The organism is Sporosarcina sp. CAU 1771, assembly GCF_054482775.1.
The window spans coordinates 1-57,671 of the sequence record NZ_JBTLRN010000013.1; the positions used below are offsets into that span (position 1 = coordinate 1).

The 57,671-nt window shown below is 37.7% G+C and carries 52 protein-coding genes and 2 riboswitches; of the genes, 24 read left to right on the forward strand and 28 right to left on the reverse strand.

Translation table 11 applies throughout. From position 1 onward, the window contains the following. The first annotated feature begins 446 nt into the window (after positions 1 to 446). Positions 447 to 1,439 carry an NADPH:quinone oxidoreductase family protein gene (locus tag ACXYMX_RS10120; protein ID WP_459044114.1) on the forward strand — a complete coding sequence of 331 codons (993 nt, stop codon included), beginning with the start codon at positions 447 to 449 and terminating at the stop codon, positions 1,437 to 1,439. A gap of 66 nt (positions 1,440 to 1,505) precedes the next feature. Next, complete coding sequence (locus tag ACXYMX_RS10125; protein ID WP_459044115.1) at positions 1,506 to 2,657, forward strand: acyl-CoA dehydrogenase family protein; 1,152 nt, start codon at positions 1,506 to 1,508, stop codon at positions 2,655 to 2,657. A gap of 656 nt (positions 2,658 to 3,313) precedes the next feature. Here ACXYMX_RS10125 and ACXYMX_RS10130 read toward each other — a convergent pair. The 5 genes from ACXYMX_RS10130 to ACXYMX_RS10150 are packed head-to-tail and all read right to left on the reverse strand — an operon-like array spanning position 3,314 to position 6,931. Next, the gene (locus tag ACXYMX_RS10130) at positions 3,314 to 4,114 is read right to left on the reverse strand and encodes a TatD family hydrolase (protein ID WP_459044116.1); all 801 of its coding nucleotides are present in this window, start codon (positions 4,112 to 4,114) and stop codon (positions 3,314 to 3,316) included. Next, the gene (locus ACXYMX_RS10135; RefSeq protein ID WP_459044117.1) at positions 4,098 to 4,829 is read right to left on the reverse strand and encodes an ABC transporter ATP-binding protein; all 732 of its coding nucleotides are present in this window, start codon (positions 4,827 to 4,829) and stop codon (positions 4,098 to 4,100) included. Before ACXYMX_RS10135 ends, ACXYMX_RS10130 begins: the two co-directional genes overlap by 17 nt. After that, positions 4,822 to 5,595: an ABC transporter permease gene (locus ACXYMX_RS10140; protein WP_459044118.1), complete on the reverse strand. Its 774-nt coding sequence runs from the start codon at positions 5,593 to 5,595 to the stop codon at positions 4,822 to 4,824. The genes ACXYMX_RS10135 and ACXYMX_RS10140 overlap by 8 nt, the downstream gene beginning before the upstream one ends. Further along, complete coding sequence (locus ACXYMX_RS10145) at positions 5,592 to 5,879, reverse strand: thiamine-binding protein (protein ID WP_459044119.1); 288 nt, start codon at positions 5,877 to 5,879, stop codon at positions 5,592 to 5,594. The genes ACXYMX_RS10140 and ACXYMX_RS10145 overlap by 4 nt, the downstream gene beginning before the upstream one ends. Positions 5,880 to 5,914: 35 nt before the next feature. Next, positions 5,915 to 6,931, reverse strand: coding sequence for an ABC transporter substrate-binding protein (locus ACXYMX_RS10150; protein ID WP_459044120.1), 1,017 nt, complete (start codon positions 6,929 to 6,931; stop codon positions 5,915 to 5,917). Between the two features lie 152 nt (positions 6,932 to 7,083). Beyond that, positions 7,084 to 7,193, reverse strand: a riboswitch (TPP riboswitch). 242 nt (positions 7,194 to 7,435) lie between these two features. Between ACXYMX_RS10150 and ACXYMX_RS10155 the strand changes: the two genes are divergently transcribed. The 3 genes from ACXYMX_RS10155 to ACXYMX_RS10165 all read left to right on the forward strand — a co-directional run bounded on the left by ACXYMX_RS10155 (position 7,436) and on the right by ACXYMX_RS10165 (position 10,463). Beyond that, the gene (locus ACXYMX_RS10155) at positions 7,436 to 7,990 is read left to right on the forward strand and encodes a TetR/AcrR family transcriptional regulator (protein WP_459044178.1); all 555 of its coding nucleotides are present in this window, start codon (positions 7,436 to 7,438) and stop codon (positions 7,988 to 7,990) included. 101 nt (positions 7,991 to 8,091) lie between these two features. Then, positions 8,092 to 9,438: an MATE family efflux transporter gene (locus ACXYMX_RS10160; protein ID WP_459044121.1), complete on the forward strand. Its 1,347-nt coding sequence runs from the start codon at positions 8,092 to 8,094 to the stop codon at positions 9,436 to 9,438. Positions 9,439 to 9,482: 44 nt separating this feature from the next. Then, a complete protein-coding gene (locus tag ACXYMX_RS10165) occupies positions 9,483 to 10,463 on the forward strand; it encodes a 2-hydroxyacid dehydrogenase (RefSeq protein WP_459044122.1) in 981 nt (326 codons plus the stop codon). 168 nt (positions 10,464 to 10,631) lie between these two features. Here ACXYMX_RS10165 and ACXYMX_RS10170 read toward each other — a convergent pair whose 3' ends face one another. The 5 genes from ACXYMX_RS10170 to ACXYMX_RS10190 form a co-directional block, all read right to left on the reverse strand. Further along, entirely contained in the window at positions 10,632 to 11,387 is a 756-nt protein-coding gene (locus ACXYMX_RS10170; protein ID WP_459044123.1) for an amino acid ABC transporter ATP-binding protein, read from the reverse strand. Between the two features lie 21 nt (positions 11,388 to 11,408). Continuing rightward, entirely contained in the window at positions 11,409 to 12,122 is a 714-nt protein-coding gene (locus tag ACXYMX_RS10175) for an amino acid ABC transporter permease (protein WP_459044124.1), read from the reverse strand. A gap of 12 nt (positions 12,123 to 12,134) precedes the next feature. Continuing rightward, entirely contained in the window at positions 12,135 to 12,842 is a 708-nt protein-coding gene (locus ACXYMX_RS10180) for an amino acid ABC transporter permease (protein ID WP_459044125.1), read from the reverse strand. Between the two features lie 159 nt (positions 12,843 to 13,001). Continuing rightward, on the reverse strand, positions 13,002 to 13,865 hold the full coding sequence (locus ACXYMX_RS10185; RefSeq protein WP_459044126.1) for a transporter substrate-binding domain-containing protein: 864 nt from the start codon (positions 13,863 to 13,865) through the stop codon (positions 13,002 to 13,004). A 118-nt stretch (positions 13,866 to 13,983) separates the two neighbouring features. Next, complete coding sequence (locus tag ACXYMX_RS10190; protein WP_459044127.1) at positions 13,984 to 15,132, reverse strand: acyl-CoA dehydrogenase family protein; 1,149 nt, start codon at positions 15,130 to 15,132, stop codon at positions 13,984 to 13,986. A 339-nt stretch (positions 15,133 to 15,471) separates the two neighbouring features. Here ACXYMX_RS10190 and ACXYMX_RS10195 point away from each other — a divergent pair, with 339 nt between their 5' ends. The 4 genes from ACXYMX_RS10195 to ACXYMX_RS10210 all read left to right on the forward strand — a co-directional run bounded on the left by ACXYMX_RS10195 (position 15,472) and on the right by ACXYMX_RS10210 (position 21,711). Further along, positions 15,472 to 17,367 carry a PrkA family serine protein kinase gene (locus ACXYMX_RS10195; protein WP_459044128.1) on the forward strand — a complete coding sequence of 632 codons (1,896 nt, stop codon included), beginning with the start codon at positions 15,472 to 15,474 and terminating at the stop codon, positions 17,365 to 17,367. A 77-nt stretch (positions 17,368 to 17,444) separates the two neighbouring features. After that, positions 17,445 to 18,605, forward strand: a complete 1,161-nt coding sequence (gene yhbH / locus ACXYMX_RS10200; protein WP_459044129.1) for a sporulation protein YhbH — start codon at positions 17,445 to 17,447, stop codon at positions 18,603 to 18,605. Continuing rightward, positions 18,602 to 19,999, forward strand: a complete 1,398-nt coding sequence (locus ACXYMX_RS10205; protein WP_459044130.1) for a SpoVR family protein — start codon at positions 18,602 to 18,604, stop codon at positions 19,997 to 19,999. Before yhbH ends, ACXYMX_RS10205 begins: the two co-directional genes overlap by 4 nt. A 230-nt stretch (positions 20,000 to 20,229) precedes the next feature. Further along, positions 20,230 to 21,711, forward strand: coding sequence for an aldehyde dehydrogenase family protein (locus ACXYMX_RS10210; protein ID WP_459044131.1), 1,482 nt, complete (start codon positions 20,230 to 20,232; stop codon positions 21,709 to 21,711). A 54-nt stretch (positions 21,712 to 21,765) separates the two neighbouring features. Here ACXYMX_RS10210 and ACXYMX_RS10215 read toward each other — a convergent pair whose 3' ends face one another. The 4 genes from ACXYMX_RS10215 to ACXYMX_RS10230 all read right to left on the reverse strand — a co-directional run bounded on the left by ACXYMX_RS10215 (position 21,766) and on the right by ACXYMX_RS10230 (position 30,965). Continuing rightward, positions 21,766 to 22,407, reverse strand: a complete 642-nt coding sequence (locus tag ACXYMX_RS10215) for a response regulator (protein WP_459044132.1) — start codon at positions 22,405 to 22,407, stop codon at positions 21,766 to 21,768. Next, positions 22,407 to 24,125, reverse strand: a complete 1,719-nt coding sequence (locus ACXYMX_RS10220) for a sensor histidine kinase (RefSeq protein ID WP_459044133.1) — start codon at positions 24,123 to 24,125, stop codon at positions 22,407 to 22,409. Before ACXYMX_RS10220 ends, ACXYMX_RS10215 begins: the two co-directional genes overlap by 1 nt. 61 nt (positions 24,126 to 24,186) lie before the next feature. Beyond that, a riboswitch (cyclic di-GMP riboswitch) is annotated at positions 24,187 to 24,270 on the reverse strand. Positions 24,271 to 24,506: 236 nt separating this feature from the next. Further along, positions 24,507 to 25,133 carry a class D sortase gene (locus ACXYMX_RS10225; protein ID WP_459044134.1) on the reverse strand — a complete coding sequence of 209 codons (627 nt, stop codon included), beginning with the start codon at positions 25,131 to 25,133 and terminating at the stop codon, positions 24,507 to 24,509. Between the two features lie 93 nt (positions 25,134 to 25,226). Continuing rightward, complete coding sequence (locus tag ACXYMX_RS10230; protein WP_459044135.1) at positions 25,227 to 30,965, reverse strand: collagen binding domain-containing protein; 5,739 nt, start codon at positions 30,963 to 30,965, stop codon at positions 25,227 to 25,229. Positions 30,966 to 31,315: 350 nt separating this feature from the next. Between ACXYMX_RS10230 and ACXYMX_RS10235 the strand changes: the two genes are divergently transcribed. Next, the gene (locus ACXYMX_RS10235; protein ID WP_459044136.1) at positions 31,316 to 32,440 is read left to right on the forward strand and encodes a response regulator; all 1,125 of its coding nucleotides are present in this window, start codon (positions 31,316 to 31,318) and stop codon (positions 32,438 to 32,440) included. Between the two features lie 44 nt (positions 32,441 to 32,484). On the opposite strand, the gene ACXYMX_RS10240 is transcribed toward ACXYMX_RS10235, so the two are convergent. Then, on the reverse strand, positions 32,485 to 35,553 hold the full coding sequence (locus ACXYMX_RS10240; protein WP_459044137.1) for a hybrid sensor histidine kinase/response regulator: 3,069 nt from the start codon (positions 35,551 to 35,553) through the stop codon (positions 32,485 to 32,487). A 234-nt stretch (positions 35,554 to 35,787) separates the two neighbouring features. Between ACXYMX_RS10240 and ACXYMX_RS10245 the strand changes: the two genes are divergently transcribed. After that, positions 35,788 to 36,639, forward strand: coding sequence for a glycerophosphodiester phosphodiesterase (locus tag ACXYMX_RS10245; protein ID WP_459044138.1), 852 nt, complete (start codon positions 35,788 to 35,790; stop codon positions 36,637 to 36,639). Between the two features lie 36 nt (positions 36,640 to 36,675). On the opposite strand, the gene ACXYMX_RS10250 is transcribed toward ACXYMX_RS10245, so the two are convergent. Both ACXYMX_RS10250 and ACXYMX_RS10255 read right to left on the reverse strand, forming a co-directional pair. Further along, complete coding sequence (locus ACXYMX_RS10250) at positions 36,676 to 36,846, reverse strand: hypothetical protein (protein WP_459044139.1); 171 nt, start codon at positions 36,844 to 36,846, stop codon at positions 36,676 to 36,678. A gap of 597 nt (positions 36,847 to 37,443) precedes the next feature. Next, a complete protein-coding gene (locus tag ACXYMX_RS10255; RefSeq protein WP_459044140.1) occupies positions 37,444 to 38,490 on the reverse strand; it encodes an SDR family oxidoreductase in 1,047 nt (348 codons plus the stop codon). A 193-nt stretch (positions 38,491 to 38,683) separates the two neighbouring features. On the opposite strand from ACXYMX_RS10255, the gene ACXYMX_RS10260 reads away from it, so the two are divergent. The 3 genes from ACXYMX_RS10260 to ACXYMX_RS10270 all read left to right on the forward strand — a co-directional run bounded on the left by ACXYMX_RS10260 (position 38,684) and on the right by ACXYMX_RS10270 (position 41,860). Further along, the gene (locus tag ACXYMX_RS10260; protein WP_459044141.1) at positions 38,684 to 39,910 is read left to right on the forward strand and encodes a carboxylate--amine ligase; all 1,227 of its coding nucleotides are present in this window, start codon (positions 38,684 to 38,686) and stop codon (positions 39,908 to 39,910) included. A 3-nt stretch (positions 39,911 to 39,913) separates the two neighbouring features. Then, positions 39,914 to 40,609 (forward strand): cysteate racemase, encoded by a 696-nt coding sequence (gene cuyB, locus ACXYMX_RS10265; RefSeq protein WP_459044142.1) that lies wholly within the window; start codon positions 39,914 to 39,916, stop codon positions 40,607 to 40,609. Positions 40,610 to 40,711: 102 nt separating this feature from the next. Beyond that, positions 40,712 to 41,860 carry a DEAD/DEAH box helicase gene (locus ACXYMX_RS10270; RefSeq protein ID WP_459044143.1) on the forward strand — a complete coding sequence of 383 codons (1,149 nt, stop codon included), beginning with the start codon at positions 40,712 to 40,714 and terminating at the stop codon, positions 41,858 to 41,860. Between the two features lie 130 nt (positions 41,861 to 41,990). Here ACXYMX_RS10270 and map read toward each other — a convergent pair whose 3' ends face one another. The 3 genes from map to ACXYMX_RS10285 all read right to left on the reverse strand — a co-directional run bounded on the left by map (position 41,991) and on the right by ACXYMX_RS10285 (position 44,011). Beyond that, positions 41,991 to 42,737, reverse strand: coding sequence for a type I methionyl aminopeptidase (gene map / locus ACXYMX_RS10275; RefSeq protein ID WP_459044144.1), 747 nt, complete (start codon positions 42,735 to 42,737; stop codon positions 41,991 to 41,993). Between the two features lie 105 nt (positions 42,738 to 42,842). Continuing rightward, complete coding sequence (locus tag ACXYMX_RS10280) at positions 42,843 to 43,184, reverse strand: hypothetical protein (protein ID WP_459044145.1); 342 nt, start codon at positions 43,182 to 43,184, stop codon at positions 42,843 to 42,845. Between the two features lie 101 nt (positions 43,185 to 43,285). Next, complete coding sequence (locus ACXYMX_RS10285) at positions 43,286 to 44,011, reverse strand: tryptophan-rich sensory protein (RefSeq protein ID WP_459044146.1); 726 nt, start codon at positions 44,009 to 44,011, stop codon at positions 43,286 to 43,288. Between the two features lie 176 nt (positions 44,012 to 44,187). Between ACXYMX_RS10285 and ACXYMX_RS10290 the strand changes: the two genes are divergently transcribed. Then, complete coding sequence (locus ACXYMX_RS10290) at positions 44,188 to 44,733, forward strand: GNAT family N-acetyltransferase (RefSeq protein ID WP_459044147.1); 546 nt, start codon at positions 44,188 to 44,190, stop codon at positions 44,731 to 44,733. Positions 44,734 to 44,846: 113 nt separating this feature from the next. Here ACXYMX_RS10290 and ACXYMX_RS10295 read toward each other — a convergent pair whose 3' ends face one another. The 3 genes from ACXYMX_RS10295 to ACXYMX_RS10305 all read right to left on the reverse strand — a co-directional run bounded on the left by ACXYMX_RS10295 (position 44,847) and on the right by ACXYMX_RS10305 (position 46,963). After that, the gene (locus tag ACXYMX_RS10295) at positions 44,847 to 45,410 is read right to left on the reverse strand and encodes a beta-class carbonic anhydrase (protein ID WP_459044148.1); all 564 of its coding nucleotides are present in this window, start codon (positions 45,408 to 45,410) and stop codon (positions 44,847 to 44,849) included. Between the two features lie 73 nt (positions 45,411 to 45,483). Continuing rightward, complete coding sequence (locus ACXYMX_RS10300) at positions 45,484 to 45,624, reverse strand: hypothetical protein (protein ID WP_459044149.1); 141 nt, start codon at positions 45,622 to 45,624, stop codon at positions 45,484 to 45,486. A gap of 106 nt (positions 45,625 to 45,730) precedes the next feature. Then, complete coding sequence (locus ACXYMX_RS10305; RefSeq protein ID WP_459044150.1) at positions 45,731 to 46,963, reverse strand: aminopeptidase; 1,233 nt, start codon at positions 46,961 to 46,963, stop codon at positions 45,731 to 45,733. A 186-nt stretch (positions 46,964 to 47,149) separates the two neighbouring features. Here ACXYMX_RS10305 and motA point away from each other — a divergent pair, with 186 nt between their 5' ends. Continuing rightward, positions 47,150 to 47,965 (forward strand): flagellar motor stator protein MotA, encoded by an 816-nt coding sequence (motA, locus tag ACXYMX_RS10310; protein WP_459044151.1) that lies wholly within the window; start codon positions 47,150 to 47,152, stop codon positions 47,963 to 47,965. Further along, positions 47,949 to 48,701, forward strand: coding sequence for a flagellar motor protein MotB (gene motB, locus ACXYMX_RS10315; protein WP_459044152.1), 753 nt, complete (start codon positions 47,949 to 47,951; stop codon positions 48,699 to 48,701). Before motA ends, motB begins: the two co-directional genes overlap by 17 nt. A gap of 63 nt (positions 48,702 to 48,764) precedes the next feature. On the opposite strand, the gene ACXYMX_RS10320 is transcribed toward motB, so the two are convergent. Next, positions 48,765 to 48,986: a DUF1128 domain-containing protein gene (locus ACXYMX_RS10320; RefSeq protein WP_459044153.1), complete on the reverse strand. Its 222-nt coding sequence runs from the start codon at positions 48,984 to 48,986 to the stop codon at positions 48,765 to 48,767. A gap of 269 nt (positions 48,987 to 49,255) precedes the next feature. Here ACXYMX_RS10320 and ACXYMX_RS10325 point away from each other — a divergent pair, with 269 nt between their 5' ends. After that, a complete protein-coding gene (locus tag ACXYMX_RS10325) occupies positions 49,256 to 49,609 on the forward strand; it encodes a YtxH domain-containing protein (RefSeq protein WP_459044154.1) in 354 nt (117 codons plus the stop codon). A gap of 34 nt (positions 49,610 to 49,643) precedes the next feature. Beyond that, the gene (locus tag ACXYMX_RS10330; protein WP_459044155.1) at positions 49,644 to 50,633 is read left to right on the forward strand and encodes a YihY/virulence factor BrkB family protein; all 990 of its coding nucleotides are present in this window, start codon (positions 49,644 to 49,646) and stop codon (positions 50,631 to 50,633) included. A 278-nt stretch (positions 50,634 to 50,911) separates the two neighbouring features. On the opposite strand, the gene ACXYMX_RS10335 is transcribed toward ACXYMX_RS10330, so the two are convergent. From ACXYMX_RS10335 to ACXYMX_RS10345, 3 genes are all read right to left on the reverse strand, one after another. Next, on the reverse strand, positions 50,912 to 51,295 hold the full coding sequence (locus ACXYMX_RS10335; protein ID WP_459044156.1) for an OsmC family protein: 384 nt from the start codon (positions 51,293 to 51,295) through the stop codon (positions 50,912 to 50,914). A gap of 126 nt (positions 51,296 to 51,421) precedes the next feature. Then, positions 51,422 to 52,225 carry a polysaccharide deacetylase family protein gene (locus ACXYMX_RS10340; RefSeq protein ID WP_459044157.1) on the reverse strand — a complete coding sequence of 268 codons (804 nt, stop codon included), beginning with the start codon at positions 52,223 to 52,225 and terminating at the stop codon, positions 51,422 to 51,424. Between the two features lie 48 nt (positions 52,226 to 52,273). After that, a complete protein-coding gene (locus ACXYMX_RS10345) occupies positions 52,274 to 53,185 on the reverse strand; it encodes a TIGR01777 family oxidoreductase (RefSeq protein ID WP_459044158.1) in 912 nt (303 codons plus the stop codon). A gap of 84 nt (positions 53,186 to 53,269) precedes the next feature. On the opposite strand from ACXYMX_RS10345, the gene recX reads away from it, so the two are divergent. Both recX and ACXYMX_RS10355 read left to right on the forward strand, forming a co-directional pair. After that, a complete protein-coding gene (gene recX, locus ACXYMX_RS10350) occupies positions 53,270 to 54,082 on the forward strand; it encodes a recombination regulator RecX (RefSeq protein ID WP_459044159.1) in 813 nt (270 codons plus the stop codon). After that, positions 54,072 to 54,404 carry a YfhH family protein gene (locus ACXYMX_RS10355; protein WP_459044160.1) on the forward strand — a complete coding sequence of 111 codons (333 nt, stop codon included), beginning with the start codon at positions 54,072 to 54,074 and terminating at the stop codon, positions 54,402 to 54,404. The genes recX and ACXYMX_RS10355 overlap by 11 nt, the downstream gene beginning before the upstream one ends. Before the next feature lie 41 nt (positions 54,405 to 54,445). On the opposite strand, the gene ACXYMX_RS10360 is transcribed toward ACXYMX_RS10355, so the two are convergent. After that, positions 54,446 to 55,429, reverse strand: coding sequence for a metal-dependent hydrolase (locus ACXYMX_RS10360; protein WP_459044161.1), 984 nt, complete (start codon positions 55,427 to 55,429; stop codon positions 54,446 to 54,448). A gap of 106 nt (positions 55,430 to 55,535) precedes the next feature. Between ACXYMX_RS10360 and mutY the strand changes: the two genes are divergently transcribed. The 3 genes from mutY (at position 55,536) to ACXYMX_RS10375 (ending at position 57,635) form a co-directional block, all read left to right on the forward strand. Next, a complete protein-coding gene (gene mutY, locus ACXYMX_RS10365; protein WP_459044162.1) occupies positions 55,536 to 56,597 on the forward strand; it encodes an A/G-specific adenine glycosylase in 1,062 nt (353 codons plus the stop codon). Then, positions 56,584 to 57,330 carry an enoyl-[acyl-carrier-protein] reductase FabL gene (gene fabL, locus ACXYMX_RS10370; protein ID WP_459044163.1) on the forward strand — a complete coding sequence of 249 codons (747 nt, stop codon included), beginning with the start codon at positions 56,584 to 56,586 and terminating at the stop codon, positions 57,328 to 57,330. The genes mutY and fabL overlap by 14 nt, the downstream gene beginning before the upstream one ends. A 62-nt stretch (positions 57,331 to 57,392) precedes the next feature. Beyond that, the gene (locus ACXYMX_RS10375; RefSeq protein ID WP_459044164.1) at positions 57,393 to 57,635 is read left to right on the forward strand and encodes a gamma-type small acid-soluble spore protein; all 243 of its coding nucleotides are present in this window, start codon (positions 57,393 to 57,395) and stop codon (positions 57,633 to 57,635) included. Positions 57,636 to 57,671: the final 36 nt, after the last annotated feature.

Sequence of the window (57,671 nt, forward strand, 5' to 3'; positions counted from 1 at the left end):
TCTCATTTTGTTTAAAATTCATAAGTGAGTCCTCCTGGTATCTAAATTAGGGGTCATTTCTTCGTCGAGAAACTGACACCCCGCATCATACCAAGAGGGCTTTTTTTGTTCAAGCCCCTAAAAAACTTCTAACAGGAATGCTCCTATAATAGATTTTATCTGAAGGGAAGGGTAGTGTTTAAATTAGTAACTAGGCTCTTGCAAGGTTCCGGTTAGTATAAAAGGTACGACCTAGCCAAAACACCTTATGCAAGATATAAATTCTATTTTTTATTTATAGCTCTACTATAACAGAGATTATAATGACCAGTCAAAATTATGTTGACTGGATAGAATCTTTGTATTAACATAAGTGTAAGAATATTCAGAAGTTACAGTATAAGAAATAAAGTCTTTGGTTCAATGCCGATTTTCGGCTCTGAATACTAAATAGAATGAGGTGTAAAATGAATACTTTTCAATCCTTAGTTATTGATAAAAAAGAAGATGTTTTTTCTATTGATATTAAACAGTTATTATTAGAAGATTTGCCTGCAGGTGATGTGTTAATCAATGTAAAATATTCGAGTGTAAATTATAAAGACGGATTAGCTTCTATTCCGGATGGAAAAATTGTTCAATCATATCCTTTCGTTCCCGGTATAGATTTGGCGGGTGTAGTGGTTGCCTCGAAGGATGAGAAATTCCGCGAGGGAGACCAGGTTATTGTTACGAGTTATGAACTAGGTGTATCTCATTTCGGAGGATATAGTGAATATGCAAGAGTTCCTTCCGAATGGGTTATACCATTGCCAGAGGGCTTAAGTTTGAAAGAATCAATGGTGTTCGGAACGGCAGGTTTTACTGCAGCCTTATCCGTCCAATGTCTGGAAGAACAAGGTGTAAAACCGGGAAGTCTTCCCGTTCTTGTTACAGGAGCAACAGGCGGTGTAGGAAGTATGGCTGTTGCCATGTTAGCAAAACAAGGATTTCATGTGGTGGCAAGCACAGGAAAAACATCAGAACATGAATATTTAAGGAAGCTTGGTGCCAAAGAAATTATTGCGCGCGAGGAAGTATCCCCGGAAAAGATTCGCCCTCTTGGAAAACAACGTTGGTCAGGGGTGATTGACCCAGTGGGGGGAGATACTTTATCCTATGCTCTGAGTACCACAGCATATGGTGGGGCTGTAGCAGTTAGTGGAATGACTGCTGGAACCACTGTTAATACGACCGTGCTGCCATTTATTCTTCGGGGCGTAAAACTTATCGGAATCGACTCAGTTTATTGTCCGATGGAAACACGACAGAAAATATGGGAACGTCTGGCAAGTGATTTAAAACCGGAGAGTTTGCTAGATTATCTATCTAGTGAAGTTACTCTTGAACAATTACCAACTAAATTACAAGAAATCCTTCAAGCAAAAGTTCGAGGCAGGACCATTGTGAAGATTTCCTAATAAGGATATCTCTTTTAAACAGTCACATAGCTTCTAAAAAATAGTAATATAGGAGATGATAGTTCAATGATTACTCTTTCATCAGACCAAATTGCAATTCGCTCTAAAGCCTATGATTTCGCAAGGGAAGCTTTACTTCCAAATGAAGAAAAATGGGAAGCTAATGGCACCTTTCCTTATGATGCATTCCAGCAAACAGCTCGTGCTGGCTATACTGGTCTTCTAAACTCAAAAGAATTAGGTGGACAAGGTTACAGTTTTCTCGAAACAGCACTTATCTATGAATCTTTAGCTCGAGGATCTTTTGGTTTTACATTTGCATTGGGTGTTCATAATGTCGTAGGGTTTGGACTATCTCAATCAAATACAGAGAACGAGGAAATGAAAAGGAAAATTACAGAGATTTCTTCAGGGAAAAAAATTGCAGCGATTGCATTAACAGAGCCTGGAGCTGGTTCTGATCCTTCCTCGATAGAATCGAATGCTTATCTACATAATGACGGGTATGTAATTAACGGTACAAAGAACTGGGTGACGAACGGAAAAGAAGCGGATTATTTTGCAGTAGTTGTTAAAGATAAAGATGATCCTACAAAAACGCTTATGTTACTCGTTGATAAAACAGATGCAGGCTTAGAAATATTAGATTCTCCGAAAAAGTTTGGAGCAAACTTTATCTCTACTCCAGCTATTAAATTTAATGATTGCTTTATTCCAAAAGACAGACTTATATCAGAAACAGGATTAAGTAGTGCACTACAAACAATTGATGTTGCTCGCCTTTATATTGCTGCTCATTCAATTGGTCTCACTCAACAAACAATAGAAAGTGCCATTCAATATTTAGGTGGTCGTATTCAATTCGGTCGACCAATTATTAAAAACCAAGGCATCCAGTGGATATTAGCAGACCTTCTCACTGAACTTGAAGCTGCCCGCTGGCTAACTTATCATGCAGCCAGTCTTATCGATCAAGGAAAAATATCATCTTATAAAATAGCAATGGCAAAACTAAAAGCAGCAGACTTGGCGATGAAAGCAACAGTAGAATGTTCTCAGTTATTTGGTGCTAATGGTTTGCTTCAATCCTACCCAATGGAACGATATATGAAGTATGCCAAGATTAGCCAGATTGTAGATGGTACGTCTGAAATCCAGAAATTAATTATTGGAAGAAAAATAGAAAAAGAAGCTTTGAAAAGTCAGCCAATACTATAAAAAAGTTTACATTTAAAGTTAAAAGGTGGTCGGGAAACAAAAAGAGGTTCACACCTTTGAAAGACTAGCTTATTACGAGTTAGCCAAATAGGTAGAAACCTTGCGAACGATTACACTAATAATTCACCGGAATGAATCAGTTTCATATCCTTTTGTCCATACGGCTTAAAGGTTTCAAGACATGAAAAAGGAGAACCTCCCTCAACTTGTCAAAATGAATGAGTGACTAAAATAACTCCTTGACAAGAAGGAAGCCACTGAAAAACTTACACATTTAATTTGTAAGTGTATTTTAAATCAAAAGTGCTAATTCGTTCGATTTTGAACGAATTAGCACTTTTTCCTCACTGTATTGAAATGCTTCTGGATCTTAGCGTTCCGTTGATCGGAGCGGGAGGCCACTGAAAAACTGATTTTTATTGACTATTCTAGTTGATTTTCGTTCCGAGCGGCGACTCCAGCGGAAACAACACGATCTGAAAGCCCCACAGGAGCACGCTTTTCGCGACGAGGAGATTGAAGACGTGTCCGCTCGGAACAGAAATCAACGGCGCTACAGAAAGTCAGACTTTTTCATTGGCCTTCAAGAAGGAGGACTCCCTTTATTCATTATTGTTTGGTGACAGTCACTTATTCAAACTGTCACTGCAAGGTTTTTAATCTAAATAAAATCTCTTAGTATTTTCAAAAATACACACATATACATCACGAAGATCCATCTTTTTAATAGCCGCAATCATCGCAATGGAGCGGTGAATCATTTTTGGATGTGTCATTTCACCTTCAAATGGACCGGAGAAGGGCCAGGGACCGTCTGTTTCAACCATTAATCGATTTATAGGGTAGGACTCAATCAGATGCTGAATTTCGGGTTCATATATGCAGTCCGGCGTGACTGATACATAATAGTCATTGCGAATCATTCGACCAAAAGTCGATGGAAAACCTTTAAACCAATGAAAATGGGCTTTATCGACAGAATGTTTTTCGAGCAAATCACATACAATGTCAGCGTCTTCATACACGGCATGTAGATTGATAGGCTTGTCCCAGTTTTTCGCACGATGGATGAAGGCTTCGAGCATTTCATAATATGGTTCAAGTGGTAGCCTCGGTTCTTCTTGTCTCAAGTAATAGGGAAGCCCGACTTCACCGATTGCGACCATCTGATTTTTATTTAATTCCATAAAAGAAAATAACTTTTCGAGTTCAACATCGGAAGGCGGCGCCTGTTCAGGATGATAGCCAAAAGCGGTACGGATACCTGCATGGGTTTCGGCAAGCTGCAAATTGTCAGTGCATGATAGGTAATCCTTCGACACGGTAATCACGCCATGTAATTCAGATGAAGGACGTTCCAAGTAATCAATGATTGTTTGCTGTTTAGACTTCTTATATTGATCCAGATGAATGTGCGCATCAATAATTGGCCTAGCAAAATCAACTTCGTAGTTCATAATGAATTTCCCTTTTCAATTTCATAAATTGTTCGCTTAGTAACATATCCTCATTTCGGGGTCTTGGAAACGGAACTGTTATTTCTTTTTTTATAAACGCAGGCTTACTGGATAAAATCAAAATGCGATCCGATAAATAAAGCGCCTCATCAATATTATGTGTGATAAACAATACGGATTTCCGATAATCCTCCCATATGGAAAGCAGCCATTCTTGCATTTCAAAACGGGTAAATTCGTCGAGTGCAGAAAAGGGTTCGTCCAAGCAAATGATGGATTGCGGGCTTAGTAAACTTCGAATAAAAGCTACACGCTGCTTCATTCCGCCAGATAATTGGTGTGGATAGGCACTTTCATAGCCACTTAAACCTGCTTTTTCAATTAGTTCTATAGCTTGCTCTGTATCTTTTTCTGCCACGATTTCAGAGCTTAATAAAACGTTTTCTAAAATGGTACGCCAAGGAAACAAGGATGGATTTTGAGGCATATAGCTTATATGTCCTCTAGAATTATTAACTTTATGCCCATCCAGCATGATAGCTCCATCGTCAGGAGGATAGAGACCACCAATGAGTTGGAATAATGTACTCTTACCACTTCCGGAAGGACCAACGATGGATACAAATTCCCCTTCATCTACATGAAATGAAACATTGTTCAGGACATGGTTTGTCTCATAGGATTTTGAAATGTTTTGTAAAGCTAATTTACCCATTCGATGGGCCACCTCCTTGTCGTTGCCACTTAAACATTCTTCTTTCAACGAGTGCAATCAGAGCGAAAAAAGTTAAACTTAATAGCATGATTAACGCAATAGCAACAAATACTCGGTCTGTTTTAAAGGAAGAAGAGGCCATCGTCATATACACGCCGATTCCTTTACTTGCTCCTAGCCACTCGGAAATAACGGCCCCCATAACACTGTATGTACCTGCAATTTTTAAACCTGAAAAAATGGATGGAAGTGCATATGGCCATTCTAACTTCCAAAAAATCTGTCGATTGGATGCGCCTGCCATTTTCATATAATGCAACAAGTCTCGGTCTGTTTGGCGTAAGCCGTCCAAGGTCGCAATCGTAATTGGAAAGAAACAAACTAAAACAATGATGATGATTTTAGGCAACACCCCGAATCCGAACCAAATAACTAGTAAAGGTGCTAATACAATCGTAGGGATATTTTGGGATAAAATGAGTAAAGGATAGAAAGCTTCCTGTAAACTAGGTATTCGGAATAAAAGGATAGCCACTGCAAGTCCAACAGAACTTCCAATTGCATATCCTGTCAGCGTAAGTTTGACAGTGGATCCTATATGTCCTGCGTACAGTTCCCATCCTTGAATGGCTTCATTCCATACTTGGGTAGGAACAGGCAACAGCCATGCTGGGATTGCGAAAGAACGACCGACAATTTCCCAAAGAGTGAGTAAAAGGATGAGGACCGCTAAGGGTCGCCATCCTTTTTTCAGCACATTTATCAACGGTATTTCTCCGTTAATTTATTCATTGATGCACCCTCAGTGTATAAGATTTTAACTTGTGAAATAATACTTAAGGAACCGAGTTCGATCATCTTCTCATTCATCTTTTGGACAATTTCAAGTAGCTGAGGTAAATTACCCTCCATCGTTGTTTCTAGTGGAGATACTTGAAAAGGAATGCCCGCCTCTTCAATTACTGCGATAGCCGCGTCTACATAGGGAATTACATTTTCCCCATTAGGTGTTTTCGGTATGATTTGAATACTAACCAATGCGTTTGTCATTGTACTTCCTCCTGGTTTTTAATTCCTGAAATTGCTTACTCCGGTAAAAACTCATTCGTAAATGCCTCATTCGCTTTAAATTCAATATCGAGTAAATCGTTCTCTGTCATCCACTCAGCGTAGCCTTCCCAAATCGACAGTTTTTGTTCGCCCCAACGTGGAGCATCGTCCTTGTACTTTGGAGAAATCCACTTTTGACTTGCTTTTACAAGTTCTTCATCAAGATCAGGGACTGCAGCTATGAGTATTTCTGCTGCTTCTTCTGGATTATCTATTGCGAATTCATATCCTTTTGCAATAGCTTTTACAAAAGCCTTTACTGTTTCGGGATTTTCGGCAATCATTTTTTCATTTGTCGTCAGAACAGGGGTGTAGAAATTGAGTTTTTCTGAGTACTCGTTTAAATATTGCATATTCATATCGATCCCTCGAAGTTCTGCTTCAATACCTGTCCAAGCATAGTAAATCCATGCAAAATCAATATCTCGCTCGACTGCTGTAAAGAAGTCAGAGTTACCTATATTAATAAATTCGACGTTTGATGCATCTGCACCTTCTGCTTCCATCAAAGTAGAGATAATTGCTTGTTCTAAGGGTGCTCCCCAACCACCGTATGATTTACCTTCATAATCTTTAGGTGATTCTATATTTTCGCTTGTAAGTGATGCAAATCCAGATGTGTTATGTTGGAGAATTGCAGCTATTGAAACGATAGGTATTTCTTGTACACGTGCTTCTGTAATCGCTTCTTGGGCTCCAACTCCAAACTGAGCTTGACCGGCAGCAACGAGTGGATCGGCACCCGCTTCTCCAGGCAATAAAATTTCTACATCTAGGCCTTCATCTTCAAAAAAACCTTTTTCTTGTGCTACATAAATGCCCGTATGATTTGTATTGGGTGTCCAATCAAGGACAAATTGTATTTTCTGTAGTTCTTCACCATTTTCCTTTTCCTTGCTCGTGTTTCCGCCACATGCAGTCAATAAAAGTAACAGACTGAGTAAGGCAACTAACCAAACTTTTTTCAATCTTGCTCCTCCTTCAACTTTCATAGCAATTACAAGTGAACGATTTACTGAAATCCAATTGCACTTTGGCGCAATTGTGTTCGGAGTCTTTGTCTTTGTTTAATAGAATACTAAGTCTACAAAAGAAAGACAAAAAAATGCGTACTCCGGACAACCGAAGAACGCATAACCATAGACTAGCTAATGAGTATGTTCCCTCCGCTGGCTTTAACCAGATCAGGTTCAAAGGGTCTATACTTTGCAAAGTATATCTCAACCAGTAAAACTGGTACCCCCACATAAATGTAACGCATGAAGTTTTAATTATTGTACAACTTCTACTTTGCCATACTTATTCAAATGAATCAAGTGTAGAGAGAATAATGACTATTTAATACAGGGCGAAAATTCATAAATAACGGTGTAAGAGAATGTAAAGTAGTTTAATATTGTTGGTGAAAGTTTAAATTTGCATAGGAATCATAAATGTTTTATAATTAAACTGAGAAAACTTATTTGGTGTTATTGGTTTTATTGGAGGAAGATATGTTGAAAACTCGTATTATTAATGCATTTATAGAAGAAACTCGATTGAACGGTGTAAAATTTACAATGGATGATTTGGCAAAGCGCCTAGGGATTAGTAAGCGGACGTTGTATGAACAATTTTCTTCAAAAGTTGATATTTTGGATTCCATCATTGACTTGACTCTAGATGAGTTTGATGAACAAACACGCTTAATTATTGATAATCCCGATTTGACATTGGTGGAAAAAATACGTAAAACAATTGTGGTTGTGCCGAAGCATAATGAATTTTATGACCTGCGTATATTAGAGCAGCTGAAGAGGTCTTACCCTGACCGATGGGAACGAGTGAATCTAGAGCTAAACCAGTGGGATGAATTAAAGGAACTTCTAGAAGAAGGTATACAAACAGGTGTCATCGAAAAGATGAATATAGATTTACTGATGAAGTTAATTATTGATGCTGCAAATTTAACGTTAGATCGTCAATTTTTCTTCGAACACAGTATATCTGTGACAGAAGGATTTGAAACGATTGTCGATGTTCTACTAAATGGAATTGTTACAAAAGTATAAGGATGACTTACTGACACTAAACATGTCAGTTATTTTTTCACTTTGAAAAACTATAAAAACTAAAATCGTTTATCGGTTTTTTGGAAGATGAGGAAACGAGTATGAAGAATAGACAGGTAATCAACCGCTTGGATACTGAAACTGTTAGTAAATCTTTCATAAGATACTTAATCCCGTCAACGGTTGGGATGCTTTTAATGGCTATCAATATTGTGGCTGATGGAATTATGGTTGGGAACCGATTGGGTTCTGTTGCACTTGCTGGAATTGGAATTGCTACTCCTGTATACACGATTTTTGTTGCGATGTCTTTATGGATAGGGATTGGGGCGGCAACACGGTACTCTATATCTATGGGTGCTAAGCGTACAAAAGAAGGCCAAGTCATATTTTCGCATGCAATGGTTGCCATTATGATCTTATCGATGATCATAGGACTGACTGCATTTATTTACAGAACGGAACTAGCCTATCTGCTGGGAGCAAATGCTGATACATTTCCATATGTAGCTGATTATATGAACATTTTGCTTTTGTTTGGTGTAGTTTTCACTGTAGAAAACGCCTTTAGTATATTAGTAAGAAATGATGGTGCACCGATTTTATCGATGGTTGCTTTAATTATAGGATCACTCGTAAATATAGTCTTGAATTATGTGTTTTTATTCGTTCTTGATTATGGTATCCAGGGTGCTGCATCGGCTACAATCATCGGTGCGTTTATCGGACTTTTAATATTGTGCTCTCATTTCTTTAAGAAACAGAGTAATTTGCGTTTTGTACGTTTCAAATTCGATAAGAAACTTCTATGGATGTTGTTAGTGATTGGTTTCCCAAGCTTTTTATCAGAAGTTGGATTTTCAGTCTTTACTATTTCTCACAATCTCATGTTGGAACATATTGCAGGAACAGCGGGAGTGTCTGCTTTTACAATATTAAATTATGTTCATAGTGTCATGTTGCTCTTATTCTTAGGAATGGGTGCGGCAATTCAGCCGCTTATAAGTTATTATAAGGGAGCTAAGGATGAAAAGAAGATGAAGAAAACGGTTCGGATGGCTATTGGTACAACATTTTGTGCGGGTGCACTATTTTTATTGATTGGTTTATTTTCCTCCAGACCTATTGTCGGTGTGTTTGGTGATTTTCCTAGTGAGGTAATGGAACTCGCAATTCCTGGAATTAAGTTATTCTTTACCGCTTACTTATTTATGGGTGTAAATTTAGTTATGATGACGTATTACCAATCGATCGGGCAAATTCGTATGGCAATATGGATAACGGCTGCAAGAGAAATCATCCTTTTGTTAATCTTACTAGCAATACTGTCCCACTTCTTTGGGGTAACGGGTGTCTGGTTAACGATTCCAGCATCTGAATTCATCGTACTTTTGACAGTGTATCTTCATCAAAGAAGATACAATAGTGTCGAAATGGCTGTGCGATGAAGTTCGATTATGGCACAATGGAAGTAGACAAGGGGGAATAAGTATTGAAACAGATTGTATATGTAACCTATCCAATTTCAAAAGACGTTGAAGTTTTTCTTTCTGAACATTGTGTTGTTCGCAAGTGGGAGGGAAATGGAATGATCCCACGAGAGCTTCTTCTTAGGGAGATTAAGAATGTAGATGGCTTGTACACATCTAGAAACTCAGGTGGAAATATTGATGAAGAGTTATTACGCAGTACGCCGAATTTGAAAGTGATTAGTACGGTATCTGTCGGTTATAATCATTTCGATATAGAAGCAATGAACAATCACAACGTCATAGGGACAAATACACCTGAAGTGTTGAATGAAACCGTTGCAGATTTGGCATTTGCTTTGGTTTTATCATCTGCAAGACGAATTGTTGAATTGAATCAATATGTACAGGATGGCAAGTGGAATGTAAACACAGATTATCTTGAAACCTATGGAATGGATGTACATAGTAGTACGTTAGGTATTATAGGTATGGGGAGAATCGGTGAGTCGATTGCTAGAAGAGCGAAATTTGGATTTAACATGGATGTTCTTTATTACAATCGGAATAGAAAACCGGAAGCAGAGAAAATCTATGGAGCAGAATATTGCGAGCTGGATGTACTTTTAAGTCGTTCAGATTTTGTTGTTCTAGTTACTCCGCTTACTCCCGAAACGTTCCAAATGATAGGTGCTAGAGAGTTTGGACTTATGAAGAAGTCAGCAATATTTGTTAATGTCTCTCGAGGGCAAACTGTAGATGAAGAAGCACTTATAGAAGCCTTGCGAAACGGAGATATTCACGGAGCGGGGTTGGATGTATTTGAAAAAGAGCCGATTGATCCGGATAATCCACTTCTTACTATGAAAAATGTTGTAGCAGTTCCGCATATAGGTTCAGCTACTGCACAAACGGAAGAGGCCATGGCGATGCGAGCGGCTGAAAACATCGTAGCGGCGTTAACTGGAAAAGGACCGATTGATTGCGTTACAGGAGAGTTGTAAAGCGCATAAAACAAAGAGGTATTGTCACACGAATGGTATGTAGCAACCACAAGCCCTTCAATATTTTTTAGAAGGGCTTTTACGATGTGTCCTATGGGAAATGGTTTTTCCAGTTTATGTCAGACTTACGGAAAAGCCCCTCAATCTGGAATAATCCTAGGAAACCTATCAAATATAGTAAGTGAAATCCTGCGGCAAGACTCTCCTCAAAAACTTTTGCGTTCTTTCTTCTTTTGGATTAACGAAAATATCTTGTGGCGATCCCTCCTCGACAACAACTCCACCATCCATAAAAATGACTTTGTTTGCTACATCTTTCGCAAAGGACATTTCATGCGTGACGACTAACATCGTTGTTCCTTCTTTTGCTATATTCTTCATGACGGTTAGCACTTCGCCGACCAATTCCGGGTCCAATGCGGAAGTAGGTTCGTCAAATAAAATGATGTCCGGATTTAAAGCGACAGCCCTTGCAATACCGACTCTTTGTTGTTGCCCCCCTGATAGTTCACTAGGATAGGCATTGTATTTGTCGGAAAGCCCTACTTTATCCAATGCTTTTTTACCTATTTCATTGGCTTCAGCTTTAGGAATCTTCCTTCCAATAATAAGTCCTTCGGTTATATTTTCTATCGCCGTTTTATTATTAAACAGATTATAACTTTGAAATACAAAAGCGATCTTTTGCCGAACATTATGAATTTCTTTTTTTGAAGCTTTTTTAAGATTTACCTCAATATCCCCGAAATACGCGTGCCCTTGATCTGCTTTTTCTAAAAAGTTAATACATCTTAGTAATGTTGTCTTACCCGAACCACTTGGCCCGAGTATGACGACAACATCCCCTTTATCGATTGTTAACCCCACACCTTTTAGAACTTCATTTTTACCAAAGGATTTATGGACATTACTAATTTCTAACATGTTTTTGCCCCCCTGTTTCATTTAAGCATTTGCAGGTTTATATTTGCTTAACCGCTTTTCATACAGCTTAAAGGCATATTCCACTAAGCTACATAAAATTAAGTAGACAATAAAGATATCTAGGTACGCTTCAACATAATTGTATCCAACGTTTGCTGCCACTTTAGCTCTTAGCGTGATTTCTTGTAAAGACATGGCATACCCTAAAGAGGTTGCTTTAATCAAATTGACGGTTGCTGTACAAATATTCGGTACTGCGGCAACGAGTGCCTGTGGAATTATGATTCTCTGAAAAGCCTGTAGATTTGTTAATCCGACTGAATAGGCTGCCTCTAATTGTCCTTTATCTACAGTACTTATTGCAGAGCGAAATACTTCTACGAGAACGGCAGTCGTATTCAAGGAAAAGACAATGAATGCATACCAAATGGGATGGATATCATAAATATTTATTTCAATGCCGAACTTTGTAAAGAAAGAATCTAGCAATAAAGGGACACTACTATATATAATGAAAATTTGAATAATGATAGGTGTTCCTCTTACAAAAGAAACATATACTTGCGCCAAACGATGCAAAATCGGTATTCGATTGATTCGAGTTAATGCGAGTAAAAAACCTAGTGGCAGTGCAAAGAGTAGTGCTACAGCAGTAACAACTAGCGCAGTAGGAACTCCTGATAATGCAACAAAAAATGTATCAAATAGAAATTTATAATTCAGACCTTCCGACACTCCCTCACAACCTTACGTAGTTTTTACGACCCGCTTCCCTTTGCTAAAGACCTTTTCCAATTTAAAGAAGAATTGTTCAATTCCTATTGAAAGTACCCAGAAAATAATGGCCAACGCAAGATAGATTTCTAATGCATGGGCTTCATAATTACTCGCAATAATGAGATTTGCTTTTCCGACAACATCAATTAACCCGATTGTATAGGCTAAGGATCCTTCTTGAAGAACTGCAAGCAAACTATTTCCGAAGTTTGGTAACGCGACGACAAAAGCTTGTGGAAGCACGATTCTCCAGTACGCTTTCGTATTACTTAAGCCAACGCTTACAGCGGCCTCGAATTGTCCTTTATCAATAGATTCATGGGCAGATCTCATCACTTCCGACATGGCAGCTGAAAATTGAAGCGTAAAAGTAATGACAACAAATACTGCTGTATGAACATCATTGAGGTTCACTCCAAAGTTATTACCAAGAGCGGGGATACCATAATAAATTAAGAATAAGAGAACGATAGACGGTGTGCATCTCATTATTGTCGTATATCCATTGGCCATTTTTCTCGCCAACCTACTTTTTCCAATCTTTGCCGCCGCTATGATAAATCCTAGTAGCGTTCCAAACAGGACAGATAGACCCGCAACAATAAATGTCACTTTTAAAAAAGGGATGAGTTGTGGAAGTGAATCCCATATATAGGTTGAGTCAAAATACTTTTCCATATTATCACTCCGTCTTTGGTTTCCTTATTGAAAAATTTCTAGGAAAGGCTGTTGGAATTGGTGCGCATCCAACAGCCAATCGAACAACGAAGAGGTCAATTGGCCTTAACTTCTATGGTCTTCACAGAAATTAATCTAATTGCCACTCTGCTAATTTATTTATCTTTCTACAGTATCTAAGACTTCAAACAAGTCCCTACCATAAAATTCTTCGATCAATTCGTTGGTTTTCTTTTCTTCCTTTAGTTGTTTGATGGCTTTGTCATAAGCATCCGCAAATTCTTGCTCTTTTTTATTGAACAATGGCCAAGTTTTAATAACAGCAAACTCATTATAAACAACGTCATCCACAAATTTGTGGAATGGACCATCCTCTGCGATTACTTTCTGTACAAAGGGACCCTCAATTGATACACCGCCATCTACACGGCCTTCATTTACCCACTGAACGACTTCAACAGAGAAAGCATCTCCCGCTACAAGTTTGACTTCATTGTCTGGATTGGCTTTGTTGTATTCGTCAATAATTGTATATTGCGCATTGTTCGCAGCGATAGGAGCTAATGCAAAGCCAGCCGATGCAAAATCTGCAAGTGTTTTTATATGTTCATTTTCCTTCTTTAGCACAAGACCTGCACTGCTCAGACCAAGAAATTCTTCAGGGAAAATGAATTTCTCTGTTCGTTCCTCGGTCCAGAAAGCGTTTTTAACTCCTACTTGAAATTTACCTTGCTCAACGCCAATAAGTAAATCATCACTTGTCGTTCCAACGTAATCAAATTCGTATTGTGGCAGCAATTCATCGACCAATTTCATCACTTCAACATCGTATCCAGTAGGGTTTCCATTTTCATCCAACCAGGATATAGGTTTTGAGGCTTGATCGTAGGCAACTTTCACTTTGCGGACGTCTGAATCGTTATTCGAAGTTCCTCCCACCACTTTTTCAGCGCCACATCCCGCTAAAATTACCGACAATGACAAGCCTACTGCTGCAAATTGTAAAAAACTTTTTCTTTTCATTATATAAATCTCCTTTTTTTCGCAAGAATCACGTTTTATTATTTTGTCTAGTCTCCTGTGCAGCTCGCTTTGAGTTACACTATTACCTTCCTGGGATAACCAGGCGCTTGCTCTTTTCTTATTCAATTGCTGATAATGCCAATCTTTTAATGGTCATGTCGTCCATTGGGGGATTATGTAAGCCTGCCCGGACGTCACGATAATATCTTTGAAGAGGGTTACTGCGTTGAAGACTTTTTGCGCCTACGATCCGCATCGCTTTATCAACAATTGAAATTGCTGAATTTGTAACCGTATGTTTAACAACACCGATTTCATTCGACAGATTAGCTCTTCTAGATTCATCGTCATACATCTCTGCAACACTATAAATAAGATGTCTCGCCTGAATTAAAGCCAAATCGATTTCACCTATGAGTTGTTGGACATTTGGCAATTGACTGATTGGACCACTCAGGCTGTTGGGTGAATGGTGATTGGCAAAATGTATTGCATAATCACGTGCCGCTTGTGCAATTCCTAGATAACATGCAGGAATGTGAAGCATCCAGCCATTAAATTGTGGACCCCCAATTGTTGCTTCGGGAAGTTCGACCAGTTTTGATTCATCGACCCTTACATTGTTCAGAACTAAATCGTGACTTGCTGTACCCCTCATTGAAACAACGTCCCATGTTTCTTCAATTGTTATTCCGTCCAAATCTTTGTGGAGAAGAAAGAAACCGACTCTTTGTTTTTCTTCAATCCATGCAGATGTTAAAAAATAAGTTAATACTGGAGAGGCAGTTGTAAATGTTTTACGTCCCGATATAACCCAATAATCACCTTCTTTTATCGCGTTCGTTCCAGGACGCCCTCCTCTCGTTGGACTACCTGTTTGGGCTTCGGTAACCGAACGATTTACCAATCCACCGTTTCGAACTTCTTCTGCAAAAAAGGTTAAGTTTTCTTCGGTCCAAAGTTTTCTTTCGAATAAGTCCCCGATAACGCCAAGACTCCAACCAATTGATAGTGCCGTGTTTGCATCAAAACTAGCGAGCGTTTCTTGAAGTAGTACAAAATCATAAACTTTTAGGCCTCCTCCTCCAAAAGAATGAGGGAGTGTGCTGCTTGTATAGCCAATATCGATTAGGTCTTGAAAATTCTCTTTGGGAAAGATGGATAATTCGTCAATTTCAGAAGAGAGATTTTTAAACTTTGTTTCCTTCTCATGTAATTTCTGCAACCATTGTTTTTGTATTTCAGTTTTCACAAATAAATTAATCATGCTGTTCCTCCTTTTGTCTTGAAGTAAACTACTATGTAATTAGTATACTATCAAATACCTATTTGTTTACTAGGGATTAACAATATACGATGATTATGCAATTTGTCAAGGGGTATCCATGTGCGCTATTACGGAGAAGATGGAATGGAAAATATTTTGGAGGTGAAGAAGAGATAATCGAATTGACTACGAAATAGTAAGGTGTCTAGTCATACAAAGTCCAATACAGTTTTGAACAACACAATAAAGATCTAATCTGAGTTGTACTATAACGTTCGTCATTATAGATGACCTCTTTGCATACTATATAAAAACCATGCCCTAGATGGAGGGGATACATTGAATATTTTAAACAAAGTTAAAAGCTTTAGAGAAGAAGAAAACCGACTACAGTGGGAGGGTACATTCGCAGATTATCTGGAGATTGTAAAAGAGAGAAAAATAGTTGCCCAAACCGCACATTCCCGTGTTTATCATATGATTAAGAGTTCAGGATTAACGGAACAAGATGACGCGAAATTGTATCACTTTTTCGGAGAAGAAATTTTTGGACTAGAAGAATCAATTGAAAGGCTCGTGGAGGAATACTTTCATCCTGCTGCAAAGAGACTTGATGTACGCAAACGAATTCTCCTATTAATGGGGCCTGTAAGTGGAGGGAAATCCACAATTGTGACATTGTTGAAACGAGGGCTTGAACAATATTGTAAAACAGACGAGGGCGCGGTTTATGCCATTAAAGGATGTCCGATGCATGAAGATCCGTTACATCTAATCCCACTCAATTTACGGGACGATTTTTTTGAAGAATATGGAGTTCGACTGGAAGGATCATTATCACCATTAAATGCGATGCGACTTGAGAAAGAATATGGAGGACGCGTAGAAGATGTGTTGGTAGAGCGTATCTTTTTCTCGGAAGATAAACGAGTTGGAATTGGTACATTCACACCTTCTGACCCGAAATCACAAGATATTGCAGATTTAACCGGGAGCATCGACTTTTCAACAATTGCAGAATTCGGTTCAGAATCAGACCCGCGTGCGTACCGATTTGACGGTGAATTTAATAAAGCAAATCGAGGGATTATGGAATTTCAAGAGATGCTGAAATTGGACGAGAAATTTCTTTGGCATTTATTATCGTTGACGCAAGAAGGAAACTTTAAAGCTGGAAGATTTGCTTTAATTAGCGCGGATGAATTGATTATCGCTCATACAAACGAAACTGAATATCGTTCCTTTATCGCGAATAAAAAAAATGAAGCACTCCACTCAAGAATCATTGTCATGCCGATTCCCTATAATTTGAAAGTTCACCAAGAAGAACGTATCTACAAAAAGATGATTCAGGAAAGCGATATGGTACATGTTCATATTGCACCACATGCACTCAAAGTTGCCGCGATTTTCTCGGTGCTTACAAGACTTGAAATACCTAAGAAGCAAGGTATTGATTTGCTGAAGAAAATGCGTTTGTATGACGGAGAAAATGTCGAAGGGTTTAACCAAGTGAATGTAGAGGAATTAAAGAAGGAGTTTCCAAATGAAGGGATGAATGGGATTGATCCTCGGTATGTTATTAACCGAATTTCATCAGCTATCATTCGGAAAGAAGTACCTTCAATTAATGCACTGGATGTGTTGCGTGCGTTAAAAGATGGACTTGATCAACATGCATCCATATCTCAAGAAAATCGTGAAAAATATATGAATTATATTGCCATAGCTAGAAAAGAGTACGATGATATTGCGAAAAAAGAGGTTCAAAAAGCTTTTGTATATTCCTATGAAGAGTCAGCAAAGACATTGGTTGACAATTATCTTGACAACGTCGAGGCCTACTGCAATAAAAATAGAATGAGAGACCCTCTGACAGGGGAAGAAATGAATCCAGATGAAAAGTTAATGCGCTCAATTGAAGAGCAGATAGGTGTATCAGAAAATGCAAAACGTGCATTTCGGGAAGAAATACTAATCCGCTTATCAGCCTATGCAAGAAAAGGACAAAGATTTGATTATAACTCACATCCACGTTTGCGTGAAGCGGTAGAAAAAAAGTTGTTTGCCGATTTAAAGGATATTGTTAAATTTACAACCTCTTCACAAACACCAGATGAATCGCAACTGAAGAAAATAAACGAAGTTGTCAAAAGCCTTATCGATGAATACGGCTATAATTCGATCTCAGCAAATGAACTATTAAAGTATGTGGGAAGTCTACTCAATCGATAATTTGGCGGTGAAAAACAAGACTGATGATGAATTGGTCTTGTTTTTTTATCTAAATATAAAGCCGAAAGTGGGGTACTATGAACGAAAAGTTTGTTGTTTCAAGGGAAAACTGGTCGTTGCATCGGAAAGGGTACCAAGATCAGTTGCGTCATATGGATAAAGTGAAGGAAGCTATTCAAAATAACCTACCTGATTTGATTAGCGAAGAAAGTATTATTATGTCAAGTGGAAAAGACGTTGTAAAAATTCCGATTCGCTCGCTGGATGAATATAAAATCCGCTACAATACAGACAAATCGAAGCATGTCGGGCAGGGAAGTGGAGATAGTGAAGTCGGTGATGTTGTTGCAACTGATGGCGGACAAGGAGAAGAAGGAAAAGGAAAAGGAGAAGGCCAACAGGCGGGTGATCAGCCGGGTAAGGATTATCTTGAAACAGAAGTCCCTATTTCTGAAATTGAAGAAACGCTTTTTAAAGAGTTAGAACTGCCGAATTTAGAACAAAAAGAACAAGCAGAAATAACGAATGAAAAAATTGTGTTTAACGATATTCGGAAAACAGGTCTTGTTGGCAATATCGATAAGAAAAGAACGATATTAACCGCTATCAAAAGAAACGCGATCAAAGGAAAAGCAGAAATTTCCCCAATTCATTCGGATGATTTACGATTTAAAACTTGGGATGAAGTAGAAAGCCCCCAGTCGAAAGCTGTCGTTCTTGCGATGATGGATACGAGTGGATCGATGGGGAAAACTCAGAAATATATGGCGAGAAGTTTCTTTTATTGGATGACGCGTTTTTTACGTTCGCAATACGAATCCGTAGAAATCGAATTTATCGCCCATCATACAGAAGCAAAAGTAGTATCTGAAGAAGACTTCTTCTCGAAAGGGGAGAGCGGGGGGACGATTTGTTCTTCTGCATACGAGGTAGCGCTAGATTTAATCGAGAAAAAGTACAATCCATCACGCTATAATATTTATCCTTTCCACTTTTCGGATGGTGAAAACATGTCTTCAGACAACGAAAAGTGTATGAAGTTAATTCAACGATTAATGGATAGTTCAAATATGTTTGGCTACGGTGAGGTCAACGTTTATAATCGATTTTCGACATTAATGTCTGCCTATAAAAAAATTGAAGATGAAAAATTTCGCCACTATATATTAAAGGAAAATCGTGATATTTACTACGCACTGAAAAGTTTTTTCCGAAAAGAGGCGGAGGGATTCGATTGAAGGAATTAAATGCAATACATCATGCGATTGATGAAATCACGGAAATTGCAACGGGATTCGGTCTAGACTTTTATCCAATGCGTTATGAAATTTGCCCAGCTGATATTATTTATACGTTCGGAGCATACGGAATGCCTACACGGTTTGCACATTGGAGTTTTGGAAAGCAGTTCCATAAGATGAAATTGCAGTACGATATGGGGCTAAGTCAAATTTATGAATTGGTTATAAACTCAAATCCGTGTTATGCATTTTTACTGGATACGAATAGTTTGATTCAAAATAAACTTATAATTGCGCATGTACTTGCTCATTGTGATTTCTTTAAAAACAACGCGCGATTTTCACATACTCGAACGGACATGGTGGAAAGCATGACTGCAACAGCAGAGCGATTTGTTAAGTATGAAATGATTCATGGGAAGGACGAAGTGGAAAAGTTTTTGGATGCAGTGCTTGCGATTCAAGAACATGTAGATCCACTACTGCTTGGTAATAAAAGAATTGAAGAGGAAAAAAGAGAGCCCATTGTACGAAAAACCCCATATGATGACTTATGGGATTTGGACATTCAAGAAACGGATAGAAAACTCTTACCAAGCCCCAAAAGAGCTAAATTTCCTTTGGAACCTGAAAAAGATTTACTGCTATTTATTCTAGAACATAGTCGAGAATTGGAAGAATGGCAGCGCGATATCCTAACGATGTTGCGGGAAGAAATGTTGTACTTTTGGCCACAGCTGGAAACCAAAATAATGAATGAGGGCTGGGCATCCTATTGGCACCAACGAATTATTAGAGAATTGGACTTAACAACGGATGAGACAATCGAGTTCGCCACTTTGAATGCGAATGTTGTTCAACCATCAAAAACGAGCATCAATCCTTATTATTTAGGATTGAAGATATTTGAAGACATTGAAGCGAGATACAACAATCCGACTGAAGAAATGCGTAAGTTTGGCGTGAAACCAAATACAGGAAGGGAAAAAATGTTCGAGGTTCGAGAAGTTGAATCAGATGCTTCCTTTATCCGAAACTATTTAACGAAGGAATTGATTCGGAATGAAGATTTGTATTTATTTGAAAAACAGGGGAGAGAGTACCGGGTTACGAATAAAGAGGCTGAGCAAGTAAGGAATCAACTTGTTTCTATGCGAGTCAACGGTGGGTTTCCGTATATTGTTGTTGAAAATGGTGATTACTCTCGAAATGGCGAACTTTATTTAGTGCATAATTATGAATCGACAGAACTAGATCTTCATTATTTAGAAAATGTTCTCCCATATATTTATAAATTATGGGGGCGGATTGTCCATATGGAAACGTATGTGGATAAAAGACAGGTAATCTATTCGTATGGAGGCAATAAAGTAACACGTCGCTATGCTTGAGAGTTGTAATGGATAGATTGACAGTACCAGGTAGATTCTAACACTTTACCTTGAATTAAATTTACGCATAAAAGCCCTTCTAAAAAGGGTTTTTTATGTTTTAGTTGAATTATTGTAACAGGAGGCAATACGATTTCCACGAAAGTACGCTAGCATTAAATGTATAGGAATGTAAGTAAATTGGGGTTTATGGGATTGTGTAGGATCAAAAATTAAAGGGAGGAATAGTTATGGAAAAGTATTTGAACTATATAGATGGCGAATGGTGTGAATCAGCTTCAGGCAAATTTGTACAGGTTATTAATCCTGCAAACGGAGAAGTACTTGGGGAAGTTACACAATCAACTGAAGAAGATGTAAATCGTGCAGTTCAAGCAGCAAAAAAGGCTCAAAAAGAATGGCGCCTTGTCCCAGCTCCCGAACGTGCGGAAGTTTTATACGAAGTTGCATTTTTATTGAAACAGCGTAAGGAAGAAATTGCGCAAGTACTAACGAGTGAAATGGGTAAAGTTATTGACGAAGCTAGGGGAGAAGTTCAAGAAGCTATTGATATGGCATTTTATATGGCTGGCGAAGGGCGGCGTCTCTTTGGCGATACCGTACCGTCAGAGCTTCGCAATAAATTTGCAATGAGTGTCCGAGTGCCGGTGGGCGTTGCAGGGTTAATCACGCCGTGGAACTTTCCCATTGCAATTGCATCATGGAAGTCACTCCCAGCACTTGTAACAGGAAATGCTGTTGTTTGGAAGCCGTCAACTGAAACACCAATGGTTGCCTATGAATTCACGAAAATCTATGAAGAAGCTGGACTTCCGAAAGGCTTGCTTAATCTTGTCAACGGTCCAGGAAGTACAGTAGGAACCGCGATGGTTGAACATCCGGATATTGATATCATTTCATTTACAGGCTCGAATGAAGTGGGGAGTACCATTAACGCTCGGGCTGGCGAACTTTTAAAAAGAACTTCACTCGAAATGGGTGGAAAAAATGCGGTCACAATCTTGGCGGATGCCGACCTAGATCTAGCTGTGGACAGTATTTTATGGGGGGCATTTGGTACAACTGGGCAAAGATGTACTGCAACAAGCCGTATTATTGTTCATGAAGACGTTAAAAATGAACTCGAGAAAAAGCTAGTCAGTAGGATTGGGGAGTTATCACTTGGTGATGGCGCGGATGAGTCTGTTAAAGTGGGGCCCGTTATCAATCGGGCGGCCCTTGAAAAGATTCATGAGTATGTAAAAGTCGGTCAAGATGAAGGTGCAAAGCTTCTGACAGGTGGAAGTATTGTAACGGAAAATGGGTTGGATAAAGGTAATTATTATGCACCGACAATATTTACAGATGTGACGCCAGAAATGAGAATCGCTCAAGAAGAAATATTCGGACCGGTACTCTCAATTATATCTGTAGGAAGTATAGAAGAAGCAATTGAAGTGAATAACAGTGTGAAATTTGGATTATCGAGTTCAATATTTACGGAAAATGTCAATCTGGCTTTTCAAGCAATGCGAGATTTAGACACAGGAATTGTCTACGTGAATGCAGGTACAACAGGTGCAGAAATCCACTTGCCATTCGGAGGAACAAAAGGAACAGGGAATGGGCATAGAGATTCTGGAGTGGCGGCACTTGATGTATACACAGAATGGAAATCGATTTATATAGATTACAGTGGTAAGTTGCAACGAGCACAAATTGACAACCAATAAAAAACTTCCCACCTTTATATCTAAGGGTGGGAAGTTTTTTTGCAGTCAGATTTCTTAGTTTACAACATACGTCGCCAAGCCCGTAGCATTTGTATAAAGAGCTGCATGCGTTCGGTCAGCCAAATCTAGTTTGGATAAAACTTGACTAACGTGTTTTTTTACAGTGTATTCGGTAATAAATAATGACTGAGAAATTTCTTTATTGGAAAGTCCCATACCCAATACAGTTAATACTTCTTTTTCTTTAGGTGTTAAGTTTTTAATTTGCTGTTCATCCATTGAGGAATCTTCAGACCGAAGGAATAAATCAACCACACCGGGATCGTAATATTTTCTGCCTCTTTTAATAATGTTAAGTGCGTGAAGTAGTTCTTCGGGAAACGCCTCTTTTAATAAATAGCCATCCACCCCGATTTTCTTTGCACGGTTAAAGTCTTCCTCATCTGTTGAAGAGGTAAGAACAACAAACTTGGATGAAACCCCTTGCTGTATGGCTTCTTCTATTACATCAAGACCAGAGTCTACCCCCAGTCGAAGATCAACAATTGCTAAATCCGGTTGAACAGCTTTGAATAGTTGAAGAGCTTCCTTCATATTTGTCGCCTCACCTAGAACTTCAAATGTCTTGTCTAAAGAAAGTATTGAATGTAATCCTTTTCTTACTAAAGGATGATCGTCAATAATGACAACTTTCATTATATAGCCACCTCCTGCTTTATTTGTATTTCGCTAACGGGAATTTCAACACTAACTTTAGTACCTAGACTCGATGCACCGTCAATTGAAAATGTTCCGTTGTATGAAGAAATAATTCTTTTTATATTATAAAGTCCCAACCCTTTTTCAATCTTAGTTTGATCTAGGGTATCGTCGATGCCAACACCATCATCTTGAATAATAAGTGTGGTTTTCTTATCTACTAGTAGAAGTGTTAACTCAATTTCACTGCAATTTCCATGCCGGACTGAATTCCCACACGCTTCGCATATAATGCGGTAAAGTGCACTTTTCAAATCATTTGATAGTAGATTTTCATCGCCCGTTATTTGATAGTTTATCCGAATATCATTCAACCGCGCATAATCATGTAAATATGATTTTAGATGGACAAGAAAAGGTTGTTCTTCATTTTTAATGGAGCTGAGTCGGTAGATTGCCTTACGCAGTTCTTTAATGGTTGTATTTGCTGACTCGGAAAGAAATTTGTATTCATTGTCTAGCTCTCTTTCTGAAAGTGCAGGTCCTTTAACTTTTAAGTTATGCAAAGAGTAAACAATACCGAATAACCTTTGGGAGACGCTGTCATGTATTTCATTCGCGATGCGATTCTGTTCCTCAATCACTTGCATTTGTCCCGTCATTTGGTTCATGTGTATTCCTTCTAACATAATTTCACTAAGCTCAGCAAGAAATTCAAAAGTACGTTTTACTAAGAAGGATTTTTCATTCTCGTTATGTTGAGAGATTTGAAATCCTAATACTCCAATATTTTTGGAAGTTCGAATTATTTTCAACCAATACCGTTCATTTTTTATAGTACCGATAAAAGGTTCCTTTATATCACGGAAGTTATCCCATACATTCATTAAATCTGTTTCCAAATGGCTGTTATTCGTCAAATTCTCAAGATAACTAGTTTGATCATTCGTAGCAGATAGCCAAAAAAATGCCGAGTCAGTTTGTGCACATTTCTGTAATGCTGCGGTAATTTTTTGAATTAACTTATTTGGGCTCTTCATAGAAGAATAGCTATCCATTAAGTAATAAAGAGACATAATATGCTCCAATGTTTCTTCATACTTCATATTGGAATCAGTAAGCTTTTCATTCACAATCAGCAGCTTTTCTTTTTGTTCCATCAATAAGGATGATTGTAAGGCTACTTCTTTTGTAAACCTGGAGAATAACCAGACAAGTAGAGTAGTTAGCATACACACCAAGTAAAAATAAGATTTATCTTTCAATAAATCCGCAATTTCATAGTGAAATAATTGGTTGGCAATACTAGTAGCGCTCCCAAAATAGAAAGTTAACACCCCGAAACTGAAGAAGGGTGTTAGAAATATCGCCGCTACAAGCACTGGATTTAGCGCGTACCATATAAACGGACTTGAAATACCGCCTGTTGGTATGAGAAGTAATATTAAACCTGTTGTTTCAATTAGAATAATAGCTTTCAAGAATTGTTTGTTTTCAACATGCTTTTTTTGTAAATCAGTTACAATCCAAGCGGCAATGGAAAGTGAAGCAACGACCCCAGTTTTAAAAAGTAAAGGTAATTGAGGTCCTAATAAATAAAAGAAAAGGGAGGTTAGTGCTAGTGACAAGGTTCTATATAAAAGTAGTATACTCATTTTACTAGAGGTGTTCAGTAAACGATTTATTGGGTTAACTGTTTGCATATGCTTCGTCATTCAATCACCTCCTACTATTAGTCATAATAAAAGCCTGACCAGGTCTGGATAATTTATCCAAAGTTAGTCAGGCCGGTTGCACCAGTTACTCCACACATCCAAGGTGCCCATATAAAGGATGTGTATCATCGTTTCCATGTTAGCGTATTCAGTTGTACCTAAGATTATACCTACTATAAGCCGATTTCTTTGTCAGATAGTGCGGATGTGTAGGTTCTATTTTTGTCTATTTAAAGGATATGTTATCAAATCGCATGAATAGTTAATTAGTTGCTAATTATTTAAGGGGCTGCATAAAGTGGTAAGAAGGAGAAAATTTGAAAATCTAAATAGAAAAGACCAACCTTGAAGTAAATCTCAAGGCTGGTCTGCATATGTGCTTTAGTAACTATCCACCAAATCACCCTTTACCGCAACTCGGTCCGCGCCGGATACTGTACAAGTGATCAAGGTGATTTCATCTTTATTCGCCGTATCGTTTAATACTTCAATATAGGTTGGTTCAACGACTTCCGAACTTTTTATCTCATAAACATAGGTTTTCCCATCAGCGTGTAGGTAAACCATCTCACCCACAGGTACTTTAGCTAGGTTACTAAAGTGACGACCGTCTCGGAAGCCACGATGTCCAGCGATTGTGAAGTTGCCGACACCGGGTGTTTGGTCAGTTTTAATTTGGGTGAGAGCAACACTTAAATTATAGTCAGTTGTTTTGTTTAATATATATTGTTTTAAATCGATAAAAGGTATTTCTAATTCCATTACATCTTTAATTTCATCTTCGGTAAATGGTAAATTTTCGATCGTCGATAAATCGATGGGTTCAGCGACACTGCTTTCATCACTATCATCATTCACAGTAGATTCATCGGTTGAAATTAGGGAAAGTGCTTCTTCCAATGCATTCAAATCCTTGCTTTGGTTCCACTCTTGATAGAAGGGTATAGAAATCAGAACTACACCAGCCAATAAAAACAAGATGCCTAGAATTGTCTTAGTTTTTCTCATGATTATCTATCCTTTCTGTTACAATTATTTCTGAAAAAGATAAACCCCTTGTAAACTAATTATAGCTTACAAGGGGTGATTTCGAAAGATTTTTTAAGAAAAACGTATCCCTTTTCTCCGAGGGAGTAATAGCATTCCACCGGCAACTAAGAGTAAGAATCCTAGTGTAAGAAGGAATAACATTTTCTCTTCACCTGTTTGTGGTAGCTTGTCACCATCGTCACCTAGTTGGCCACTGTTACCAGGCTTGTTAGGTTGTTCTGGTTTTGAACCATCATTGTTACCTGGTTTATTGCCGCCATCTCCAAGTTCGCCGCCGTTTGGATCTTCAGGGTTTGGTTTACCTGGTTCGCTTGGCTTTGTTGGAATCTCAGGATCTATCGGCTCAGTTGGTTCTTCAGCGTTGATTACAGGTGTAATGATTGCAGTACAAGTATCTGATACTGTAATCTCTCCAGCTTTCTCGCCATTTACATAGACAATGTAATTGCCTTCTGGAATAGATTGAGGGAATGTAACTTTCCCAATACTATCTGTTTTACCTGTTACAACTGTGTTACCACTTGCATCTTTAATTTCAATGTTTGCATTTGGTGTATCACCAACTGTAAGTTTAAAGTCTTCACATGCTTGAAGCACAAGGTCGATTGTCGCTTGACACTTGCTTTCATCATACGTCACAGTAATTGTGCCGACGTTGTTGCCATCTTTGTCATATGCCGAGTAAGAACCTATTTCAAGGTCCTTTTTTGCAAAGACAATTTTACCATTTACATCTGTAGTGCCAGTCGCTGCAGTTTTACCTGAAGCGTCTTTAAGTGTTAATGAAGTTCCTGCTTTCACTACTTTACCTGATTCCTTCACAGTGATTGTGAAAGTTTCACATGATTTCACAAGTAAATCAATCGCAACTTGACACTTATCTTCGTCATACGACACAACGATTGTGCCGACCTCTTTACCATCTTTGTCATACGCTGTGTATGAACCTTCTGGTAAATCTACTTTGTCAATTACAATTTTACCATTTGCATCTGTTTTGCCTTTTACTTCTGTTGTACCTGACTTTAACGTAAGTTCAACGTTTGGACTTACTGTTGTGCCTTGTTGATTTATTGTGATAGTGAATTCTTCACATGTCGGTGTTACAGGTGGTACTGGTCTTGGCTTAACTTCGGCAAAACATTCAGTTGTTACTGTAAATGTATCAATTAGTTTTTTAGAACCTTTATCATTTACTTCATATACATTATATATGCCTGGTTTGAACACGTTATTGAATGTAACTTTACCATCTAGACCTGTTATATATGGGCCGTCAGTGGAGTCTACAACAATATCACCATTTCCGTCTTGTACCGAAACCACAACACCTTCTCGTGGCTTATTACTTCTGTCATTTACTGCTAGTTCAAATGTTGGACAAGTTCCTGCGTTAGGTACATTTGTTTGGACAATCGCTTTACAGTTGTCATTTAAGTAAGTTACTTCAACGTCTCCTAGGAACAATTTATCTTCATATACTTTATATGTGCCTGGTTTTGTTGTAGTTGGTAGTGTAATTTCTCCAAGTTCATTTGTTGTTGCTGTAATTATTACTAAATTACCGTCTTTATTAAGCACTTCTATATTTACTTCCACTTTAGGACGTGGGTTACCATCTCCATCGTTTACAGTAATTGTATATAGTTCACAGAATGGCGCTGGTTGAACTTGGGCTTCACAATCAATATTTGTTGCGAAGGAACCAATGTATTTACCGTTTTTATCATATACATCGTATTCACCTGCTGATAGGTTGGAAATATCCAACTTTCCAGTAATATCTGTTTGAATTTTGTCTGCTATTACTTTAGTATCGTCATTTTTATCCTTAACTGTTACTACAGTGGAAGCAGTTAGGTTTTTTCCATCTGTATTTTTTATTGTTAATTCAAAAGTCGGACACGTTGGTGCTTGTATTACTGTGGCTTCACATGGAGTATTCTTATATGTGATAGTCACTTCACCAAGGTACTGTTTGTTTTCGTAAACAGTGTAAACACCTGGTTTAGTTGTAGCTGTTGATAGTTTTATTGTCCCGTCGGTCGCATCAGTTGTTTTAACAATAACTGGTGCTGTGTTGTCTGTTTTATGTGTTAACTTTACTGTTACACCTTTACGTAAATTATTATTTTTGTCTTCAATAGTGATTGTGAAAAGTTCACATGTAGGTGTTGGTTGTACTGTTACTTTACAGTTGCTGTCGTATTTAACTGTTACTTCTTTTAAAGGACCTTCCGAATCGTGGGATACTTCATACTTACCTGCTGGAAAGTTCGTAGGCAATTGAACTTCACCACTAGAATTTGGAGTTATTTTTGTTTCTTTACCGTTTCGATCTATTAAAGTTACTTTCCCTGACGTAATGAGTTCTCCGTCAACATCTTTAACTGTGATTGTAAATGTATCACAACTTCCCGCTTGTAGAGGTGTTGTATTGACAAGTACAGTGACTAAGTCTGGCTTCTTATCTAACGTTGTGTTTTCGTCCAAAGTGAATTCGAAGTCAGTCATTTTAGTATAGTCCGTTGGTGCAGCAACTTCACGAATTAGGTATTTATTATACGGAACATTTTCAAATGTAATTTCTCCATTTTCATCTGTCGTAGCTGTTTTAATAATATATTCATTGTTAGTTGTCTTTTTCACCAATTGGAACTCGACACCTGGTAGTTTTACATCTTTTACTTCACCTGTATCCGAGTCAATTCCCATTTTTTTAAATTTCGCGCTACCGCGTGTTGAAGTAAAGTTCGAATCTGAACTGCTGAAACTAAATTTACTTTCCAACTTATCCTCTTTTTTTTGATTTTCTTTGGTTTCACCACTGTAGTGTAGTGTAGCAGTATTTACCAAATCGCCATTCAATGTTCCAAATCCAATCGTTTCGTACTTCACTTGATACCCCCTATTCTCTAAACTAGGGAACGTTAACGTAAAGCCTCCATGTGTATCGAAAGTTAATGGAATATTAAGTTGTGCTGGTGTTTGCCAATCGCTGTTATTTGATATTCCAGTAGTAGTAACTTTATATGTTGCAATTTTAATGCTCTCTTCTAGCAACCATAAATTATCACCTGGCAAGTCAGTTAACTCGACATTTTCACCTAAATTTGAATGTGATTTATTCACATCTAATGTCCAAGTAATTTTTTCTGTTGAGCTATTTTGATTTGGTTTTCTCTTCGTGATTAAGCTATTAGCTACATCTTTCTCAAGTGTTACTTTTGCAGGTATAAGCGTAAAGGTATGATCACTTAACGTCTTAAATGTAGCACTATTTGTGTAAACATTACCCGAGTCTGTTGGTGTTGAAGAGTCGATACCTAAAATAGCATCGTCATCAACTGTTTTGTAGCGTACTACATATGCTTGATTGTTAGGAGGTGAATCTAAATTAGATTCAAAAGTTAACGTAAAACCTCTATCGGTTTCAGCTGAAATACTATAGTTACTTGTATCAATTGGAGTAGTTCCAATCGTACCAGCTGTATCGTCACTTCCAGAAAGTGTCAAGGGGAATACATCAATTGTACTACCTGGAATGAATTTGTGTCCTTCACCAACTGTATCAACTAATATTGCACCTTGAATATCCTTTTTATTAATATTTACTTTTACATCCCATGTGAATTCTTGTGTAGAATAATCGAATTTACCAGATTTGCTACCGTTATTTACTGTTGTAGTTCCAGGAATATATTCCGCAGTAGCTGTTTTATTATACGTAAAACCACCACTAACCCATTCCGTATTAGCCGTATTTCCGTAACCCTGGGTTGCTACTTGACCATCGTTTTCAATCGCGAATGATGTTGTGTAAGTAACTGTCGTATAACCCCCAGCTGCTACATCAATACCTGTAATAGTGAAACCTTTTGTCGGATCATTACCTATTAAACTATAATTCGCATTATTTCCATTAAGTTTAACGCTATCCTCTATTAACGTATGCACACCATTAACAGCACCTTTTACAAAGGTATCGGTTAGCGTAAGGTTTGAAATCGCTATAGCTGAATTATCCGATATAATTTTGATTGTCCAAGTAATCGTTTTGTTATCCACATCAATGGTGCGACTTTTTGTTAATAAATTTTCCGATAATCCATATTTGCCAGTCTTAGAAATATTATTACCATTTGTTACTGTATTAGTTAATGTTTTACCATCAATATCTATTTTTTCAATAAAGTCTTTCGCAATAAATTTAGATTGATACGTAATTGTATATGCGTCTGAAATAGAGGTGTCGAACGTAATAGTGAATGACTTACCGGTTACAGTGTTAGGATTGACAGTAAATCCGCTAAGCAATTCGCCACTACTAGGCACAGTTGTTGCTATATTTCCAGCAGAATCGTTCATTTTATATACTTTGATTGTACTAAAATCAATCTCGTGCGGTCCTGAAATTGTATCTGAAAGCTTGGCTTGGTCTTTTGGAATGTTTAATAAATTGTGGTTATAATCAATACGCCAGTTCTTTGTATAGTTGTTGCCTGTTGCATTATGTTTTTCTAGCGCTTTTCCGTACGTAATTTTGTGTTGGGCATTGCTAGAAGTTTCTTTTGGCTGTCCATCATTAAATAATGTAACCGTATTGTTAAAACTCTTTTCACCATCACGATCTACGAAAGCTAAGTTTACTTCTGATTTGTACGTAATTTTATAAGCAAATTTGCCAGTTAATACCGCATCAATAGCTGCCCAACTTCCATTAGTAACTACTTGTTCACCTGTACTAGTTAATACACCGTCCAAATCAACTGTGTATCGGTAAACATTAACGGAACCATCAACAACTGCGTGTCCACCTGTCGCATTATCTCTTAGCTTTGCGTCAGTAAGTTGTTTTCCAGCTTCATTCACCCAGACTTCCCATTCCATTATGTGGTTACCACTAACTTCGGCAGTCGGTGTCCCTATTTTCTTTTTATTTACTTTTACATTGCTTGTAGTAGGTTTAAATGTGAATTTCACTTTAATTTTTTCCGTTCCACCTCCAGCAGCCGGAATTTCTAGATCTTGTTCGATGTCTTTTTCAGTTAATGTGAAGCCAGATTTAAAATTAATTGTTAAAGTTTCTGGTTGTGAGCTAGCGGATTTTGGCTCCATTCCGCTTAATTTTACTGTTACCTTATTACCTATAGTACTATAAGTGTAAGTAATACCGTTTACCGTTTTTCCACCTTCGAATTTCCAATCAAAATCAATCAATGAATTCGGTAATTGGAACTCAAACCAACTTTCGTCTCCCCATGCTTCACCAAGGTTATTTTCCATTGGAACAGAGAATGCTACTTTGAAATCTGCTGTCGCATCTTGTTCTAACTCTTGTGAGAAATCCCCCCCAACAACTTGCTGACCGTCAATCGTCATAATAAAGCTCTCAAGTATTGCTGGTATTTTTTCAGCATCTTTGCCGTCTTCGGCTGGATTAAGTAACATAGTACTAAAGGAGGGGACTGGTTCGCCAGACTCAACTTCTTCAATCCCGTCCTTCGTAGAAACTTCTTCATTTTCATTTTCATTTTCAGCAGAGTTATTCCCTGAAATCTCTACTTCTTTTTCATTAGGTTCTTCTTGTTCTACTATAGGCAAGCTTGTATCTTCAAATTCAGGTTCTTTTCCCTCAAAATCTGCATCTCCTGTTTCAGAGTTTTCATTACTGGTAGTTTCTTCTTCCAGTTCTGTAAAATCTGTATTCGCACTAGCCACCCCAATAGGTCCCAATATCGTTTGCCCAATGATGAGTAACGCGAGCATAAATACGTTTAGTTTCTTCATAATTTCCTCCACTTCCAGTTGAAGTTAATCAACTATGTAATCCGTGACTATGTGTTGGTCGACAATTTCTTTCGTAAGTAGCTGACACATACTCCTCCTTGTTGGTAAGTCTTTTGATTTTATTTATATAAAAATATATAAATAGCTAGATTCATAAGTGCATGAAGTTAAAATTGATTTACACTCACAAATACTTCAATATACAAAAATATTAAAGAATGGAACTATACAAAATCTGTACATATTTGGAATATTGTTAAATATTCTAAGTTTTTCTGCCCGGTATATTCGACAGGATTGGAATATATTGAGATAATTAGAGAATAGATATCCTTAAGGGAGGCGCAGGCATGAAAGTTATATTAGTAGACGATGAGTCCTTGGCGCTTATGTATTTGGAGGGTTTGATAAAGAAGATTCAAAATGTGGAAGTTGTAGGTACATACGTAAATCCACAAGAAGCGTTGGTACAAATACTCGAACATAAGCCAAATGTAGTTTTTTTGGATATAGAGATGCCTGAGCTTAATGGAATTGAGCTGGCTGAGCGCATTCAGGAGAAAAATTCAGAAATACATATTGTTTTTGTAACTGCTTATAATGACTATGCGGTTAAGGCTTTTGAGTTAAATGCAGTGGATTATGTAGTAAAACCAATTCAGAAGGAACGACTTCAACAAACTTTGGAACGGATTCCGCTTAATCTTAATAAAGGTAAGATCAGAAAAAATGACTATGAGATTGTGTGTGCTTTTCAGTCGATATCGTTTGCTACTTATGGGGATGTCCTCAAGGAAGTTGATGTGAAGTGGAGAACGTCTAAAGTACGGGGAGTATTTGCATTCTTACTCCAACATCGCGGTACGCATATTCGAAAAGACACGTTATTAGAGTTGTTTTGGCCAGATGCTGAATGGGAAAAGGGAAATATGCAGCTGTATAGTACGATTTATCAAATTCGAAAAACAATTACTTCTGTTGATTTTGAAATTGTCATTACTAATCATGAAAATGGGTATCGCCTTGATTTGAATGGGGTAAAGTTTGACGTTGACGAGTGGGAAAATGGTTTAAAAGCATCTTCAGATGTCAACAGTGAGACATTTCAAGAACACCATCGACTATTGAAATTATACAGAGGTGATTATTTAGCAGGAGAAGATTACATTTGGGCAGAAAGTGAACGTGAACGTCTGCGAATTTTATGGTTGCAGCACTGTTATAAAGTAGCGGATTATTTAACGGAAGAAAGGCAGTTCACTGAAGCGATATCTCTTTATTTACAAGTACAAATTGCACAACCTTATTTGGACAAAAGCTATTTCAAGTTGATGAAACTGTACAGTAAGATGGGGGATATTCGTGCAGTTGAGCACCAATTTGCAGAATTAACCAAAATGCTTCATGATGAGTACGATACAGTTCCAAGACAAGAAATTGTTGAGTGGTATGAGCAGACAAAACAACGTATATAAAAAGTAGAGTGGCTTTCCATCGAAGGAAGACCACTCTATTTTTTTTAGTTTGGAATTGTAAAGGTAACTGTTGTTCCGACATCAAGTAAGCTATTTATTTGAAGTCCTTTGCAATAAAGTTGTTTTAGGCGTAGGTCTGTGTTAATTAAGCCAATTCCTCTTGCATGATCTGGCTCGGTAGAAAAGATACTATTCACCTTTTCGTTTGTCATGCCAACACCATCATCACTAATCGAAACTTTCACATGGTTTTCCATTTGGTGAATTTGAATGGTTACTGTACCTCCAATAATTTTCTTCAAGACGCCATGATTTACGGCATTTTCCACGAGAGTTTGAATAGATAAAGGAGGAATTTTGATATCTTCAACTTCACCTATATCCCATTTTATATTTAACCGATCTTCGAATCTTTCCTTTTCTATATACAAATAGGCTTCAACTAATTCAAGCTCATGTGTCAGCGAAACAACACGTTCAACATTTTTTGAATCAAAGCTTTTTCGTAAGTAATTTCCGAATTGATCCAATAGTCGAGACATCCGAGGAGTGTCTATCTCACTCAATGAAATAATTGAGTTAAACGTATTAAATATAAAGTGCGGTCTAATTTGTGCTTGAAGCCAGGCAGCTTCCATGACTAAACGTTTATTGATGGAAGCCTTTAGATTGGTAAGTGCATGGACGCGAACATTTAACTCTAATGCGTCAACTGGCTTGGCTATGTAATCATTTGCCCCAGCTAAAAATCCTGTATAAATATCATCTGGACTACTTCTTGCTGTTAATAATAAAATAGGTAATTCAGATAAGGAATAAATTTTACGGATTGAACGGGTTAATTCATATCCTGACATGTTCGGCATCATGACATCTGAAATTATTAGATCCCACTCTTTGGATTCAAGACGTTGCAACGCTTGTTTTCCACTGGTTACAGTCTCAACCTCATAGTGTTGTGGTGAAAGAATGTTCATTAATATTTTCAAATTGACCGAATCATCATCAACCGCTAATACTTTTGGCTTGTACATAATGGGCTTTTCTTCAGTAAATGTTTGAATCAATGCCCCTGTTTCTAATGGACTCATAGCAAAAGGAAGAACAACCGTGTTTACTTGCAAAGTAGGCGCTTCAAGTACTGAAGATGAATTTTCAGCAAGAGGTAAAGTAAACGTAAATACAGAACCTTCTCCTAGAGAAGATTGAACATTTAAAGTCCCTCCATGCAATTCTACTAGTTGTTTACAAATACTTAGCCCAAGTCCTATTCCGCTGCCTTTTGCAGTTATGGTAGAATCCTCTTGTTCATATGGATCGAAGATGGTTTGCATTGCATCTTCTGAAAGCCCAATACCTGTATCTGAAATATGAATATGGGCCATATTGTTTTTCACATTGGCATCAATAGTGATAACACCTTCGTCGGTAAACTTTACCGCATTATGAAGAAGATTGAACAGAATTTGAATGAGTCTATTTTTATCCGCTGTTACACTTGGAAATTTCCTTGGGATATGGACTTCCATTTGAATGTTTTTATTTTCAATAAAAACTTTGAGCATATCGACAACGCCCGCGGAGACAGATTGTATGTCAAGCTGCTCTTTTTGTAGATGAATCCTATGTTCTTTCAAACGGGTAATATCCAGTAAATCTTCCAATGTTCGTGACATATGATGTCCAATTGTTAAAAGTAGCTTTAGGTCATTTTTAGTTTGCTCGTTCAAATGATCATTATTATTGCGTAGGGTTGAATGTGCAATATTTATGATGCCATGTAGAGGATTACGTAATTCATGGGACGTGTTAGCTAAAAAATCGTCTTTTTGTTTAATCTCCCTTTGTAGCTGTTCAGCAAGTTTTATGTTTTGATCATTCGTATGAAAGAATCTTTTGAATAAAAATAGTGAAAAGGTTAGTAGAGCGACAATGATATCGAAGGGGTAATAAGGTAATTCTGTTGAACTAGCCATTTTAAAAATAGCCCATACAAAGCTAGAAGTAGTGCTTGCAGCCGTTAGTATTAAAAAAAAATGATCCTCATGTCCTTTTTTTACGGTTTTCCACATCAGAATAGCTATGGTAATAAAAGTTAAGATAACAAGGTTAAAGCTTAACTTTCCAGTTATTGAGATGTACTGCATTGGAACTACAATTAATAGGATTCCCGTTGCCAAATGAGTATAGTTTAGGAGTTTTAAAAACCGATGATTTTTGAACTCGCTAAAAAACGATTTGATAAACAACAAAGCAAATGCGGCTATGCTTAGATATGATAAATAGATAATTTTTATTGACCATGAATAGTCGAGTGATAACCACATCAATAACAATTTATCATCATCGATGGCTGTCCCGATAGCAGCGGAAAATAAAGCTAATGAAAAGTATAGATACTCAAAATTACGACTTCGGAGTAAAAATAAAATAAGACTATAAACAGCATGCAGAACTAACATTACTATTATTAACAATTGAGAGGCAATTGAGATATTGTTAAACTTGTCAATCATTTTAGCGTCACCAAATCTGATTGATTGAAGGATTTCTGTTTCTTCTTTTGGACTAGGATGTATGAATTGAATAAGTACTTCCACTTCATTATCTTCATTGGCAGAAAAGCTAGCTGCACGGGGAAGAGGTGCTGAAATCACCAGTGAATTCGAAGTAGATGAGTTATCGATTACTAATTCATTGTTGATGAATAATTTATTAGCTTTTGTATTGCGTGGAAGTTGCAATTTAAATCTATTTGCCGTTTGGCTTTCTGACAGCAATATACGTAAACGATACGTACCGAACTGTTTCGAATTATTGGTTTGATCTCCAAGTAAAGATCCCTTTTTACCTGGAACGGTTACAATGTACTTTTCAGTATCTAATTGAAGGTTATTTAAATCTTCAGGTGTCAGTAGTGTGTTTAAGTAAAAATCCCATTCTCCGTCAAGTGGGATTAACTTATCCTTATCCCAGTTACGAAGATCTAACACACCCTCATCCGCGACAATTTTATTAGGATGCAATGTAAAGGAAAGTACCCAAGGAATCCGAATGCATGTCAGTACAATTAAAAACAAACTTAATATTAGAACATTCTTTTTAATGGTCATCTTGTGGAATCATCCCTTTGCAATGAGTATAATTTCGATTAATTCACTAAATAATAGCATACCAATTTTAAAGACAGCAGTCACTCTAGTAAAAAAGTATTGGGACGATAAAAAGAAATGTGTATTATATCGAATTACCACTAAATACATAGTTACAAGTTGATAATATTATGCTAAACTAAGAAAAAGTGAGTAGATAGAATTATCTGTTTTCTGGATTGTGGGGTCATGGCTATGGAGAATTCACGAAAAAAGGTGATTGTTAAGCTAATTCTTTTAGCGGGGGCCTGTTTGTTGCTGCTTGTAGGATACAAGAAGGAATACAATGTGAAATATGTGGGAAGTAACGAAATCTTAAGTGTAGCACACCGCGGAGCATCAGGATTTGCTCCTGAAAATACGGCAGCTGCTTTTCGAAAGGCCATAGAATTAGGCGCAGATTTTCTAGAATTTGATGTGCAGATGTCAAAAGATGGTGAGCTAATCATTATTCATGATGATAAGGTAGATCGTACTACAAATGGGTCTGGTTTAGTAAGCGTTTTCACTCTAGAAGAATTAAAACAACTGGATGCAGGTGGAGGCTATCATGAGGACTTCTCAGGAGAGCAACTAATTACTCTACAGGAACTGATGGAGGAGTTTCATGGTCATGTGGGATTATTACTCGAAATAAAAAAGCCGTCCATGAATATAGGGATTGAAGAAAAAGTAGCAGAAGTATTACGTCAATACAGTGATTTAAGTAATGTTATCGTCCAATCGTTTGATGCAGAGTCTATGAGAAAAATGAACAAGCTCTTGCCGGAAATAGAAATTGCTGTACTTATGAAAACATCAGGATTTTCACCTTCATCAAGAAAAATTCAAGAGCTGTCGACATTTGCCACATATATTAATTTTAATGTTGGGTATGTCAGTAAGCGGACCGTAAAGGATGTACATAGGTATGGTGGTAAAGTATTTGTCTGGGCAATTAAAGACGACACATCTGTAAACAAAGCGATACAATACGGTGTGGATGGTATGATTTCAGATTTCTCTCAGTGGCCTTCTCAAGAACAATTATTTGCAACAAATGAATAAAAAATCCAGTACATGAGGATGTACTGGATTTTTATATTACTTCTTTTTAATATGACGTGTTTCTTTTTGAATTAGTTCTTGGGCTTCACTTTTAATTTTGTCTAATTGGATTTCAGCTTTTTTCGCCGCATTATCAGCTACTTTAGCCCAATCCGTTTCTTTTCCTAACTCCACACTTGCTTTATCTGAATAACTTTTCCCACTCATATGCATGCCTCCGTCTATTTAATTGTTCATATAAATAGTAGCTTGCCCAACTAAAAGACGGTTTATACATAAGCTCTGTTAAATAATAATTTTGATAAAGCTTATTATACAATAGTGCTCGAGTTAGCGTATCTAGCACGTTGATTTCCGTTTCAGAACCGAAGTGCGGAAAGATAAAGTTCAATCTTTCCCTGACGCGTTCCGGAGGGCAGGCGGTGGACCAACCCGTTCGCTTCGCTCTCGTTGGTTGTTACACCTGACCCGCTGTCCTCCCGGAGTCGCCGTCTTCCACTTCAATCAACTGGGAAGTGTACAAAGTTCTCATGTCTCACTCCACCCACGCCACTAACCTTGAATCTAAACAATCCAGCGCAGAAGCGACAAGTGTGAGCCGAAGTAGTAAGACCGACAGTGAACTTTCTGACGGGCTTACTGCGGGAGGCCATCACCAAGCGACGAAGCGATATTTTCACGCCTTCCACTCCACTCGACAAGGAATGTACAAATACTTTATCAACTATCAAGAGAGTTATTTAACATAGCCTATACATAAGGAAAATAAAATTTAAGTGAAATGACTCATTTAAAAATCAATAATTAAAGATCAAAATAAGCATTGATAATCATTTGCATAGTTTCTTCCGTCATTTTTAAATGTTGTATGGATGAATCTTGAATTAGTATCTGTGTGTTCGAGTCATCAAATTCAAAAGAACGGGATAAATAGGCATAAAGTACACTAATCATGTCATTCAATCGTTCTTCTTCTGTGGTCAAGAGTCCCGGTTCTGCTGATTCAATAATTTCAAGTTGGTCAAAGCTGAGTGCATTTTTAATTAAGTCAAGCAGTTGATTATTCGTTGGAGGCTCTGGGTTAATGATGTTGTAAATGAGCCCCGGTTCTGCTTTCGTAGCTGCTAACGCTAAAATATCAGCAACATAATTGACTGGAACGAGATTAGACGTAGTTGCTTTCCCGCCAACGAGACGATAGATTCTGCCTGGATTGTCAGAACTTCTTAAGATGCGACGCTTAAAGACATCTAATGCACGCATAAACCCATAAAGTGTAAACTCTGAATCGGCTTCACCTGTTTCCGAATCTCCCACAATGATAGAAGGACGGAAAATGGATACATCCATCACGTCTGAATAAGAAAAAGCCAGATGTTCCGAATCGACTTTACTTTCCTCATATGGATTATGGATATTCGAATCCATTGGATAAAGCTCTTCAACGCCAGAGTCACGTTTTCCAACTGTATAAGCTGTACTTATATAGAAAAACTTCTTCGCTTGTAATAACTTCGCAAGTTCCAAAGCGTGTCTTGTACCTTCAAAATTAATCGAAAATAGTTCCTCTCGTAATTCCTCATCAAATTTCACGAGTGCTGCTAGATGATAAAAGAGGTCAACTTGTGCTGTTAACTCTTCAATTTCATTTGCATCTAGTCCACATAAAGGTTTTGTAATATCACCTTGAAGCAACCGAATTCGATCACCGTTTGGTAGTTCGGAAACAAGTCGTTCGCCTTTTTCAATGTCTCGGACAAGTACAAATAATGTATGGTCTGTTGTATCTAAGAGATTCTTTAGTAATTTCCCACCAAGAAAACCAGTGGATCCGGTTAAAAATATAGTCAATCTGTATCCCTCCGCAAATGGAATGGGGACAAGCCCCTTAATTTCCTCTTTCCGATTATCTCATACAAACTCCATAATGGGTAAAATAAACCTCAGATATTGTCGAAAAGGAGTCGGGATGATTAATAGCGCTCTTGAATAGCATGTGATAAAATAAAGCATAGTCGAATACGTATAGAAACGAGTGACAATAATGACAGTTGGAAATGAGATATTTTTACCGATATTACTTGGTTCGGATATGAATGCATATGGAATGGCAAGGTCATTTCATGAAGAGTACGGCATCAGGCCGTTGGTTCTTGGTCGCGCAATTGTGAGCGCCACGGGAAATAGTAAAATTCTAGAGTTTCGTGAGTTTCCAGATTTAAATGAAGAAAAGGTATTTTTACATACAGTAATGGGACTAACGGAAGAGTTTAAAGGAAGAAAACTATTGCTTCTTGCGTGTGGAGATGATTACGCAGAGTTAATTATTAATAATCGTCCACAGCTCGAACAACATTTTATAGTGCCTTATATTGACAAAGACCTGAAGGATAGACTTTTGTTAAAAGAAAACTTTTATAAAATATGTGATGAATATGGATTTCCTTATCCGAAAACAACCCTTTGTACATTTGAAAATAAGGAAAATCTTCAAATGGATTTTACCTACCCAATCATTATTAAGCCGTCAAATTCGGTAGCTTACTATAATTGTTCATTTCCAGGAAAAAAGAAAGTGTTTGTTGCGTCAGATGAGGCCGAGAAAACCGCGATTCTCGATGCTATTTATAAGTCTGCATACAAAGACAATTTAACAATCCAGGAATTTATTCCAGGGGACGACTCGTACATGCGAGTTTTGAATGCCTATGTAGGAAAAGATGGAAAAGTGAAGCTGATGTCACTTGGAAACCCGATTTTGGAGGAGCATACACCTGGGGCGATTGGGAACTATGCAGCAATTATTAATACCTTTGATGAGGCAATTATGGATAAAGTCCGTCACTTTTTAGAGGATATAGGCTACCGTGGTTTTGCGAATTTCGATATGAAATATGACGAGCGTGACGGAACATATAAATTATTTGAAATTAACTTAAGAAATGGGAGAAGCAGTTATTACGTTTCGGCAAGTGGGCATAATCTTATGAAGTACGTTACGGATGATTATGTATATGATAAGAAACTAGAATTGACGTATGCGAAGGACAAGCATCTTTGGATGGTTATTCCAAAAGGTGTGTTGAAGAAATACACACAAAATGAGAAGTTGAAACAAGAGGCAATGGAATTGATTGCCGAAGGAAAATGGACGAATTCTCTTTTCTATAAAAAAGATTTCAGTATGAAGCGTTGGATAAAGTTAATGTTGAATAATTTGAATTACTACCGAAAGTATAAAAAACATTTTAATAAAAAGGGTTTGTCTTAATTCATGAATAAAAAAACATTAGGTATTATCGGTGGAGTAGGTCCGCTTGCAACAATGTTTATAGGCGAGATGATTGTCAGGCATACCTATGCAGAAAAAGATCAAGATCATGTGAATATGGTTATTACAAATAATACTAAGATTCCTGATCGAACTGCTTTTATTTTAGGTGAAAGTCCAGATAATCCCGTTCCAGTAATAGTTTCTGATGCTAAGAGGTTAAAAGCTGCTGGGGCCGAATTAATTATTATTCCTTGTAATACAGCTCATTCCTTTTATAAGCAAATTCAGGCTGGTACGGATTTACCTGTAATTAATATGATTCATGAAACTACAACCCGAGTTAAGCAGCAAGGTGCAGAAAGGGTTGGAATACTTGCAACAACAGGTACGATTGAAACAGGGATTTATCAAGCGGCATGTATAAGTCAGGGTATGATGCCTATCGTTCCGGATGCACATATCCAGTCTGTAGTTATGTCGCTTATCTATGATGATGTGAAATCGGGAAATGCAGCAGACCCTGAAAAGTGGGCAATAATTAGTTCAGCAATGAAAGAAGCTGGATGTGATCAAGTGATTCTTGGTTGTACAGAGTTATCGATTGTCAGGCAAGAGCTGAAGCTAGATGGATATGTGGATTCACTTCTTGTTTTAGCAGAAACAGCAATTGAACAATGTGGATATACATTAAAGTGATATAGTGGGCATCTGGAACGGCAGTATACCCGTTGTGCAGATGTCTTTTTTATTCGTTAGATATGCAACGTATACTACAACGAATCGAAAGTAGGGATATAATTGTCTTTTTTAAATGAATTAGATGAAGTGTTTCAAAGGAAATGGAAGTTTGAACATGAGTTGCCTATTCAAACTCAAATGATACCTGAAATGTTAGCAGGGAAAGATGTTGTCGCAGAATCTCCAACAGGTACAGGAAAGACTCTTGCATATGTCTTACCGATATTGCAGATGGTTGATGGAAATAAAAAACAAACGCAAGCACTAATTGTGACACCTTCACAAGAGTTATCAATGCAAATTGTTAACGTGATTCGTGAGTGGATTGTCGGAACACCAATTACAGTTACACAATTGATTGGTGGAGCGAATATCAATCGTCAGCTGGACCAACTTAAAAAGAAGCCGACAATCGTTGTAGGAACGCCTGGTCGTCTTGCTGAACTTGTAAAAGTGAAAAAGTTAAAGATGAAAGACATTAAACATATTATTTTGGATGAAGGGGATCAGCTACTTGCAAGGGAGCATCGGTCAGGTGTGAAGAACTTAATCGATACGGCGCATCCAGAACGCCAAGTTGCAGTTGTGTCAGCAACAATTACACCTGAAATTGATGAAGTTGCAATTCAAGTAATGAACGACCCCCTTCGAATTCAGTTGTCGGCAGAAGATATACCGAATCAAGGAAAAGTAATTCATTCCTATGTGAAAACAGATATTCGTGATAAGACAGATTTATTACGTGGAATTTCGCATTTGAAGGGATTACGTGCGCTAGCTTTCATTAATAATGTTGACCAACTTCGAATGAGGGAAATGAAATTGACGTACAATAAATCACCGATTGTTGTACTTCATTCAGATATGAAAAAATTTGAACGACAAGAAGCGATTGAGAACTTTAGAAAAGGTGACGTTAAAGTTCTCATTGCAACCGATTTAGCTGCGCGCGGACTAGATATTCAAGGTTTGACTCATGTTATCCATGTGGATGTTCCTCATACAGTAGAGCAGTATTTACATCGATCAGGTAGAACGGGTCGAGCAGGGAATGACGGTGAGGTATTGACGTTTCTTTCTTATACAGAAGAACGAGATTATCGCAAACTGACAAAGGGTATAAAACCTGTACAGAAAATTTGGCAAGGTGGTAAGTTGATGGAGAAGCCGGCTACTTCACCAAAATCAAGAAATCCCAAAAAAAGATAATAGAAAAAGAAGCTACTTGCAGAATCTAGAAATAGATGCAAAGTAGCTTCTTTTAACGATTTCGATATTCAGAAAGTTTGGTTAGCGAATTAGAAAAGAAGGATCCAAGATGACCCTGAATCCTTCTCTGTTAAATTTCGGTTAAAATAATCGGCTTATCTTTAGTGACAATAATTGTGTGTTCAATCTGTGCAACAAGGGAATTATCCGCAGTGATAAACGTCCATCCATCACCGGATTCGATAATATGCTCAGCTTTCTCGGAAATGAAAGGTTCGACGGCAAGTACCATACCCTCTTTAAGAAGTGTTTTATCCCAAGGATCAAAATAATTAAGAATATGTTGTGGTTCTTCATGTAAAGATTTACCTACACCATGTCCTGTTAGGTTTTTAATAATAGTTAACCCATTACTTTTTGCTTCGCGTTCTACGGCTTTACCAATGCCACTTAAACTAGAACCTGCTCTTACTTTGAGCATAGCTCTGTCAAAAGCGCTTTTAGCAACGTCACATAGTTTTTGTTTTTTCTCATCAGGGGTACCAGCGACAAAGGATATACCTGTATCTGCGAAATACCCGTCCAATGAGCCGGATACATCAATATTGACAAGGTCACCGTCTTTAATAACGCGTGATCCGGGCATGCCATGTGCGACTTCGTTGTCAACACTGATGCAAGTGTAACCAGGGAAATCATATTCTGCAATCGGTGCAGAAATCGCTCCTTTTTCTTTAAAGAGGCGCCCACCAATTTCATCGATTTCTTTTGTTGTCATTCCCGGTTTAGTTGCATCTTTCATTATATCTCGGATTTCCGCGACAATTTTTCCAATCTTTTTTAATGCTTCAATTTCCTGATCTGTTGTTGCAATCATAATGCACAAATCCTTTCCAACGTCCGCTTATTTTCATACTCTACTATATCATATTATTACATACAAAAAAGCTTACAATCCATTGAGGAATTGTAAGCCTTCTTCTTATTTTAATGATTTGACTCCTTGAACTATGTTCCAGATGAAAATTAGTATTGTAAAGAACCCATAGAAAAACATAAATAACACAGGGCTGTAGCTCCAAAATCCGAAATTTCCATTCATCATATCAAGCATTCTTTTTTCTGCTGAAAACATCGACAATGAAAATACAATAAAACCGATAATAAGAAGTGCAACGGGGATCATGTGTGAGATTAATGCAAGCTTTGCGTGTCGTTTAACTTCTCTATCATCAATGAATAAATAGATGACGAATGGCAGTAGAAGTGGAGAGAAAAAAAGACTGAAATAACAAAGTGATGACAACGTTTTATTGCTAGGCAAAAGAATCCCTCCTTCACCCTATTTTGCATTAGAGAACAGCAACTTATACTTAGAAACAAAAAAATGCCACGCTTTTCGCAAAAGGAAAATGTGGCACTGAATTATTTAGGTTCTTTTTTCATGAAAATTAAGTAAACCAATAGAACAACTGTTAGAAACAGTGCTGCGGAAGAAACGAATAACTCATCAAACCCATTTTTCACTGCAATCCCGACGAACGTCCACATAAAGACTAGATTTAGAACAACATCCCGATGATGGTACATAAAGTGGAGGGCGGTGGCTGTCGCTATAGTTAGGTAGATAACAGTCCAAAGTGGTTCACTTAGACCGAATCGGCTCCATTCATAAAAAGTGGACGCGTAAATAATATTCAATATAAAAAGAATCATTGCCCAGCCAAAAAAGAGGGCGATCGGAATTCTTTGAAATAAGCGGTTTTCGATTTTTGGATACGAAAAGTAAAGTGCTGCAAGTGTTATGAGTAAACCTATCATTGCAAGGATGCTCCAGGTTATAAATCCATAATGCCATAGGAAAATCCAAGCAATATGAAATAAAGAGCTTGCAAAAAATAGGGCCGTTCTACGCTTTATCAACCGACTTGGTTCGCGATGGTACTGTTTCCAAAATCCTACTATCCAAAAAGTTAAGAATAGATAAATAAAAAACCAAATTAAAAACACGTAATTTGCTGGCATCAATAGAATTGGAAGTTTATTAGCTATTTCTAAAGTAGTGTATCCATTAAGTGGTACTATGTTCGCTGATCCATTGACTACAATCATTGCAATGAGTGCGAAGGTAATTAAAATTAAACTGAGCATCTTGAAATCCTCCTACTTCATAAGTATACAGAGGAAAGGGGTAGACTGCGCAAGAAATTATGAAGTTTATGTCACAAATGAATTAGTTCGAGAGTTAATATTTAATGGTATAATAATGCTGTGTATTTAGATAGTTCAAAATATCTTGGAACTCATAGAAAAAGGGTGATAGGAAATTGATATTACTTAAGGGGAAAACGTGTTATTTACGAATACTAACAGAGGTGGATGCAGTTCCATTTACAGAATTACTCATTGCCAATAAAAAGTATTGGTCTATTTTTGAACCACGACAAGAAGCTAGTTTTTTTACTGTTACCGTTCAAAGAGAGAAAATAAGAGAGTCACTTTTTCAAATGAAAGATCGAAGAGAGTATAACTTTGGTATTTTTGAGGAACAAACCGGAAAACTTGTGGGGCATGTATCATTGTATAGCATAAAAAGACTTCCATTTTCAAGTGGTTTTATTGGTTATTCAATCGACGAAGGAAAAATAGGAAGAGGAATTGGAACCGAAGCAGTCAAACTGGTTACTCAGTTTGCATTTGAAAAAGTAGCATTGCATAGAGTAGAGGCATATGTATCTCCACGGAATGAAGGCTCTATGAAGGTTCTTGAAAAGTCTGGCTTCACGCGAGAAGGATTATTGAGAAAGTTATTATACATTAATGGCGTTTGGGAGGATCATCATTTATATGCGAGTATTGAAAGTGATTATTGAAAGGGTAAGGCCGCTTTGCGGAAAATAAAAATGAGATTTAGAAGTCGATTCCTGTAAAATGGAATCGACTTCTAACTATTTCCCGGGGAATATGTCGAATGCTGTAATTAATATTAAACGTCATACCCGTTTTCTATAACGTCAAGTTTGCCAGTGGAAGGGTCAGCAACTAGTCCATGCACTGAAACTTTAGGGTCCATTAAAGGGTGATTTCTAACGTTCTTTACACTTTGTTTAACGCTGTCAGTTACGCTTTCAAAGCCTCTGAGCCAATCTTCCATATCAATACCAGAATTTTTCAGCGTGTCGAACAGGGTTGCATCAACACCGCGACTTACCATAGTTTGAATGATTGAATCGGTATTGAGGGAACTCATGCCACAGTCGTGATGTCCGATAATAAATACTTCATCCGCCTTCAACTCATAGACAGCGATGATTATACTTCTCATGATTCCTCCGAATGGATGTGTAACAACTGCTCCGGCACTTTTAATTATTTTGGCATCTCCGTTACGTAAATCCATAGCTCGTGGCAATAGTTCAATTAAACGTGTATCCATACATGTAAGAATAACGATACGCTTATCAGGGAACTTTGTAGTTGCATATTTTTCAAAACGTTTTTCTTCAACAAATTCTTTGTTAAATGTAATGATGTCTGAAAGTAGAGTCAATAGAAGTACCCCTATCTATAGTTGTTTCTTTTTATAATACACTAAAAAGAAAAGAGCTGCCAGATGGCAGCTCTTAGAAGTTTGATTCAATTTTTGGATCGATTACGCTAGAGTCAGTGGCAGGCATTACGCTTGTAAGGAAGTGCATAATGAAACCCGCAGTAATTCCCATGCAAACCATAAAACCAATTACTGTTGTGAACATTAAGCCCATATGAAATACCCCCTTGCTTACTTAAAGCTTCTATGTTTTTATTGTACACTAGATTCGAATTTATTTTAAGCTTTATTTGAAAAATGGTTAGAACCTGTGTCTAAAATTAGAACGCCCAGTTTCCTTTACGGAAAACAGGTGCAACTGTTCCATCACTTTGAATTCCATCAACGTCCATTTCTTTGGAACCAATCATAAAGTCAACGTGAGTTATACTTTGATTGAGTCCGTGTTTTTCAAGCTCTTCTTGTTCCATAGTTTTTCCACCTTCTAGGCAAAAAGAGTAAGAACTGCCTAAAGCTAAATGGTTAGACGCGTTTTCATCAAACAACGTATTGTAGAAAAGTATGCCTGATTGAGAGATAGGAGAATCATCTGGAACGAGAGCGACTTCACCAAGATGTTTTGCGCCTTCATCCGTGTCAATCAGTTGTTGTAGTACTTCTTCCCCTTGTTCAGCTGAAATTGCAACTACGCGTCCATTCTCAAATGTAATTTTAAAATTATCGATAATATTTCCACCATAGCTAAGAGGCTTCGTGCTAGAAACATAGCCGTTTACTCCAGTTTTAAGCGGTGTAGTGAAAACTTCCTCAGTAGGCATATTGGCCATGAACGCTTCATTTTTTTCATTTAGGCTGCCTGCTCCACACCACAAATGGCCTTTTGGTAATTCTATTGTTAAATCAGTTCCTGGTGCACGGTAATGAAGTTTGTGGAAACGCTTCTCATTTAAATAGTCGACTTTATCATGAAGCAATTGATCGTGATCAATCCAGGCTTGGACTGGATCTTCTTTGTCAACCCGAACGGATTTAAAAATTGCTTCCCATAGTGTATTTACTTGTTTTTCTTCGGGAACGTCCGGGAATACTTTTGCAGCCCATGCTTTTGATGGTGCAGCAATGACGGTCCAACTAACTTTGTCGGACATGACAACTTGACGGAACTTATCAAGTGCTTTCCCAGATGCTTGTTGCGAATCACCTATGCGGGTAGAGGAAATCCCTTTTAGTAAATCAGGACTTTGAGACACAATGGTCATGAAAGCGGCCCCTTTTTCTGCAAGTTGTTCTCTTTCGATTACTTTCCATTCTGGAAACTCAGAAAATGATTCATCTGGTGCTTTTTCAAACCGAAGACGAGTAACAGTGTCATCTACCCAATCAACAAATACTTGTTTTGCTCCCGCATCATATGCCTTTTCAACGATAACTCGAACAAACTCTGTGGCTTCTGTCGACGCATTAATATATAGATACTGGTTAGGTTGAATATTAACCCCTACTTTTACTGCAAGTTCTGCATACTTCGATAAACTCTGTTCAAATTCAGACATTTAAGATGGCCCCTTTCATTGGTACTTACATATTACCAATAGATGAACAAGACATGCAATATAAAAACTAAGTGAGAAATTTGTGACGAATAATAGTTAAGTTGTAAGTTATTCTTTGGGTCTTTCTAAAGAAAGGTGAAAAATGACCGAAATAAGAAAGAGAATGTACTATTTGGGGGTCAACACATGGATTTATCAACGGTCATTGGTCTTGTTTTAGGAGTTTTAGCACTTTTTGTTGGAATGATGATGAAAGGTGTTTCACCAGACAGTTTACTAAATATGGCTGCAATACTTATTATAATTTTTGGAACAGCTGCTGCAGTTATTATTGCTTTTCCAATGAATGAATTAAAACGCGTCCCGAAAATTTTCGGCGTGATTTTTAAAGAGCAAAAAAGAGCATCCGATTCGGATATCATTCGCATGTTTTCTGGATGGGCAGATATAGCACGTCGAGAAGGTTTATTATCGCTTGAAGCGAAAACTGAAGATATAGATGATCCTTTTTTAAGAAACGGTCTTGGATTGGCTATTGATGGACAAAATGCTGATTACATACGTGATGTGCTAAGTGAAGAAGTAGATGCAATGGAAGGTCGGCATGCTGGAGGCGCACAAATTTTTTCGCAAGCTGGAACGTATGCCCCCACTTTAGGTGTGTTAGGTGCTGTTGTCGGATTAATAGCAGCGCTTAAAGATATGAACGACATTGAAGCACTTGGAACAGCAATTTCAGCTGCATTTATTGCAACGCTTTTAGGAATATTTACAGGTTATATGCTCTGGCATCCATTTGCTAATAAGTTAAAGAGAAAATCAGCCGAAGAAGTTCGACAAAAAATGATGATGGTTGAAGGTATTCTTTCTGTTTTGGAAGGGGAGGCCCCCCGTGTAATTGAACAAAAACTATCTTCCTATTTGTCTGTCGAAGAGCGAAAGAAGTTAGCGACTGAAAAACCAAAAGAAGAGGGGGAGGGACAGTTTGCCGAGGAGACGTAAAAAGAAGAGAGAATCAGGTGAGGTCGATGAGTCTTGGCTTCTTCCTTATGCCGACTTAATGACCCTCCTACTTGCACTTTTCATAGTATTATTTGCTTCGAGTACAGTAGATGATACCAAACTAGAGAAAATGTCATCCGTTTTTAATGATATCTTTGATTCCAGTAGTGGGATAATGGACCAATCTTCACCGGCTCAAATAATTTTTCAGGAAGAGACGGAAGGGAAGGAAGATTCACCTTATCTTGAAGATCGTCGTTCACTTGAAGGTATTCAGGATAGATTAGATGAATATATAGCCGTTAATGAGTTAGAAAACATGTTCGAAACAAAATTGATGGAAGAAGGATTACTTGTAACGATTAGGGATAGTATCCTATTTAAGCCCGGGAAAGCAACGATAGAAGAGGAGTATTCAGTACTTGCAGATGAAATTGCTGCATTATTAGTATTTGACAAGCCAAGACAAATTATAGTAACGGGTCATACCGACAATGTTCCTATGAACAATGATGAGTTTGCTTCAAATTGGGAACTCAGTGTGATGAGAGCCGTTAATTTTTTAAAGAAAATAGTTGGAAATGAAGAAATCGATCCTTTAGTATTTAGTGCGAAGGGATATGGAGAATTTAAACCAATCGAAACAAACGATACAGCAGATGGTCGAAGTAAAAATCGACGTGTTGAAGTATTAATACAGCCGCTAGTATTACAAGACGGTACTTTATTTGAATAAAAAAAGATTCACTGGAAAATGAATGATTTCCAGTGAATTTTTTTTGTTTTTCAATACATATTGCTACTTTCTAAGTGAGCCAAGCTCAGCTACAATTGCTTCCATTTCGTTAGAGCTGATATGCTGACGTTTCATTACCATGTTATACATGAAGTGAAGATCTTCATACTTGTCTGTATTGAAGTTCTCCGCTCTCATCGCATCGACATTGACCATGCGAAGTTTTTCTTTCATATGTTCAATCATATACATAACATTTTCCTCTGAGGGTTTTGTTAAATCCATAGTTGGTATCCGCCTTTCATTAGTTTCTGACTTATCATTTCATTAAATACGAATAGTGTCAAACAGAAATGAATGAAATGTTTATTTAAATACACTTATTTTCAGGAAAAGTTCTATCTTTTAGATAAAGTGAATATACCTTCTCTAACGATAAATGGAATTACTTCATGCAGTAGTTATTATAATAATTCGTTAATATTCGGTTTTTATTGTATGATTTAAGGGTATAAATAAAATATGGGAAAATGGTCAAGTAGGAGGTAATTTATGTGGGGAAAAATAAATTCGGTCAATTTGTTTTAGTAGGAGCAATTACAGGTGGTTTAGTTAGTATGCTCGATCGTAGCACAAGAGAGCAAGTTGCAAAACAGCTTAAGGATGGTATGTCTAAAACTCGTTATTATTCAAGAAATCCAGAAATCTTAAAGTCTAGGGCTATGGACAAAAAAGAACAAATTCAAACAATAGTAGAACAATTTACTGAAGATGCTACCTATATTAAAGGTAAGGTTGATGAATTAAGATTACTTACGCCACAAGTGAAAGAGTTAGTTGTAGAGACAAAAGAAGCTTTTGTAGAGGCAAAAGATGATTATTCTACACTTGTGAATAAAAACCAATAAATAGAGAAGTTGCTGTGAAAGGGGTTAAGAAAAATTGAAGAAAAAAATACATAAAACTCCTGAAACGGAAGGTGAAAAGATTTCTGAAGTGCAAATAAAGAAAAAAGAAATAAGTGGATTTGTTAATAACTTGGCTATCGTTAAATTCTTTGATGATGTAAAAGACAGCGAAGTCAATCAGTTTGACGTGACAACGAAAAGTGGGTTTCTTAAGGAATTGATTACGCGAATCAAGAAGGTAGATGTTACGGGATTAGCATCACAATTAGCTTTCTTTTTCCTGTTATCTTTGTTTCCGCTACTCATATTTTTAATAACGCTACTTCCATATTTAAACTTAGATGAAGGACAGCTCTTTATTTTTATTAGAGAGTATGCACCGCTTAGTGTGTCATTGCTTATTGAGAGTACGTTAGGAGAAGTATTAAGTGACCGAAATGGTGGCCTTTTATCAATCGGCGCACTTGCGACAATTTGGTCAGCATCCAAAGGAATGAATGCCCTATCAAAAGCATTAAATCTCTCTTATTTTACAGAAGAAACACGTTCGTTTTTAGTATCGAGACTGATGTCAGTAGTATTTACGGTTGTTCTTATTGCTGTTTTAGTAGTGGCGCTTACTTTACCTATATTCGGTCAACAAATAGGTGTTCTAGTATTCTCTTACCTAGGTTTAGAAAATAATTTCCTTCAACTGTGGAACCAATTACGTTGGATACTGCCGCCTGCATTAATCTTTATGGCTTTTTCGGTTATTTACTGGCTTGTTCCTAATTTGAAATTACGTTTCATAAGTGTTTTACCAGGAGCTATATTTTCTACAGTAGGATGGATATTAACATCGTTAGGTTTCTCGTACTATGTTGGGAACTTTGCAAGCTATTCCAGCACATATGGTAGTATAGGTGCGATTATTGTCTTGATGATGTGGCTCTACTTTTCCGGAATCATTTTAATGCTCGGTGGTCAAATTAATGCAGTAACAACAGAAAGGCATGAAGCAATGAAGGTTGATTTGAAATAAGGTATATAGTTCTTTAGAATTATTTAATTAATTATGAAGTTAGAATATTTACAATACACAATCTATGTGTTATGATTCAATTAATCAATCAGCAAGGGAGGGCGTAGTGTATAGACGAATCGAATCCGAGGGAAGAGGAGGGGATCCGTAAAAGTCTTTGTGGTTGATGATACCTAAAAGACGACTACGACTTATGGAAATTGATAACGAAGATTCATTTCATATGTAAAAGGCTCAGCCGTAATCTGAAAACCAGATATGGACTGAGCCTTTTTTGTTTATTTAATTTCAAACGAGTCGACAACTTCTATAGAGTTGAGGACCGATTGCACCATTGAACAATTTTTTCGAGTTAATTCCATTGCCTTCTCCATTTTTGCTTCGGTTATTTTCGGGCCCTTAATAATAAAGTGTAAATGTACTTTTTCAAGTCTATTTGCAATGGCCTCATTCCGACTAACTTCTTTTACTTGAATGAATATATCTTCGGCAGGAATACGCATTTTTTCAAGTATGTTCCGAAGTACACCCCCACTACATACCGCAAGTGAAGAGACTAGCAGTTGATATGGTCTGAAACCATACTGATCATCTCCTGAAACAATAAGGGATCCAAATTCGGTCTCGGTTTTAAACCCATTATCCATCATTTTAAATTCCATATGTAACACCTCCCTATTAAGAGATTATACAGGGTTTATATAAATAAGGGAGTTCTAAAAAAGCGTCCAATTATATGGCCGCTTTTTTATGATTTTATAAGAGTTAATGTATTGTAAGATTGGTTTTCATCTTAAGAATGTATCGACATTTTCATATTCCATGACAAGATCATCTAGTGAGCGGAAAGAATACCCCGCCTTTTTGGCATCTTGTATGAAGGAAGGGAGTGCTTCCGAGTTATCCGAAGCAACTGTATGCATTAAAATTACTGCGCCAGGATGCAATTGATTCATCAATTCGTTGTAGGCGAAGTCACGGCCACGTGGCTTGTCAGCATACCAATCAATGAATGCGACAGACCAAAAGATATGTCTATATCCAAGTTTGTTTCCAGTCGCAAGAAGTTTTTCATTAAAAATCCCTTTCGGCGGTCTGGCATATATTGTACGTTCTACTCCAGTTAATTCTTTTAGTTTATTATCGAACCGAGTCCATTCTTCTTCAATCGCGCTTTCGGATAAATTTGCCATGTTCGGGTGATCATAGGAATGATTGCCAATACCATGCCCATCTGCGATCATGCGTTTAACAAGTGGTGTTGCACTTGTTAAGTAGTGACCAGTCAGAAAAAAAGTTGCTGGTGCTTCTTCTTGTTTTAATGTATCTAGAATGGATTCAGTAAACCCATTTTCGTAGCCATTATCAAAGGTTAAATAAACAATCTTTTCGTCGGGTTTGCCTTTATAAATTGCTCCGTACTTATCCAGTAATGAATCGAAGGAACCGCCCGCAACTGGAGGTTCACCACCTGTTGCTTTTTTAAAACCCCAATGAAATTCTTCAGCTCCCGCAGTAAATGGATTCAGCAAAACTCCAGATACGACAATAACACTTGCTAATAAAATACCTTTCCAGTGCTGTATCGCCATAAAAAATGCACCCTTCCTTTTTAGGTAGGATGCGTAATATACATAAATTTATTCCTTAGAGTTCGAGAACAAATTTTCCAATGCAGATTCTAAAGAAGGAAATTTAAATTCAAAGCCATTTTCGATTAACACCTGAGGTAAAACATGTTGACCTTCAAGAACGAGAGCACTTTTTTTGCCGAGGGCTAACTTCATCATAAACGAAGGGACTGGAAACCAGTGAGGTCGATGTAAGGCGGTGCCAATAGTTTTTCCAAAATATTTCATACGTTTTGGAAAAGGAGATGTTAAATTTACAGGTCCTTCAACATTGGAGTTTTCTAGAACGAAAGCAATTCCTCGGGCGACATCTTCAACATGAACCCAAGATAGCCATTGCTGACCTGAACCAACTGTCCCGCCAACAAATAATTTATAAGGCAACACCATAAGTGGAAGTGCCCCTTCATCCTTGCCAAGCACGACACCAAATCGTGTACATACGACACGTGTCCCATTCTTTTGAGCTGTAGTTGCTTTCTTTTCCCAATCATGCACAGTGCGAGCAAGAAAGTCGTTGGCAACCTCTAGGGATTGCTCTGTGTAAACAGCGGTTTCAGACGCTGGATAAATACCAATCGCGCTGGCGTTAATTAAAACAGAAGGATTCGAAGGAAGCGCATCGATAATGCGTAGCAATTCGTCAGTCGCAGTCATTCGACTCTCGTAAATCTTTTTTTGATGTTCGTCCGTCCATCGACCATCGTTTATCGAAACCCCAGCTAGATTAATGAATGCTTCAACGCCTAATAATTCCTCTTCTGGAGAGTCTCCGTCACCAAGCCATTTCACATAAGAAACCTTTCCAACATCTGATTTTGCTCTTCGCGACAATATAACAATATCGTGACCTGCTTCTAAAAGAACGTTTGTTAATATAGAACCGACAAAACCTGAACCGCCTGTAATAGCTATTTTCATAATTGCACCTCCAGTTAATGAATGCATAAAGCTGAATTGAAACGTTAGAACATGTATACTAATAGAAAGTTAGGGGGAGTAAATGTGCCAGTTATCACCAAAATAACACAACAAAAGAAAGATAGCGAACGGTATAATATATTCCTTGATGAGAAATATGCCTATAGTGTGCATGAGACCGTTCTTGTGAAATTTGGACTTACAAAGGGAATGACCCTAGAAGATTGGTCCATAGATGAAATGGTTTATGAAGATGAAGTAAGTAAGGCCTTTAACCGTGGACTCCATTTTCTCGGCTTTAGAATGCGAAGCGAGTTTGAAGTGAAAACGAAATTACTTGATGCCGGCCACGGTGAGGCGGTCGTTCTTGAAGCAATCGTCAAACTACGCAAATTAGGTTTTCTTGATGATGAAAACTTTTCTGAAGCACTTCTTCAAACTCAAAAACGAACGTCAGGTAGAGGACCAAGGGCAATTCAACAAGAACTTCAAAAGAAGGGGATTGGAAAAGAATTGCAAAAAGAAGTGTTGGATTCATATTCAGAAGAAGAACAAGTTGAAGTCGCAAGAAAACTTGCAGAAAAGACAGCTTCATCGAATCGTTCTTCATCGCCCAGGCAACTTCAACAACGAATTCAAAATGCATTGCTGAGAAAAGGGTACTCCTATGACATTATCAAACAAGCGATGGCGGATATAGATTTTGAAAGAGAAGATGATGAATGGGAAGAAATTACTTCGACCATTGGTGAAAAGGCTTGGCGACTTTATAGCTCTAGGTTTACTGGAAGAGATCGACTGAATCGTGTGAAACAGGCCATGTATCAAAAAGGGATTCCTTTTGATCGTATAGATGATTTTATTGAGAAAAAGGAGAATGAAGAAAATGACGATTGACAAAAAGTATTCTGAGATGAATGAAAATGAGTTGCGAGCAGAAATCGGCAGGTTACGTGAAAAAGCAATTAAAGCAGAGCAATTGGGCATAATAAATGAATATGCGGTGTATCAACGAAAAGTAATGATGGCACAAGCTTACTTGGTAGATCCAAAGTCAATCATACCGGGAGAAATCTATCGAATTGATGGAGACGAAGGAATGTTTTTTCAAGTTGACTACTTAAAGGGACGCTTCGCTTGGGGCTACAGACTGGGTGGCACAAAAGCCGAAGAAGCGTTGCCAATATCTATGCTGAAGTCGGTTAAAATCGGTAAATGAAAAGGAATGGCTAGGATAGAATCGAACTATCCATAGCCATATCAGGAATTCGGAATAAAATTCAATTTCTTATTGAGCTTGTCTTCTGAAAATATCCAACCAGTATATGAGTTAATCACATTTAATTCAGAGTCGACATGAGCGACTGCGACAAACGGATAATACCCTTTACTGCGATAGCGTAAATCGATTAAGCGGATTTCACTTATATTTTCTATTTCTGTAATACTCCATCTATAAATAGGTGAGAAAGATGTGAAAGCTTCCATGTTTTTATCTTTCATTGCGACTTCGACTGCTGGTGTTATCGGCATGGAGTTTCTTTCGAAACGATCGTAAATGTTAACAGATCGGCCATAAGCACGGCCAACGTAGTGGCATTCTTTGGTGGACGCAGCGATTCTCCACTGGAAAAATCGGATTGTAGGAGCAATATAAATCTCCTCTGCATTAGGAACAGTATTATATACAGCTTGTTTAACGGCAGCTTTGATTGCAAAGCGCAATAAATAATAAAAGAAGATTATTATATATGTTGTTATCATTGTAACAACTGGATCTGCACCCATTGTCCAAATCGTTAGCGCCACAACATGTAGTGCGAATATTATGGGGTCAAATGTATTAATGACCCCTAAGGCGACCCACTGATGTGAAAATGGTCGTAAAGCCTGCGTGCCATACGCGTTAAAAATATCGACAAACACATGTAAAAATACGGCTAGGAACGTCCAAGCCCACAAGTGAAGTAAATTTGCTCCGGGCATTAAGAAGTACAACACAAGTGAAATGAGAATGGGCCATAAAATTACGGCCGGAATGGAATGAGTAATTCCTCGATGGTGGCGTATGTAAATCGCGTTATTTCTAAGTTTTAAAACCGTATCCACGTCCGGGATTAACGAACCAATAATAACCCCTGTTAATACGGCGGTCATTGTCGTGGGTTCTGCTAGAACTACTGGGTCTATCATTGTAAGTCCTCCCAGTGCAACGCCCATAACAATATGTGTTCCTGTATCCAAAAAAATCAGCTCCTTTTGCTAAGGTGCAATTCGAATTTTAGTTAACTACTCACTTATCTATACCCTTATAGGTCTAGGAGTAAGCATTAAAGAACTGGAGACAATTATGCAAATACTTGAAGAAAAAGTTGATTTTAGAGATGCTCTCATTTCTTGGTACAAAGAAGAGAAGAGAGATTTACCTTGGCGAAAAACATCGAATCCTTACTACATATGGATTTCAGAAGTAATGTTACAACAAACTCGGGTCGATACCGTTGTTCCCTATTATGAACGATTTATCTCGAAATATCCAACAATGGAAACACTTGCGGATGCCGAGGAAAACGATTTATTGAAAATGTGGGAAGGTCTGGGGTATTATTCTAGGGTTCGAAATTTACAAGCGGGTGTAAGGGAAGTTGTCGAGAGTTACGGGAGTGAAGTCCCCTCAAATCGACAAGAAATTTCAACGTTAAAAGGGGTAGGTCCATATACAGCGGGTGCAATATTAAGTATCGCTTTTGGAGTTTCAGAGCACGCTGTAGATGGAAACGTGATGAGAGTAATCTCAAGGTTATTATTAATTGAAGAGGACATTTCAATTGCGCGAACGCGAAAAGTATTTGAAGAGGTTGTTATGGAACTAATAGATCCAAGCGATCCATCGTCATTTAATCAAGGGCTGATGGAACTTGGCGCGACGATTTGTACGCCAAGACCTAAATGTTTACTTTGCCCAGTACGTGAATTTTGTTCTGCATTTCATGAAGGTAGGCAAGAAGAACTTCCTGTTAAAACAAAGAAAGTGAAAAAGAGAACGGTTTCGGTGATGTCCTTTGCTATTTCTAATGCTGAAGGAAAATGGTTGCTTGGAAAACGTCCTGAAAAAGGGTTACTCGCAAATCTTTGGGAATTTCCAATGGTTGAACTAACGAGTGAAATCGACCCGATAGATGCATTTGCTAACCAATTTGGAAGTGAATTAGAAAAAAACGTTGAACTCGTTACTTTTAAACATTTATTTTCTCATATTACATGGGAGTTAAAAAGCTATCGCGCACGATTAAAAAATGCAGAAAAGATACCTAAAGGTTTTCAATATTTTACAAAAGAAGAAGTGGAGGCATTACCTAAGCCTGTACCAGTTCTAAAAATTTGGGAGGAATTAAAAAATGACAACTACTAAAGTGGCGATGGTCACAGGAAGTTCTAGAGGGTTAGGAAAAGCACTAGCAATTGAACTTGCAAAAAATGGGTACGATATTGTTGTGAACTACGCGCGTAGTAGATCGGCAGCGGAGGAAACAGTGAAAGAAATCGAGGCGCTAGGAAGAAAAGCGCTAATGATAAAAGCGAATGTTGGAGACGTGAAAAAACTTCGTGCGATGTTTGAACAAGTAAAAGAAGAGTTTGGATGTTTAGATGTATTTGTTTCAAATGCTGCATCCGGTGTCTTGCGCCCGATAATGGAACTGGAAGAAAACCACTGGGACTGGACGATGAATATAAATGCCAAAGCGATGTTGTTCGGTGCTCAAGAGGCTGCAAAATTAATGAATGATGGTGGAAAAATTATCGGTGTAAGCTCATTAGGCTCCATTCGTTATTTGGAGAATTATACGACTGTGGGTGTATCAAAAGCTGCCATCGAATCCATTACGCGTTATTTGGCGGTTGAGTTGGCACCGAAAGGGATTGCCGTCAATACGGTTTCTGGAGGAGCGCTTGATACGGAAGCATTGAAACATTTTGCCAATCGCGAAGAGCTTCTTGAGGATGCAAGAGTGAATACTCCAGCGGGACGTATGGTAGAAATAAGCGACATGGTAAAGGCTGCTATGTTTCTCATTTCGGACGATTCAAATATGATTCGAGGGCAAACAATAATCGTTGATGGCGGTCGTTCTATTTTAATGTAAAACTTACCATGAATGAAAGGTCAGTTCTGTGCACATGTTAATGAGCACGGAGGTGATAATCCATGAAGAGTCAAAACCCTTATCAAAAAAAGAACCAGAACCAAATGGGCCAGGAATTTGCATCCGAAACTGATGTGAATCAGGTACGAAAGCAAAACCAACAATCTGCACAGCAGTCACAGGGCCAAAACCAAATGTACGAGGAGTTTGGATCTGAAACTGATGTGAATCAGGTGAAGAAACAAATTCAAAAAGCTGAAGCAAACAAGCAACAAGCTTCACAAAAAAATACAAATCAATACTAAAATGGTTCTGGGTAAGAGGATTAACATCGCCGGTCG

Excerpts from the sequence above, each read along its gene's own strand:
- ACXYMX_RS10120 (WP_459044114.1), top strand. The coding sequence starts at position 447 with ATGAATACTTTTCAATCCTTAGTTATTGATAAAAAAGAAGATGTTTTT.
- ACXYMX_RS10125 (WP_459044115.1), top strand. The coding sequence starts at position 1,506 with ATGATTACTCTTTCATCAGACCAAATTGCAATTCGCTCTAAAGCCTAT.
- ACXYMX_RS10130 (WP_459044116.1), bottom strand. The coding sequence starts at position 4,114 with ATGAACTACGAAGTTGATTTTGCTAGGCCAATTATTGATGCGCACATT.
- ACXYMX_RS10135 (WP_459044117.1), bottom strand. The coding sequence starts at position 4,829 with ATGGGTAAATTAGCTTTACAAAACATTTCAAAATCCTATGAGACAAAC.
- ACXYMX_RS10145 (WP_459044119.1), bottom strand. The coding sequence starts at position 5,879 with ATGACAAACGCATTGGTTAGTATTCAAATCATACCGAAAACACCTAAT.
- ACXYMX_RS10150 (WP_459044120.1), bottom strand. The coding sequence starts at position 6,931 with ATGAAAGTTGAAGGAGGAGCAAGATTGAAAAAAGTTTGGTTAGTTGCC.
- ACXYMX_RS10160 (WP_459044121.1), top strand. The coding sequence starts at position 8,092 with ATGAAGAATAGACAGGTAATCAACCGCTTGGATACTGAAACTGTTAGT.
- ACXYMX_RS10170 (WP_459044123.1), bottom strand. The coding sequence starts at position 11,387 with ATGTTAGAAATTAGTAATGTCCATAAATCCTTTGGTAAAAATGAAGTT.
- ACXYMX_RS10180 (WP_459044125.1), bottom strand. The coding sequence starts at position 12,842 with ATGGAAAAGTATTTTGACTCAACCTATATATGGGATTCACTTCCACAA.
- ACXYMX_RS10185 (WP_459044126.1), bottom strand. The coding sequence starts at position 13,865 with ATGAAAAGAAAAAGTTTTTTACAATTTGCAGCAGTAGGCTTGTCATTG.
- ACXYMX_RS10190 (WP_459044127.1), bottom strand. The coding sequence starts at position 15,132 with ATGATTAATTTATTTGTGAAAACTGAAATACAAAAACAATGGTTGCAG.
- yhbH (WP_459044129.1), top strand. The coding sequence starts at position 17,445 with ATGAACGAAAAGTTTGTTGTTTCAAGGGAAAACTGGTCGTTGCATCGG.
- ACXYMX_RS10210 (WP_459044131.1), top strand. The coding sequence starts at position 20,230 with ATGGAAAAGTATTTGAACTATATAGATGGCGAATGGTGTGAATCAGCT.
- ACXYMX_RS10215 (WP_459044132.1), bottom strand. The coding sequence starts at position 22,407 with ATGAAAGTTGTCATTATTGACGATCATCCTTTAGTAAGAAAAGGATTA.
- ACXYMX_RS10220 (WP_459044133.1), bottom strand. The coding sequence starts at position 24,125 with ATGACGAAGCATATGCAAACAGTTAACCCAATAAATCGTTTACTGAAC.
- ACXYMX_RS10225 (WP_459044134.1), bottom strand. The coding sequence starts at position 25,133 with ATGAGAAAAACTAAGACAATTCTAGGCATCTTGTTTTTATTGGCTGGT.
- ACXYMX_RS10230 (WP_459044135.1), bottom strand. The coding sequence starts at position 30,965 with ATGAAGAAACTAAACGTATTTATGCTCGCGTTACTCATCATTGGGCAA.
- ACXYMX_RS10235 (WP_459044136.1), top strand. The coding sequence starts at position 31,316 with ATGAAAGTTATATTAGTAGACGATGAGTCCTTGGCGCTTATGTATTTG.
- ACXYMX_RS10240 (WP_459044137.1), bottom strand. The coding sequence starts at position 35,553 with ATGACCATTAAAAAGAATGTTCTAATATTAAGTTTGTTTTTAATTGTA.
- ACXYMX_RS10245 (WP_459044138.1), top strand. The coding sequence starts at position 35,788 with ATGGAGAATTCACGAAAAAAGGTGATTGTTAAGCTAATTCTTTTAGCG.
- ACXYMX_RS10250 (WP_459044139.1), bottom strand. The coding sequence starts at position 36,846 with ATGAGTGGGAAAAGTTATTCAGATAAAGCAAGTGTGGAGTTAGGAAAA.
- ACXYMX_RS10260 (WP_459044141.1), top strand. The coding sequence starts at position 38,684 with ATGACAGTTGGAAATGAGATATTTTTACCGATATTACTTGGTTCGGAT.
- cuyB (WP_459044142.1), top strand. The coding sequence starts at position 39,914 with ATGAATAAAAAAACATTAGGTATTATCGGTGGAGTAGGTCCGCTTGCA.
- map (WP_459044144.1), bottom strand. The coding sequence starts at position 42,737 with ATGATTGCAACAACAGATCAGGAAATTGAAGCATTAAAAAAGATTGGA.
- ACXYMX_RS10285 (WP_459044146.1), bottom strand. The coding sequence starts at position 44,011 with ATGCTCAGTTTAATTTTAATTACCTTCGCACTCATTGCAATGATTGTA.
- ACXYMX_RS10300 (WP_459044149.1), bottom strand. The coding sequence starts at position 45,624 with ATGGGCTTAATGTTCACAACAGTAATTGGTTTTATGGTTTGCATGGGA.
- ACXYMX_RS10305 (WP_459044150.1), bottom strand. The coding sequence starts at position 46,963 with ATGTCTGAATTTGAACAGAGTTTATCGAAGTATGCAGAACTTGCAGTA.
- motA (WP_459044151.1), top strand. The coding sequence starts at position 47,150 with ATGGATTTATCAACGGTCATTGGTCTTGTTTTAGGAGTTTTAGCACTT.
- ACXYMX_RS10320 (WP_459044153.1), bottom strand. The coding sequence starts at position 48,986 with ATGGATTTAACAAAACCCTCAGAGGAAAATGTTATGTATATGATTGAA.
- ACXYMX_RS10335 (WP_459044156.1), bottom strand. The coding sequence starts at position 51,295 with ATGGAATTTAAAATGATGGATAATGGGTTTAAAACCGAGACCGAATTT.
- ACXYMX_RS10340 (WP_459044157.1), bottom strand. The coding sequence starts at position 52,225 with ATGGCGATACAGCACTGGAAAGGTATTTTATTAGCAAGTGTTATTGTC.
- ACXYMX_RS10345 (WP_459044158.1), bottom strand. The coding sequence starts at position 53,185 with ATGAAAATAGCTATTACAGGCGGTTCAGGTTTTGTCGGTTCTATATTA.
- ACXYMX_RS10355 (WP_459044160.1), top strand. The coding sequence starts at position 54,072 with ATGACGATTGACAAAAAGTATTCTGAGATGAATGAAAATGAGTTGCGA.
- mutY (WP_459044162.1), top strand. The coding sequence starts at position 55,536 with ATGCAAATACTTGAAGAAAAAGTTGATTTTAGAGATGCTCTCATTTCT.
- fabL (WP_459044163.1), top strand. The coding sequence starts at position 56,584 with ATGACAACTACTAAAGTGGCGATGGTCACAGGAAGTTCTAGAGGGTTA.
- ACXYMX_RS10375 (WP_459044164.1), top strand. The coding sequence starts at position 57,393 with ATGAAGAGTCAAAACCCTTATCAAAAAAAGAACCAGAACCAAATGGGC.